The organism is Agathobaculum sp. TL06 (assembly GCF_054658635.1).
This window is the reverse complement of record NZ_BAAGGY010000007.1, coordinates 1-57671: the sequence shown is the minus strand read 5'-3', so window position 1 is coordinate 57671 and position 57671 is coordinate 1. Positions and strand designations below refer to the sequence as shown.

Sequence of the window (57671 nt, the reverse complement as noted above, 5' to 3'; positions counted from 1 at the left end):
GTTCATCAAGGGGCCGGACTTCCCGACCGGCGGCGTTATCATGGGTCGCAGCGGCATCCGCGCGGCGTATGCCACCGGCCGCGGCAAGATCAAGGTGCGCGCCAAGGCCGAAATCGTCGAGCTGGCGAACGGCCGCAGCCAGATCCAGATCACCGAGATCCCGTACATGGTCAACAAGGCGCGCCTGGTTGAAGCGATGGCTAACCTGGTCAAGGACAAGCGCGTGGACGGCATCACCAATATTCAGGACCATTCCTCGCGCGAGGGCATGCAGATCGTGGTGGATATCCGCCGCGACGCCAACGCGCAGGTCATTCTCAACCAGCTTTTCACCTATACCCAGCTTGAGGATACCATTTCGATGATCCATATCGCTCTTGTGCCGACCGGCGCGGCGGGCAAGCTGCAGCCGCGCGTGCTTACGCTGCGGCAGATCATCGACCAGTATGTCGCGTTCCAGAAGGACGTGGTCGAGCGCCGCACGCGCTTTGATCTCAAAAAGGCACAGGACCGCGCGCATATCCTCGAGGGCCTCAAAGTCGCGACCGATAACATCGACCGCATCATCCAGATCATCCGCGCCTCTAAAAACGAGGCCGAGGCCAAGGAAAACCTGATGGCCGAGCCGTTCTGGATCGACCAGATCGCGCTGCTCGGCATCGTGGACGGGTCGGAGCATTTCGAGTTCCATCTGGACGAGCCGCAGGCACAGGCGATCGTGGATATGCGCCTGGGCCGCCTGTCCGGCTTGGAGCAGGAAAAAATCAATGATGAATACAAGGAGCTGGAGGGCCGCATCGCCTCGTTTGAGGAGGTTCTGTCGTGCGACGCGAACATCCTCGCGGTGGTCAAGGACGAGCTGCAGGAGATCAAGCAGAAGTACGGCGACGAGCGCCATACCGAGATCGCCAACGTCGCGGACGAGATCGACATTGAGGACCTGATCGAGCAGCAGGACTGCGCGTATACGCTGACCCATTTCGGCTATATCAAGCGCCAGCCGACCTCGGTTTACCGCGCGCAGCGGCGCGGCGGGCGCGGCGTTTCCGCGATGAGCACGCGCGAGGAGGACTTTGCCAAGGATATTTTCGCCGCCTCGACGCATGACACCATCCTGTTCTTCTCCGACCGCGGCAAGGTGTACAAGCTCAAGGGCTACCAGATACCCGAGACCGGCCGCTCGGCCAAGGGCATGAATATCGTCAACCTGTTGGAACTGGAAAACGACGAAAAAATCACCGCCATGTTCCCCATCAAGGAATTTGCGGATGATAAATTCCTGTTCTTCGTCACCCGTCAGGGCGTCGCCAAGCGCGTGGTGCTGAGCGACCTGCAGAACATCCGGCGCGCCGGCCTGCGCGCCCTGAACCTGAACGAGGACGACGCGCTGGTCGATGTGCGCTTGACCGATGGGGAGCAGAATATCCTGATCGCCACGCATGAGGGCCGCGCGATCTGCTTTGACGAGACCGAGGTCCGCGCGATGGGCCGCACCGCGACCGGCGTGCGCGGCATCCGGCTGAACGAGGGCGACTATGTGGTCGGCGCGGCGCGCGCCAGAAAGGGCGCGTATGTGCTTTCCATCACGGAAAACGGCTACGGCAAGCGCACGCCGGTGGAGGACTTTACCATCCACCACCGCGGCGGCGGCGGCATGACGCTGCATAACCTGACCGCCAAAACCGGCCTTGTGGCGGGCATCGCGGTCGTGGATAATGAAAACGACGTGATGATTATAACGGACGACGGCGTAATCATCCGCACCGGCTGCGAGGAGATCCGCGAATGCGGCCGCGGCAGCCAGGGCGTTATTGTGATGCGCACGGGCGAGGACGTCAAGGTGATCTCGATTGCGCGCACGGATAAGGAGGAAGAGGAAGCTTCCGAGGAAGAAACGCAGGCGTAAGCTTTTTGCCGCCCCCAATGGGGGCGGCTTTTCCTTTGTTCCGCGCGCGGCCGCTGTGCGGAAAACGATAAAATTGTCCACAAGAATGTGGATAATTTTATGGACAGGACGGTCGGCTTCTCCTTTTTCCCAGACAATAAAAAAAGACCGTCTTTCCGAAGAAAAACGGTCTTTCTGTATCCTTTTTTTGAAAAAACGTAACGGATTACTCTGCGGTGTAGGGCAGCAGAGCAATATGACGGGCGCGCTTGATCGCCTCGGTCAGCTGGCGCTGGTGATGCGCGCAGGTGCCGGTCATACGGCGGGGCAGGATCTTGCCGCGCTCGGACATATACTTGCGCAGCTTGCCGGCATCCTTATAATCAACGTGCTCGATTTTATCAACACAGAAAGCGCAAACCTTGCGGCGGCGACGGCCGCGCTGCGGGCGCTCTGCACGCTCCGGACGGGGCGTGAATTCCTTCTTGGTTTCTTCCATTGTCGCGTAACCTCCTCTTTGTTAGAATGGGACATCGCCGTCGTCGTCGGCCAGCTCCTGAAAATCCGAATCGCCCGCGGGCAGATCGAATGCGGGAGCAACCTGGGACGCGGCAGGCTCGGGCCGCATCTGCGATCCGTTATCATAGCCGTAACCGCCGCCTGCGTAGCCGCCGTTTGCTTCACGGGACTTTTTGGTCTCGCCGAAGGAGACCTCGTCGCAGTTGACCTCAATGGCCGTGCGGTTGTTGCCGTTCTGGTCCTGCCACTGGCGGGACTGGACGCGGCCGACTACGATCGCCATGACGCCTTTCGCAAACCACTGTGCAACGAATTCCGCCTGACGGCCCCATGCGACACAGTCGATGAAGTCGGTCTGGCGTTCGCCGTTCGGACCCTTGCGGTCGCGGTCGATCGCAAGGCGGAACGAGCACACAGCCATGTTGCTCTGGGTATGGCGCAGCTCGGGATCGCGGGTCAAACGACCCATCAGAATCGCCTTGTTGAGCATTTCAGTTCACCGCCTTAGTCGTCCAGGCAGACGATGATGGAACGCATGATACCGTCCGTGATCTTGTAGATACGGTCCAGCTCAGCCGGAAAAGCGGGAGCGGACTCAAAACGGATCAGGGTGTAAACGCCCTCGGTCTGGTCCTCGATCGGGTACGCCAGACGGCGCTTGCCCCAGTCTTCCACTTCCACGTTCGTGCCGTTTGCCTCGACGAGAGACTTGAACTTGTCCGCAACAGCGGTAGCCGCTGCTTCTTCCAGCGTGGGGTTGACAATGAAGATCGTCTCGTACTTGCCAGAAATCTTTGCCATTTTCTTAGCACCTCCTTTTGGACTTTTGGCCCACATCCAATAATGTGAGCAAGGATACCTTACTATTATATCGAACAGGGAGAAAAAGTCAAGTAAAATCAAGAAAAAAACATTGACGAAACCGCAGAATCATGGTATACTAACAAGGCTGACAAGTTGAAATGCTTGCGTGGCTCAGTTGGTAGAGCAGCGCATTCGTAATGCGCAGGTCGCCGGTTCGAGTCCGGCCGCAAGCTCCAGAAAACCCCGTTATTTCTTTGGGAATAACGGGGTTTTTTTATTTTTTTCCAATAAGCCTGGCTGAATCTCTGACAGTGTTTCCTCGGGCTCTGATAATGCTTTTGCTGCTGGCAATCATGGGGATTGTATGGTAAAATTATGATGGAGCAGAAAAAGACACGGGAAATGAAGATGCTTCTGATAGGGAGGGATCATATGCAGTATATCAGTCATTACCAGTCTCCCCTGGGGGAGATTTTGCTGGCCGCGGATGAGATCGGTCTGACCGGATTATGGTTTGCGGGGCAAAAGTATTTTGCGCTTTATCTGGACAAAGAGCATGAGGAAAAGGAGATTCCGGTATTCGAACAGGCTAAAAAATGGCTTGCTGTTTATTTCTCAGGGAAAGAGCCGGATTTCAAAGTCCCGCTCCATTTTATCGGCACGGATTTTCAAAATGAGGTATGGGAGATCCTTTCCTCCATCCCTTACGGGCAGACCACGACATATGGGGAGATAGCAAAGCAGCTCGCGGCCAGGCGCGGGCTGGAACGCATGTCCGCTCAGGCGGTGGGCGGAGCCGTCGGGCGAAATGAGATATCCATTATCGTCCCCTGCCATCGCGTTGTTGGGGCAAACGGCAGCTTAACGGGATATGCCGGCGGCATTGATAAGAAAATTGCCCTTCTCCAGTTGGAGGGCGCCCTGAAGAAAGAGTATTTTGTGCCAAAACACAGTACGGCGCCTTAAAACAGAATATATAAGTGTCTTTCCGCATCGTTCCTTTTCAAAACGGAAACCGCGCCTCCCTTTTGCGGGCAGGCGCGGTTTTTTTATATCCCGAAATCTGTATGCGTGCAGCCTTGCTTTGCTGACCACCCCAACATGTCAAAAAATACAGGCGGCGGGCTTGACTACCAGAGGTCAAAAGGACAGGGATTTTAACGATATTATGACCGGACTGTGGCATAGCATGCGGCGGGGAGGGGGAGTTATCCACAGGTATGGGAAAAATTAGAAAAAGGAGAGAAAAAATGCAGGAATTTTTTGACAAGGCAAATTTGCTGTGGGGCGCGGTGATCGCAGTCCTGACGTGGATATTTGGGGAATACTGGTTCGTGTTCCTGCTGTTCCTGGCGCTCAACGTGATCGACTGCATATACGGGTATGCAAAATCAAGGGCAACCAACACATTGTCGAGCGAGAAAGGGGCGCGCGGCGTGTTGAAAAAGGTCAGCTATTGGGTGATTATCGCAATTGCGTTCGCGGTATCGGGCTTCCTGATCTCACTGGGGGCGCAGCTTGGCGTTGATTTGGGCTTTTTGCAGCTTTTAGGATGGTTCGTGCTGGCGGTGTACATCATCAATGAACTGACCTCCATTGTGGAAAATATGGTGGCGCTGGGCATCGACGTGCCGGAAATATTCGTCAAGGGGCTGAACGCAGTGCGGACGGTTGTAAACGATGCGGGCGATCGGGTGATTCCGGAGGACAGCGGCAAGGACGAAGAGAAATAAAAAAGCCGCCTGATGGCGGCAAATTAACACAGCGCAGCGCGCGATGATATAATAGGTCGGGCGCTGTCGTTCCCAGCGGCGGGCGGTTGGCCACTCCTTGAGAAAGGGGTGGTGCGTATGGACCTGAAATTCATAAGGATTTCAATATGTGCAGCAATCTTGTTACACATTTTTGTTACATATGCAAAGTAGCCGCCCCTACGACCAAATAGATGCGGCTACTTTGTAGTTAACTCTTAGGGTCAACCGCTCGTCGACAGCGCCCCTTTGTATAGATATTATACCACAAGCCTCGCCTGTGTCAAGGTGGGGCTTTTTATTATCGCAGAAAGGGAGAATATATAAACATCATTAATGCAATCTGCCGCGCAACGGAAATTTTACGCGGCGGGGTAGGACGGATGAAGTCATTCTGCACCACGCGGAGGCGCCCAGCGCGACGGTATGGAAAATCAACCAGTGGCATCTGGATAACAGCTGGGTTGGCTTGGGTATCCCTATTATATCCGCATAAATGGAAACATCTACCGAGACTGGTCGGAGTGGCTGGTAGGCGCGCTTGCGACCGCCCACAGATACAGGCTCGCAACACTGCAAAAGGGGCTGAACCGGCGGCGGTATTTTTCAAATAACCGGCGGTCGATCTTTCTGTGATGGTACACCATGCGCAGCCCACGCTGGATTGCCAAATCATCAAAACTGAATATATTCGGCCGCTCCATGCAGAACAGGAGGATCATTTCCGCGGTCCATACGCCGATCCCCCTGAGGGAGGAAAGCGCGGCGATCGCATCCGCATCCGACATATGCCGGACCTGTTCCAGATCAAACGCGCCATTTTGGACCTTGCGGGCAAAATCCAGGATATATTCCGCCTTACGGAACGAGATGCCGTACGCCTGCAGGCGTGCAGAACCGGCGGATATGACGGTTTCCGCGTCAACTGTGCCGAGCGCTTTCCGCATCCGGTTCCAGATGGTAGTCTGGGCTTTGGTGGATATCTGCTGCCCGACAATATGGTGGACGACCGCGGAAAACAGGTCGGGGTCGGTCTCACGGCGGATCGGACCGATTTGGTCGATCAGTGCGCCCAATCGGGCGTCTTTCTTTTTCAGATAATCCGTTTCCGTTTTGCCGTATTGAAAATACAAGTGGCAGACACCTCATTTGCAGCATAATCGTGCAGTTTGCATATCGATTCTATCATATTGCAGGATGGAAAACAAGGATACTGGGCGGGCGGGGATGCGTCTGCGGCAGAAGCCGCAGGCGTCTATTTTTTTATGTATCCCAACAAATATGCAATTTATCTATATTATAAATTCATTTTTAATAAAAATATAGGAATTAATGCTATTAAAACAACACAACTGAAATGTGGAATATTTCATAAATAAGTTATGAAAAATTGCAGAAAATATGAAAAATGCATTATTTTTAGCGTTAAAAAGTTTCAAATATTGTTGACATTGATTGCAAGAAGTGATAGGGTATAAGCACAGAAGCGAAAAATGGAAATGCATTATGAAAGAATGTATTTGCAAAATTCAGTATAGCTTCTGAATCCTAAACAGGACCCCCTGTGATGCACAAAAGGAGAGAGAAAAATGAAGAGAAGAGTGTTCGCATCCATCCTGGCCGCAGCGTTGGCATTGAATCTTGCAGCGTGCGGAAACAACGAGCAGGCAAGCAATGATGAACAACAAGATTCAGGGGCGGAAACCATCAAAATTGGTTGGTATGGACCGCTGTCCGGTTCGGCTGCTTCGGTAGGCACTACCGGCAATATGGCGACCAAGCTTGCGGTAAAGCAGATCAATGAAAACGGCGGTATCCTGGGGAAACAGATCGAATTGCTGGAATATGACGATCAGGGAAATACCGAAACTTCTGTAAAAAATGTAACGCGTCTGATTGAGCAAGATCAGGTTGTCGGCATCATCGGCTCGCACCTGTCCGCAGCGGTGCTCGCTACTTCGGACGTCAGCGAGGAGGCAAAGGTAGTCCAGTTCGGTACAGGCACATCGGGCATCTGGACTAACATCGGCCTTTCCTATACTTTCCGTCCGACGGTTTGCTCGGATTTCTTCAACCAGGGCTGCTATGATTCGATGGTGACGATGGGAGCGACTAAAATCGCGACACTGTCCGCCGAGACGGAATATGCGCAGCTCGCTACGGCGACGGTCGTAGACCTGATCGAGCAGGGCGGAAAAATGACGGTCGTGGATCAGGAAGGCTATACTTCCGGCGATACGGACTTTTCCGGCCAGATCACCAAAATGCTGGCGGCGGAGCCGGACGGCATCCTCCTGAACGGCGGCGGCGAGGATCTGGGCAAGATCGTCAAGCAGCTGCGCATGCAGGGCTATGAAGGCTATATTTACGGTATCGAGTCTCTGGCGGACCAGCAGACGCTGGAGCTTGCCGGTGAATATGCGGACGACGTTATCTTCTCCTGCTGCTACTTCGTTCCGCAGAATATTGACGACGCTGTAACGGATACGGAAAAGGATTTCCTTACCGCATATCAGGCGGAATACGGCGAGCTGCCGGTTTCCGAGGTTGCGTATCGTGCCTATGACGGCGCCAACATTCTGTGCCAGGCGATCGAACTGGCCGGCAGCACAGACGGAGACGCGATCCGCGAAGCGGTCATGGGCAATACGTTTACCGGCATCGCCGGCACGTTTGACTTCTCTGACGGTTCCGGAGAGGGTATCACGAGCGGCACGACTTACATTATCCAGGATGGCAAAATCATTACCCTGGATTCTTATCTGGAAAATAAATAACCGTTCGGTTTAGGAAAAGAGCGGAGGACAGTTGAGGAGACGATTTCATTGTCCTCCGCTTTACATTACATGAAAGAGTCGCAGAAAGGGGAATGCGCGACATGGTGCTTTCATTGACGATCAGCGCATTGGTCATAGGCAGCGTATATGGACTGATCGCATTGGGATACAGCCTGATATATTCGGCATCCGGCCTCATGACATTTTGCCAGGGCGAGATACTGATGTTTGGTGCGTTTGTTGGCCTGTCCTTCTACCGCTATTTGAATTGGCCGTTCGCGCTTGCGTTAGTTGCCGCAATGCTGGTGATGTTTATTATTGGCATGCTGATTGAACGGCTGTTGATCCGGCCGATTCTCAAACGGCAGGCAAAAGACATTTATATTGTATTGGCGACCATAGCGCTGGGCATTGTACTGATTAATTCCGCACAGCAGATCTGGGGAACAACAGCCGTGCAGTTCCCCTCCATCTTTGGGGTGGATGTTATTGACATCCTGGGGACAAAGGTTCAGCCGGAGGCATTTGTCTGTATTTTTATCGGCACGTTTGCAATGGTTGCCATCCATCTGTTTATGAACAAAATGAAATTCGGCACCTCAATGCGCGCCGCCGCCATGAATCCGTTGGCCTCCCGTTCGGTTGGTATTAATGTGGATATCACAACAGGTATCACCTGGGGTCTTTCCTGCGCGCTCGCAGGTGTCGCGGGCATCCTGCTCGGGCCGGTACAGGGCGTGAGCATTTCGATGGGTACGACGATCGGCACGAAAGCGTTTGCCGCAGCGGTAATCGGCGGTTACGGCAATATGTATGGTGCAATTATCGGCGGCCTGATTATCGGATTTACGGAGACCTTTTCCGCCGCTTATATTACATCCAACTATAAGGATTTTATTACTTTCGGAATCCTTGCGCTGTGCATGGTTTTCTTACCGCGCGGCATTTTGAAGGGCGACGTATATGACCGATAACCATACAAAAGGGAGGTTAACTGTGTTATGAGCTTAATCAAAAAGCTTCCGGCTGCTGTATGGGCCATCCTCATAGGGGCGCTGCTTTTTGGCGCGATCAGTCAGAATGTATATTTCATTACGATTTTTGTCTTTTGCGGTATTTATATCATCGCGGTGTCCGGCCTGGATATTTTATTCGGTTATTCCGGTCAGATCGCGTTGGGACACGCTATGTTTTATGCATCCGGTGCGTACACATCGGCGATTCTGACGGTCAATTACGGGCTGAACCCCTGGCTGGCCATCCTTGCAGGGCTGGTCATCACGGGAATCCTCGCCGCGATCGTGGCGATTCCCGCATCCAAGCTGGTCCACCAATTCCTCGCATTGCTCACGATCGCCGCCGGAAATATGACCTATGTATTCCTGTGCAAAGCAGAAATCACCAATGCGATGGCCGGTATCCGGAGCATACCGGATCTGAGCATTTTCGGATATGAGCTGCACTCCAAATTCAGCTTTGGCGTATTTACTTTTATCATGATTATCGTGTTCCTGTTTTTGAAGCAGCGGATCATAACCTCCGCCACCGGCCGCGCGTTTATGGCAATTCGTGAAAACACGGTGGCCGCCGGGGGAATGGGAATCAACGTGCGCAAATACAAGATCATGGCGTTTGTGATCAGCGCGCTTTTCACCTCGTTCGCAGGCTCGATGTACGCGCATTTTGTGCGGTTCATCAGTCCGGAAACCTTCAACAGCACGCAGTCCACCCTGCTGATGACAATGCTGCTGTTCGGCGGCATGGGCAATTCCATAGGGCCGATTCTGGGCGCGGTCGTTATTGCAATCCTGAATGAGTCGCTGCAGGGATTTAATACGTACAAGACCCTGATTTATGGAATCCTGATCCTAATCGCGGTGCTGTTTATGCCGAAGGGCTGCTATGGACTGGGCTGCGACCTGGTCGGCAAGGTGAAGGGATTCGTCGGAAAGCGGGTGAAAAAATGCTGAAAATAGAGCAGGTCACCATCAGGTTCGGCGGTCTGACCGCCGTTAACGAGGTGGACTTTGAAGTAAAGGACGGCGCGATTTTCGGCCTGATCGGTCCGAACGGCGCGGGCAAGACCACGTTGTTTAATATCATCAGCGGCGTCTATGCGCCGAACAACGGCAAAATAATGCTGGAGGGCGAGGATATCACCGGCCTGCAGCCGTATCAGATCTGCTGCAAGGGGATTGCGCGTACTTATCAGAATATCAATCTTTTCCACGATCTGACCGTGATTGAAAACGTAAAGATCGGCTGCCACAGCAAGGTCAAATCAGGCCTGCTGAGCGGCATCCTGCACACGCCAGCGCAGAAGGCAGAGGAAAAGGCTATCGAGGAAAAGTGCCTGGGCCTGTTGGACTTTGTCGGTCTGACCGGAAAAAAGGACATGCTGGCGCGGAATCTTTCCTATGGCGATCAGCGGCGTGTGGAGATCGCCCGCGCCATGGCGACCGAGCCCAAGCTGCTCCTGCTTGACGAGCCGGCGGCAGGCATGAATTCAAAGGAAAAGGTGGATTTGACCACGTTGATCAGCAAGATCAACGCAAGAGGCATGACCATACTTCTGGTTGAACACGACATGAAGCTTGTCATGAAAGTGACCGATGAGATCGCAGTTCTGAATTTCGGGAAAAAGCTTGCGCAAGGCACGCCTGAGGAAATACAGGCAAATCCGGCCGTGATCGAAGCCTATCTGGGAGGTGGCATAATTGGCGACTAAGATTCTGGAGGTCAACAATTTTTCTTATTCTTATGGGCGCATCAAGGCGGTGGATGATATCTCTTTCTATGTGGAAGAGGGGGAGATCGTAACGCTGATAGGCGGAAACGGCGCGGGAAAAACCACGACGCTGCGCGCCATCTCCGGCCTGATCCGCGGCGGGCAGAGCGGGCAGATCCTGTTCAAAGGGCAGGATATCACCCATCTGAGCGCGCATAAAATCACAGGCCTGGGGATTGCGCAATGTTTGGAGGGCAGGCAGGTGTTCTCCCACCTGACGGTCAAGGAAAACCTGCAGATGGGCGCTTTTTTGAGAAAAGACCAGAATAAGATCAAGAAAGATTATGAATATGTGTATGGCCTGTTCCCCAGGTTGAAGGAGCGCGAAAACCAGTTAGCTGGCACGTTATCGGGCGGCGAACAGCAGATGCTGGCCGTTGGCCGCGGTTTGATGATGGACCCTAAAATTTTGATGATGGATGAACCGTCTCTTGGCCTGGCGCCGATCGTTGTAAACAGCATATTTGAAATCATCCGGCAGATCAATGCGGACGGGCGGACAATCCTTTTGGTGGAACAGAATTCCAACGCCGCGTTGAGTGTGGCGCATAGAGGCTATGTGGTGGAGACCGGACATATCGTAATGTCGGATACGGCGGAAAACCTGAGAAAGAGCGAAGAGGTCAAAAAAGCGTATCTGGGATTGGAATAAGCGGCAAAGGAAGTGTTTTGTTATGGGACTTCTTAATTGCTTAAACAGCGATTTGGAAAAAGACGATCATATTTTCAAAAGCTCTTATACAAAATGGCCGAATGGCGAAATCGTTCTGGTCCAGCGCGGATTGGAGAACTGCCTCGCTGTCAGCGGCGCGCTTTGCGAATCGTTCGAAGGAGAGCAGAGGGATGGATACCTGCTTTGCCCGACCAGCCATACGAACCGTCTTGCATTGAACCGGCTGCTGCCATATACGGCTCCGACCGCGTTCGGACGCAAGGGCGCTTCCTTTGGATTTGGCGACCGTCTGGGCTTTGCGAATGCCGCACAGGTCAAAGCGGTTGCAAAAACGCCGCTGCAGCCGGTTCTGGCGCAGCAAAGCTTGAGGGAATTACAACTGACCGGACGCACCCTGTCGGACGTTATCGATTGCGCAGCCTGGGCGGTTTTTCGGGAGGGGTACCGGTCCGGCTATGCCTGCGACGGGGACCACCTGAAAACAGTGGAGGAAATCCAGGAAGCGGTTGCGCAGGGCTGCAGTATGGTCACGATCGACTGCTCGCTGGTACTCAGGCATAATGCTCAGGACGAGAATGCCCTGCAGCAGGCATTCGACCGGCTGCCGGAGGAACAAAAGCAGCGGGATCTCCGGAATTATCTGTCGGATGACAGGCTGAGCAGTATGGGGCTGCGCTTCTCCAAAGCGGAGGTTGCCCGTCTGCACGATATATATGATGATGCGCTGCAGCTCATCAGGAAAGCCTATTGGGAAGTTCTGATTCCGGCAAACCGGCCGATCGATCTGGAGGTCTCCCTGGATGAAACCGAGGAAACGACCACGCCGGAAGCGCATTATTTTGTGGCTAAAGAGTTGGAATGCGCCAAGGTCTATGTGACCAGCGTTGCGCCGAAATTCGTGGGAGAATTTCAAAAAGCGATCGATTATATCGGAGATCTGCAGGAATTAAAGGCGCAGATGGCGGTGCATGCAAAGATTTCTGACTATTTCGGATATAAGCTCAGCCTGCATTCTGCAAGCGAGAAATTTTCGGTATTAGCCATACTGTCGGAGCTGTCCGGCTGGCATTACCATATTAAGACTTCGGGAACAAGCTGGCTGGAGGTTGTGGAGACCATTTCCAAAACCGACCCCACCTTATACAGACGGATCCATCGCGCCGCGATGAAAAGTGTGGAGCAGGCAAAAAAATATTATGTGGTGCATTGTGATCTGACAAAGGTGCCGCCGTTAGATGAAATGGTAGACGAGGCGCTGCCCAGCTATCTGCTGCAGAACGATGCAAGGCAGATGCTGCATATCACATACGGATATGTGCTGTCTGATCCGGAGCTGAAGGAGGATATCCTCCTGTTTCTGAAAAAGAACCGCTCGTTATATGAACGCGAAGCGGAGGACCTGTACGACAGGCACCTGCAGCTTTGCGTGCGACCAAAATAAAAAAGGGATGAAATGCTATGCCTGATTGGAAATATGGGATATCACTTGCTGAAAAGACCCCGCTTACCGCGCCTTTGCCGTTGGAGGGCGATCTGTATGAAAATATGCGGCGGGCAAAGGCATATGGGTATGACGCGGTGGAATTCCATACGCGCGAGACCTACCAGTTTGATTTTGACCGGATCGAACGGATGCGGGAGGATGGCGCGGGGGATATCTGTGCCATTGTATCCGGCAGATTGTATACGCAGGGTGGGATGAGCCTGCTGGGCGATACACCGGAAAAGGTTCAGGGTGCGATGGATGGAATGTACCAGTATATCGACAGCGCGCACAAGCTTGGCGTTGACGTTGTGATCGGCTGGTTGAAGGGACAGGTTCCCGAAAAGGGGGACAGGGACCATTATATGTCCCTGCTGGCACAGCGCCTCAAGGTCCTGAACGAATATGCCAAAGCGCAGGAAGTGCGACTGGTGATAGAAGTTATCAACCATTATGAAACCAACATTTTCACTACGGCAAAGGAGACGGTGGATTTCCTGTGTGAGAATGCTTTGGATAATTGCTATATCCATCTGGACACCTATCATATGGGGCTTGAGGAATACGACCCCTATGAGGCAATACGCCTGTGCGGAAAACGGCTGGGATATTTCCATGTCTCGGACAATTCCAGAAGATACCCTGGAAGCGGACAGTTTGATTTTAAGCGCATCCTTGCGGTGCTCAAAGAGATTGGCTACAGCGGTTTTGTAACAGTCGAATGTCTGCCGGATCCGGATCGGGAAACCGCCGCGAAAAAGGCGATAAGCCATTTGAAAGCATGTGAACCGTAAAACGCCGTGAATCGGAAAGGGAGGGGAACCATATGGACAAGCGAAAAATGCTGTCCTTTGATGAAACGACACGGATGGTCATCGAAGCGGCCGCGAGCCTTTTCCTTTTCTTTTGCGCCTATAAGCTGCTGGGAGGAGCCGGGGAAGCCGGACAGGAACCAAAGGGAACCGGTATCATGCTGTTTTTCAGCGTGGTATTTGCGGTTGGTGGGCTTGCCGGACTGATAAAGACCTTTATAAAATACAAAAGGTATCGGAAAGATCATCCTGCCAAGCGGCAGGGATAGGAGCACACGGAACAAGCGGTACAGAAAGCTCACAGAATAGTGGGAATTTGTTTATAAGGAGCATATAAAGCAATGCCTGATGCAAAAGCAATGGAATCCCGTGCGTTTGGGAGTCCGTCCAGATATATCCAGGGACCGGATGAAATCAATAACCTGCCCGTGTTTTCCGCCAATTTTGGAAAAACAGCGCTGGCGATCATCGATCCGTTTTTTTACGACGAATATCAAAGCAAAATACAGAAAATGTTCCGCGACGCCGGCATGCAAGCGTATACCGTCTGTTTTCCCGGCGTATGCTCGGATGACAGCCTGAAGCTGCTGGTCGATTACTGCAAAGAGCTGCCGGAGATTCCGGATGTGTTTATCGGGATTGGAGGCGGCCAGACCTGTGATATGAATAAGGCGGTCGGCGCTACTTTCCGCAAGGCGTTTATCAATGTTCCCACCTCACTGGCGACGGACGCCCCGACCTCTACCCATTCGATCATGAACAATCAGGATCAGCTTCCCTATCTGATGGTGCATTACAAAAATCCGGATTATGTTGTCGTTGACACAAAAATTACAGTCCAGTCTCCGGTTGAGATGTTCATATCAGGTATTGGGGATGCGCTTGCAACCTATATAGAGGCAGAAGCCTCCTATGCCAACAATAATGTGTGCAATGCGGGCGATGGGAAATACCGCCCCACACAGCTTGGCATGGAGACGGCCAAATTGTCCTATCAGGTTCTTCTGGAAAAGGGCGAGGCGGCGGTCATGGCTGCGCGCTACCATCTGCGTACACCGGCTTATGAGGATGTGGCGGAAGCGACGGTTCTGCTTTCCGGCATCGGATTTGAATGCACGGGCGTAGCTATCGCGCATGGCCTGCAGGCCGGCTTCCATGTGCTGCCGGGGAAAGCGCTGATGCACGGGGCGGGCGTGGGTTACTGCATGCTGGTCCAGTTGATTGTGGCAAACGATATCAAACGGTTTGAACAGCTTTTCCGGTTCTGCAAAAATATCGGCCTGCCGGTATGCACGGCGGATATTGGGCTTACCGAGGAAAACCGTGATATGTATGTGGAAAAGCTGGTGGACGAGGTATATGGGAAACGCTGGAACGTCAGCAATATGCCGTTTTATGTTTCCCGGGAAATGCTGATAAATGCTATTTTTTACCTGGATAGATACGCGGCAGAACAGTTATAACTAAAGAGGTGGAACAAAAAACAGGAATATAAATTGAATAGACAACTGCGAGGTGAGCTATATGAAGGTTACGCTGAAAACGATTGCTGATCTTGCAGGGACATCTCCCGCTACAGTTTCCAGAGCGTTGACGAATCGGGGATACGTCAGTGATCGGACCCGTGTTCGCATTGAAAAAGCGGTGGAGGAAACAGGATATACCCCGAAAATGACACAGCAGATTGCGATTGGCCAGGTCAAAAAAATCGTTATGGTCATTTCGGCAAACATAACCAGCCAGGTATATATCAACTATTTCCAGGGGATAACCGATTATTTGAGCAAAAAGGGATACATTTGCCTGGAGGCTTTCAGTGATGCCAATCCGGCGAAAGAGGCGCAATATTTAAGGTTTGCGTCAAACAACCAGTTTGGCGCGGTCGTCCTGTTAAATATATCGGAGACGCCTGATTTGAGCCGGCAGCTGACGAGCGTGCGGTGTCCGGTCGTGTTTGTGAACCGTTATCTGCGCTCGGCCGATGTGGATGCAATCTGTGTGGACAACTACAGGGGCGGGTATACGGCAACAAAGTATTTGATTGATGCGGGACATAAAAATATCATCCATCTGGCAGGCCTGCCAAGCTCGGTGGTAAGCCAGGACCGTTTATTGGGCTTTCAGGATGCGCTGCTGGACGCGGGTCTGCCTTTTTCCAGCAAAAATATTTTTCAGGGAGACCTGACGAAAGAAAGCGGGGAGGAGCTGGGGCGAATTTTGTCCACGGCGGAGCATGACTTTACCGCGGTGTTTGTTTCCAATGACATGATGGCAATCGGATTGCTGAATTCCTTATTTGCGCACGGAGTGATGGTACCCGACGATATGAGCATTATCAGCTTTGATACCACCCCAATTGTAAAAAACGCGCGTGTTAAGCTGACGACGGTAGGGTTCAGCAGCTTTGAGATGGGTGTCGCGGCTGGGGAAATTGTTTACCAGCGGATGCATGCGAAAAAGGGGACACCCCGAAGAGTGATATATCCGGCGACTATTGAGGAGGGAGACAGCGTAAGGATACTCCATCAGACATAAGGTTACAACCTTCAGGGGGCGAGGATATCCGGAAAGGATATGCCGGACAGGCGGCGTGCTGACCAACAGGCGGCACGCCGTTTGTTTTATGGTTCTGCCTCTTCGCACAGGCATAAAAATACCCCCATCCGAAGCATCCGCTTCGGATGGGGGCGTCTCTTTGGCGCAGGCTCAGCCGCGCTTATTCTTTTCCGGCGTGTTATACTGACGGACCAGGTAGCGCACATAGGTATTGTTCTCGATCGAGCGCTCGCTCATGGTGCAGATCGCCTGCAAAAACTTGTTCATTGTCTGTGGCCTCCCTTTCGGTTTGATTTTTGGATGGTATCTATCATACGCGGCTTGAGCGGAGAAAACAAGGCGATATTTGAACAAATAGCACAAAAATAAATATATAAATTTGTATAATATAATGAAATATCCGCTGCAAACCCGCTTCCCCTGCCGCAGATCATATTGACTTTTGCGCCTGCATATGGTATGATAAAGCACAATAAGGGAGTAGTCGGCACGGAGCGTTCCAGCCGTGCGGCAGGGCCAACATACTGGGGAGGACGCTCCTCTGGCTTTGCATGAAATGACGAGACTTATCTGTTCGAGGAGGCAGATGGGTCTTATTTTTTATGCTTTTCTGCCGCCCGTGTACGACAAGGAGGACAAGAAATGGGTTTGTTGGAGCTGTTCATTATCGCGGTGGGTCTGTCCATGGACGCGTTCGCGGTATCCATCTGCAAGGGGTTGAGCGTGCGCACGCTCAGGCCGCGGCATGCGCTGGTCACGGGGCTGTATTTCGGCGGCTTCCAGATGCTCATGCCGCTGATCGGGTTCGCGCTCGGTGTGCGGTTCCAAACGCTGATTACCAGCGTGGACCACTGGATCGCGTTTGTGCTGCTGGCCCTGATCGGCGGCAACATGGTCCGCGAGTCGCGCGCGCAGGAGGAGGAGAGCCTTAGCGATTCCTTTTCCTTTGCCACAATGCTGCCGCTCGCGGTGGCGACCAGCATCGACGCGCTGGCCGTGGGCGTGACGTTCGCGTTCCTGCAGGTGGATATCGTGCCGGCGGTGTGCTTGATCGGGGCCACGACCTTTTGCCTGTCCTGCGCGGGCGTTAAGATCGGGCATGTATTCGGGGCAAAGTATAAAGCCCGCGCGGAGCTGTTTGGCGGCGCGGTGCTGATCCTGATGGGGCTCAAGATCCTGCTCGAGCATCTGGGCGTGCTGGGGTAACGGCCGCCGAAACAGGAAAAAAAGGACGCCGGAAGGCGTCCTTTTCTGCAAAAGCGGGTCAGCGGCGGGCTTTTGGGATGGTATACGCGGCCAGGCCGCGCGGGCAGCCGTTTTTCTCATAAAACGCCTGCGCCTCCGGCTGCGCGCCGAAGTACAGCATGGTCGGGGTATGCGCCTGGGCGAGCCGGAGCAGACGGCTGCCGATCCCCCGCCTCTGGTGCGAGGGAAGGACGAGCAGCTCAGTGATGGTGCCAAAGTAATAGCCGTCCGAAAGGATGCGCAGGCATCCCACAAGCGTCCCGCTGTCATACGCGGTGATATTGATGGTTCTGGATAACGCGGCCTGCGTCCGCTCCCGATCATATTCCCCCGGCCATACCGCATTGACAAAAGGGAGAAACACATCCGCGTCCAGCGTGCGGTCGTCCACCTTGTATTCCATGTTCATCCTCCTGTTACCATATGGAAAAAGGGCGCTTTGAACGCCCTTTTCCCTGAAACCGGCTGCCGCCGTTATTCGCTGAGCAGCATGCGGTCGTTTTCGATATTGAACTTTTCCAGCAGGTCGCGCACGGTGAGGTTTTTCTTCTCCTCCCCGCGGATATCGACGATCACCTTGCCCGCGTCCATCATAATCAGGCGGTTGCCGTACTGGATCGCGTTTTTCATGTTGTGCGTGACCATCAGCGTGGTCAGGTTGTCGCGCGCGACGATCTCCTCGGTGAGCTGCAGCACCTTGTCCGCGGTCTTGGGGTCGAGCGCGGCGGTATGCTCGTCGAGCAGCAGCAGGTCGGGCTTTTGCAGCGTCGCCATCAGCAGCGTCAGCGCCTGGCGCTGCCCGCCGGACAGCAGGCCGACCTTGCTGGTCATGCGGTCCTCCAGCCCGAGGCCGAGCGTGGCGAGCTTTTCGCGGTAGAGGGCGCGTTCCTCATTGGTGATGCCGTGGCCCAGGCCGCGCGACTTGCCGCGCCGGTAGGCCAGGGCGAGATTTTCTTCAATGCCCATGGTGGCGGCCGTACCCATCATGGGGTCCTGGAACACGCGGCCGAGGAAGCGCGCGCGCTTATGCTCGGGCAGGTTCGTGAGGTTGAAGCCGTTTAAGCGGATCAGGCCCGCGTCTACCGGATACACGCCTGCGATCAGGTTGAGCGTGGTGGACTTGCCCGCGCCGTTGCCGCCGATAACCGTGACGAAATCGCCGTTTTCCAGCGTCAAGTCCAGGCCGTCGATGGCGCGCTTTTCGTTGACCGTACCCGCGTTGAACGTTTTATAGATGCCCTTCAGCTCAAGCATTGCCATCCTCCTCCTTTTCCGTGCCGCCGGACTTGGCGACCGCCTTGGCCGCGCCCTTGAAGTATTTGTTCTTCCAGTAGGGGATGGCGAGGAAGACCGCCACGACCGCCGCGGTGATGAGCTTGAGGTCGTTGGTGTCCAGGCCGGCGGTCAGCACCACCTGGATGACCACATAGTAGATCACCGCGCCGAACGCCACGCCCAGCAGGCGCAGCGCGAAGTTGCGGAAAATGCGGCTGAACACGACCTCGCCGATGATGACCGCCGCCAGGCCGATGACGATTGCGCCGCGGCCGGCGTTGACATCCGCGAAGCCCTGGTACTGGCAGTACAGCGCGCTGGCCAGCGCGACCAGGCCGTTGGACAGCATCAGGCCGAGCACCTTGTTGAAATTGACGTTGATGCCCTGCGCGCGGCTCATGTTCGGGTTGGCGCCGGTGGCGCGGATGGCGCAGCCGAGCGCGGTGCCGAAGAACCAGTACAGCGCCGCAATCACGATCACGGTGAACACCCCCGCGACAAAGATCGGGTTTTCGAGGGTGAGCTGCTTGACGTTGCGCAGCGATACCAGCAGGTCGTAATTGTTCGGGTTGATCGCCATGTTGGCCTTTTTATCCATGATGCGCAGGTTGATGGAGAACAGCGCAAGCTGCGTCAGGATACCGGCGAGGATCGCGGGTATGCCCATAAAGGTGTGCAGGATGCCGGTAATCAGGCCGGCCAGCATGCCCGCGATGAACGCGCACAGCAGCGCCACCCAGACGTTGACGCCGCTCGTCATCAGCACGATGCACACCGCGCCGCCTGTGGCCATGGTGCCGTCCACCGTCAGGTCGGCCAGGTCGAGCACGCGGAACGTGATGAACACGCCGATTGCCATCAGGCCCCAGATCAAACCCTGTGCCGCCGCGCCGGGCAGCGCGGACAGCAGGTTGGAGAAGAATTCCACTTTGATTCCCCCAATAAGTAATCATCTGATAAAGTGCGAAAGCACATTACATATAGTATAACAAAAAAAAGCGGAAAAGCAAAGCCTTTTCCGCTTTTTTCGTCCGGTGGGTCGGGTTATTCGCCGATTGCCTCGTAGCCGTCCGGAATGGTGATGCCGAGCGTCTCGCAGTTGGCGGCGTTGTACATCTTGGTGAAGTTGGGCGCGGGCTCGATGGTCATTTCGCCCGGGTTCGCGCCGTTGACAAGGACTTCGAACGCCATCTCACCGGTGACCTCGCCCAGCTCGTAATAGTCGATGGACAGGGTGGCCACGCCGCAGCCCTCGCAGATGCCCTGCTCGCCCGCGATAACCGGCACACCCGCCGGCAGGACCACGTTGGCGATCGCTTCCGTGCAGGAGGCAGCGGTGTTATCCGTGGGGATATAGATGACGTCGCAGGCGGAAGCCGCGTTCTGGGTGACGGAGGCTACGTCATTCGAGTCCGTGAAAGCGTACTCGGTGCAGGTGTAGCCCATCTCCTCCAGGAAGGGCCTGATGGTGTCCACCTGGTAGCGGGAGTTCGGCTCGGCCGAGCAGAACAGCAGGCCCACGTTCTTTGCATCTGGAAACAGCTCCTGCAACATTTCGGCCTGCCCATCAAGCGGGGCGAGGTCGGTCGTGCCGGAGATATTCGCGCCGCTGGTCGAGGTGCTGGTCCAGCCCTCCACGCCGAGCGCGGTGCCGTAGTCCGAAATCGAGGTGCCGAGGATCGGGATATCCGCGGTTGCGGCCTGCGCGGCCTGCAGCGCCGCCGTGGCGTTGGCCATGATCAGGTCCACATTCGAGGAAACAAAGCCGTTGACGATGGTGGTGCAGTTGGCGGATTCGCCCGAAGCGTTCTGGGGATCAAATTTTACCGAGCCGCCGGCCGCGGTGACCAGCTCCTCGAGCTTATCCTGGAAGCCCTGCGTGGCCAGGTCGAGCGCCGGATGCTGTACAAGCTGTACGATGCCGACGTTGTATTCGCCGGCCTGGGCGGCGGTATCGTCGCCGCTGGCGTCGTTGTCCTGGGTCGTGGAATCGGTGTTGGAATTGCCGCAGGCAGCCATGGAAAGCGCCATCGCGCCGGCCATCAGTGCGGCGAGCAATCTCTTTTTCATGAGTAAACCCCTTTTCTGCATAAAATGCGTGTCAAAAACCGGTAAAGCCTGTTGACTTTTACAGTTTAGCAGTTAAAAGAGCATAAGTCAAGGCTGCAGGGCATATTTTTTTGCTGCGGCCGCGGCCGGCTGTCAACTTTTACAAGAATACCCTGTCAAATTGTAAATAAACTGTAAGTATTGACCGATAACGGTTGACCGGCAGGCCGCGGCATTATACAATAACAGAGGAATCAAACGGAGGAAAACCACATGAACATATCTTTTTTTCTCAAACCGAAAATAGAGGTTTCGTACCTGTTCGACGACTGTCCGGTGCGGCAGGCGCTTGACGATATGATGAAAAGCGGGTTTACCGCGATTCCGGTGATCGACCATAAGGGGCGTTACATCGGCACGATCGGGGAGGGGGACTTCCTGCGCCTTCTGCTGCGCAAAACGCCGGAGCAGCTCGAAAAAATGACCGTGGGCGAGGTCGAGCGCCGCGTGCGGCACCGGTCGGTGAGCATCGACGCCAAAATGGAGGATATGGTGGAGCTCGTAACCGCACAGAACTTTGTGCCGGTCGCGGATGGACGCGGCATGTTTATCGGCATCGTCACGCGGCATGACGTAATCAAGCACCTGCGCGATACCTGCAGGGCGGAAAAAAACTGACGGAGGGGGAACAGAATGGGAAGATCAGGAGGCGGCGGGTTCCGCGGCGGGGGTGGCTTCCGCGGCGGCGGACGGTCCTCCGGCGGTTTTTCCGGCGGCGGAGGACGCAGCGGCGGCAGCTTTGGCGGCGGCGGGTTCCGCGGCGGCTTCGGCGGGTTCCGCACGGGACCGGTTATTATTCACAATTCGCGCCGTTACTACGGCGGCGGAGGCGGCGGCGGGCCGAGCGGTGGAAACGGCGGCGGACGCGGCATGACGGTGCTGGTTGCCGTGATCGCCGTGCTGCTGTTTATCGGCGTTCTGCTGGCTTCGGGCGGTCTCTCCTCGGGCGGCGGGGTGGCCAGGTCCACGGTGGAGCGGGAAAAGCTGCCCGCCTCGGCCGTGCAGGAGACCGGCTATTATACGGACGAGGGCGGCTGGTTTGGCAACGCCAACCGTCTGGAGGCCGGCATGAAGCAGTTTTATCGGGAAACGGGTGTGCAGCCCTACCTGTACCTGCTGCCAAACGGCGCGGTTACCTCGGTCAGCGAGCTGACCGAAAAAGCGGAGGAGCTGTATCCGCAGCTGTTTCAGGATGAGGGGCATTTCCTGCTGGTGTTCTGCGACGACGGGCATGGCTCCTACAACTGCGGCTATACGGCCGGCAGCATGGCCAAGTCCGTGATGGACGACGAGGCGGTCGGCATCCTCGCCGACTATCTGGACCGGTATTACAGCGACTATTCGATCAGCGAGGAGGAGATTTTCTCCAACGCCTTTGCCAAAACCGGCGAGCGGATCATGACCGTGACCCGATCGCCCGTGGTACCGGTGGCGGTCTGCGCCGCCGTGGTGGTCGTGGCGGTTCTGGTGTTCCTGACGCTCAAAAAGCGCCGCGAGCAGCGGGAGCGGGAGCAGAAGCGCGCCGAGGAGATCCTGAAAACGCCGCTGGAAAAGTTCGGAGACCAGGAAGTTGAGGATCTGGCAAAGAAATATGAGGATAAACCATAAGCAAAAAAGAAACCGTGTGGAAAAGGAGTAAAAAATCATGGGCATTCTGGAACGCTTCACCGACATTATCAAGGCAAACATCAACGACCTGCTCGATCGGGCGGAGGATCCGGCGAAAATGATCGACCAATACCTGCGCGACCTGACCGAGAACCTGGCCGAGGTGAAAAAGGAGACCGCGGGCGTGATGGCGCAGGAATCGCGCGCGAAGCGCATGGTGGAGGATAATCGGGTCGAGACCGAGAAATACGACGGCTTGGCGCGTAAGGCGCTGCAGGCCGGAAATGAGGGCGACGCGCGCGTGTTCCTCGCCAAAAAGCAGCAGCTTGCCGAAAAGGCGGCCTCGCTGCAGGCGACCTATGACGCCGCGCACGAAAACGCACAGAAGATGCGCCAGATGCACGATAAGCTGGTTGAGGACATTGGCACGCTGAACGCCCGCCGCGAAATGATTAAGGCAAAGGTCGCGGTCGCCAAGACCCAGCAGAAGGTCAACGAGTTTTCCTCGTCCGCGGACAAGGCCGCGGGCGCGATGAGCGCGTTCGAGCGCATGGAGGCCAAGGCCGATGAGATGCTCGACCGTTCGAGCGCGATGGCCGAGCTGAACGGGCAGCCGAAGGACGAGGCCGCGGAGCTGGAAAAGAAATACGCCCAGGCGGGCGCTTCCTCCGCGGTAGACGAAGAGCTTGCCAGACTGAAAGCAGAGATGGGCCTGTAACCGGTCAGCCAGAGCAAAGGGGAGAGCGAAGCCGCTCTCCCCTTTTTATTGCGCCTGTTTCCGGTAGACACTGGGCGATATGCCGGTGTATTTCTTGAAAATATAGCTGAAATAGTGCGGCTCATTGTAGCCGATGGCGTAGGCGATATCGGCGAGCCGTAGGTCGGTCTCGCGCAGCAGGCGTTTGCTCTGCTCGACGCGGAACCGCGTCAGGTATTCCACAAAGGTCTGCCCCATCTGCTGGGAAAATACCGTGCTGAAATGGTTGGGGCTGAAGCCCACCTCGGCCGCCACCGTGTTGAGCGAAAGGTCGTTGTCCGCAAAATGCCGGCGGATATAGTCCTTGGCGCGCTGCAGCTCCTCCCCGTACCGCACGCCTTGCTTGCGGTCGCGCTGCAGGATGACGGCCTCCACCAGCGAGCGGGCAAAGGCAAGCGTGTCCGGATAGGTCACAACGGCTTTCATCAGGGTATCGCTGTTTCCCGCGTCCCGCAGGATGGCAGGCTGCTCCGCGTCGATGCTCTGCAGCAGGCGCATGGAGGAAACGACCAGATCGGCCAGCAGGTAATACCGGTACAATAGGCTGGAGCCGTTTTCCTCGCGCGCGGAGCCGAAGTGGTGCTCGAGCAGGAAATCGATATCCTCCTGCGACACATGGCGCAGCCGTTCCGCAAGCGGGACCGCTTCGGTGAAATCGAACTGGGGGAACAGGCCGTGCTCCAGATCAAGCGCGCTGAGGATCGAGCCGTGCGGCTGGCCGACCAGCCCGCCGAGCGAGCGCCTGGCATCCTGATAGGAGCGCGGCAGCTCGCTCAACCGCGGCACAATCGAGCCGATGCCGGCGGAAAGGCTGGCGTTCATCATGCGCTCGGCCTCGTGTTTGAGCGCCTGCGCGGTTTCATAGGCGGTTTCGAGGAGCGCGTCATTTTCCCCGGCCTTGAGCAGCAGGAGGAAGCCGTCCCCGCGGCCGCACCACAGGATATCCTCCCGTTCGTCGAGCATGCGGCCGAGCAGCAGGCAGAACTGGCGGCGCAGCAGACTTTCCGAAACATCCCCTGTATCCGAGCGGATGTCCAGGCAGCAGATCAGATATTGCCGCGCGGCGAGCGAAAGGCCAAGCTTTTCCGCCCGCGCCAGCGCGTCCGAAGCGGAAAAGACCTCGTCCAGCAGCTCGTTGAGGAAATGGCTGACCATTACCCCGCGTTTGTGTGCGGAGGCGTTTTCCGTATCCAGGCCGGTGAAATAAGAGGCGCGCTCCTCCTCGATTTTGCGCGCGGTCTTTTCCAGGCTGCCCAGAAGCTGCGGCATGGTGACCGGCTTGAGGATGTATTCATCCACGCCGAGCGAGACCGCCTTGCGCGCGTATTCAAATTCGTCGTGGCCGCTCAGGATGAGGATATGCACCCAGGGCATTTTCGCGCGGATCATTTCGCACAGCTCCAGGCCGTCCAGAAAGGGCATGCGGATATCGGTCAGCAGGATATCCGGTTTAAGCTCCTGGATCATGGGCAGGGCCAGCTCGCCATCCGAGGCTTCCCCGCAGATGGCGTATTGGTTTTCCGCGCTCTGCAGAAGCTCGCGGATGCCTTTGCGCACGACCTCCTCGTCGTCCACAATAAATAATTGATACATGGCGTTTCCTCCGTCAGTCCATACGGCAGGGGATGGTGAATGATATGGTCGTGCCGGACCGGTAGGCGCTTTGGATATCCAGGCCGGAGTTGTTGTAATAAAGGCGGATGCGCTGGTTGACGTTGTACAGGCCGAAGCCGGCCTGCGGGCCGGCGTCCGAGGTCAGCGCCGCGCGCACCTCGGCCAGCCGCTCCGCGGACATGCCGATGCCGGTATCCGACACTGAGAACGTCATGGTCTGGTCGGGATTGCGCCGGCCGGTGACGGTAATCAGGCCACGCCCCCGCTTTTTCTTGATGCCGTGATAGATCGCGTTCTCCACAAGGGGCTGAAGCAGCAACTTGAGGATGGGACAGGGGGCGAGCGACTCCTCCACATCGATGCGGTACTGCATGATGCTTTCATAGCGCACGGCCTGTATTTTCAGATAGCTTTCCACATGGGACAGCTCCTGGCCGACGGTGATATAGTCGCTGCCGCCGCTCAGCGAGATACGGAAAAACTGGGTCAGCGCCATTGTGATATCCACGACCGCCTGATTTTCCTTCTGCTGTGCCAGCCAGACGATCGTATCCAGCGTGTTATAAATAAAATGCGGGGTGATCTGCGCCTGCAGGGTGCGCATTTCCGCTTTGCGCAGACTGCGCTGGTCCGCAATGCGGTTCTCGATCAGCTCGTCAAGCTGGTCGGCCATGGTGTTGAGGCTGCGGGTCAGGGTGTCCAGCTCGGATACGGAGGGCGGCGCGGCGCGCGCCTCCAAGTTGCCCGCCGCGAGCTGGACCGACATGGCCTCCAGCCTGCCGATCGGCTCGCGGATGTCCCGCTGCACCGACCGGCAGGAATCCACCGCCGCCATGATGATGACCAGCAGCAGCAGCGCGGCGAGAAAGGTGATCGCGACCGAGCAGGTGCGGAGCTGGCCGTTAATATCCGAAATCACGCCGATCTCAATGAAAATATACTCCTGCAGGACGGTGTGGAGCAGGTCGGACACGCTTCGGATCTCGCGCAGGATCTGCTCGTTGGAATACATGACCGAATGGCGGTAGGAGGGCGCGCCCAGCTCCTCCATATAGGAGGACATCGTATCCACAAGCCGCACAGCAGCCTCTACCTGCTGGCGGCTTTCATAGATTTCGGTTTCGTAAAGCAGGCGGTCCAGGCGGGTGGAGATCTCGTCCATGATATGCTCCTGCGCCCCTGCCTGGTAAGCCTGGTTGCCGGCAACGATATCCCAAAGCTCGCTTTCCAGACGGGCGCCGGACAGATCGACGATAGCGCGCGCATCCGAAATATAGTTGATATGCTGGTGGTAACGCGCGGTTGTGGGAAGCAGGAACAGGAGCAGGAGTACGGTCGGCACGGACAGCAGGCCAACGATGAACAGATAGGAGGAATGCAGGCGGCGCTGGATGCTCTGCTGTTTTTTCATGGCCCGATCCCCCCGTTGACCAGCAGGGTCCCGGGGAGAAGCGTGCTCTCCGCGGGCGACCCGCCCTGTTCCAGCATCCAGACCAGATCGATGACCGTTGTGCCGAAATCGGTGAGGTCGCACTGGCCGAGCGCGTTGATTTTGCCATCGGAAAAGGCCTGCATCACGCTTTCCCCGCCGCCGAGGGAAAATATACGCACGTCGCTGCCCGGCCGCAGGCCGTTTTCCTCGAGCGCGTCGATCACGCCGAGCGTCATTCCATCGTTATAGGACAGCACGGTGTCGAATTCATATTCGTTGCGCAGCAGGGAGCGGATCAGCTCATAGGCGCGCGAGCGCATATAATCCCCGCCCACGCTGAAGCAGAGCCGGTATTGGCTGCTTTGGGAAAGCGAATCCTGAAAGCCATCCGAGATATCGTGCGCCGCCGAGGAGGCTACTGTGCCGCCGAGCTGGACGAGCTGGAACCCGTCGCTGCCGCTCTGGCACAGCGTTGCCGCAAGCTGGCCGGACAGGGCGTAATAGTCGAAGCCGACGTGGTAGACCTGACAGGCGCTATCCTGCGGGCCGCCCGCGGCGGATTGGGACAGACGCTCGTTAATCGTAATCAGCGGGATTTCGGCCTCCGCGGCTTCGGACAGGATGTATTCCCAGCCGTTTTCCATTACCGGGGAAAAGATGATGGCATTCGTCCGGTAAACCAGGAGCGTGCGGATCGCGTCGATCTGGTCGGCCTGCGTGCGCGCGGTCTGGATGGTGGTCACCTGGATATGGCTGCGGCGCGCGGCCTGCTGGATGCTGTCGTACATCTGCTGCTTCCAGTCGTCCTCGCAGTCGGTCAGCACAAGGCCGATCACAACGTCAGGCGTGGCTGTGCCGCGGCCGGAGGGCTGGAACAGGATCACGCTTTCCACCAGCAGCATGCCGGCGACAATCGCGGCGATCGCGAGCAGGAGCGGTTTTCTGACCGGCATGAACATTCCTCCATTTCCGTCCGGCGCAGCGGATAAAACGCGCGGCCGCAGCAGCATACCATAATAAAAAATCATATCGGAAACCGGAGGCCGTTGCAACTGGAAACAAATTCCGCATGGGTGTATTGTGCAGGAAAATGTTGTATATTTGCAAAAAATACGCAATATAAATAGGGAATATCGAAAAAATAATGCGGAAAATGAAAGAGGTACGAATTTTTCTGATATTTTTTTGTTAGTGGGGCGGGCTGCGAAAATTTCTCGTAAGTTTGTGCATTTCCATGCGGGGAGCGGACCTTTATACTAAAGCTACGATCCGACAGGAGACGGAGAAGAAAGAGACAAGAGATAAGGAGGCAATATTATGAAAAAGAGAATGCTGTCATTACTGAGCCTGCTGCTGGCGGGCATGCTGACCCTGACCGCCTGCGGAAGCGGCGGCCAGACAACGGGCGGTCAGACCGATGAGGATACGGGTGACGCCCAGGCCGAAACCACGGATGTGGGCGAGGGCATGGTGGATACCTCGCAGTTCAAGAAGGACGGGCCGTACACCATCGGCTTTTCCAACATCTCGGTGGTCAACACGTTCCGCGTGCAGATGGTGCGCGAGCTGGAATACGCGGCCGAGCAGGCGGGCGTGACCCTGTATACGACGGACGCGGGCGGCGATACCTCCAAGCAGGTATCCGATATTCAGGACCTGATGGCGCGCGGCATCGATGCGCTGCTGGTCGCGCCGGGCTCCACGACCGCCACCAACGCGGTGACCAGAAAAGCGATCGACCAGGGTATACCGGTCATTGTCTTTAACTCCGAGGTAGAGGATGAGAGCGCGTTTACCGGCTATGTGGGTACGGACGCGATCGAGTTCGGCTATGTTATGGGTAAATGGCTGCTCAACGAGCTGGATGGCAAGGGCAACATCATCGTTCTGGACGGCACGGCCGGTGCGGGTGTCGGCGAGATGCGCCACCAGGGGCTGCAAAAAGCGCTGGACGAGCTGCCGGACGGCGGCAAGAACATCAATATCCTCGCCACCTATTATGCCGACTGGGCCTATGACAAGGGCAAGCAGGCGACCGAGCAGGCGCTCGCGGCTTATCCGGATATTGACGGCGTATGGTCGCAGGGCGGCGCCATGACGCAGGGCGCAATCGAAGCGTTCCAGGCGGCGGGACGCCCGCTGGTACCGATGACCGGCGAGGACAGCAACGGCTTCCTCAAGCTGTGGAAGGAAGCGCAGTCCGAAGGCTTCAAGTCCATCGCGGCGAGCGACGCCGCCTGGCAGGGCGAGGTTGCGCTTGAGGCCGCGCTCAAGGCGCTGGCCGGCGAGCCAATCGAAAAGTACAACTATATTCCGGTGCCGACGATTACCGACGCCGATATTGACCAGTATGTCCGGCCGGAATACTCGGATGCCTATTGGTGCAACACCAAGATGCCCAAGGAGGTAGCGGACCAGTACTATCTTGAGTGATTGACAGGAAGAGAGGGAATGGATTTGCGACAGACGGTTCTCGAAGCTAAGGACATCTGCAAATCGTTTTACGATAACCTGGTGCTTGATCATGTAAACTTTAGCTGTACGTCCGGCGAGATCCATACCCTCGTTGGGGAAAACGGCGCCGGAAAATCCACGCTGATGCGTATTTTTTCCGGCGTCTACCAGCCGACGTCGGGCGAGCTGTACCTGAACGGCAAGCCGGTCAAATTCACCGGCACGCTGCAGGCGCAGCAGGCGGGCGTCAGCATCATCCATCAGGAATTCAATCTGGTGCCGCACATGAGCATCGCGGAAAATATCTTTTTAGGGCGCCAACTGCGGAAAAAGGGTGGGAACCTTGATTTTCCGGCCATGCGGCGGCGTACAGAGGAGCTGTCCCGCATGATGCGCATGGAGCTGGAACCGGATGCGCCGGTGTGCAGCCTGACGGTGGCGCAGCAGCAGATGGTCGAGATCATGAAAGCGATCGAGCTGGATACCCAGATCATCATTATGGACGAGCCGACCGCGGCGCTCACGCCGGTGGAGGTAAGCTCGCTGTTCGCGGCCATGCGCCGGCTGCGGGACGAAGGGCGGACGATCATTTACATATCCCACCGCTTAAACGAGGTGTTTGATATCTCGGACCGTATTACCGTGCTCAAGGACGGCGTTATGGCCGCGACCCTGCGCACGGAGGAGACGACAAAGGACGAGGTGGTCAGCCTGATGGTCGGCCGCAAGCTGGATAATATTTTCCCGCCGCGCGACGAGGCGGCGGCGGGAGAGGTGCGGCTGCAGGCCGAAGGCCTGGTGATCGCGCCGGGCAAGGGACCGGCGAGCTTTTCCGTTCGCGCGGGAGAGATACTCGGCGTGACCGGACTGGAGGGACAGGGACAGCGGGAGCTGCTGCGCGCGCTGTTTGGGCTGCACCGGCTGGCCGCGGGGAAAATCTTCATTGACGGGCAGGAGGTCCGCATCCGCAGCACCAGGGAGGCGATGGCGCACGGCATCACCTTCCTGACCGACGACCGGAAAAACGAGGGCCTGTGCCTGGACCTGCCAATCTACCGCAACATCAGCCTGCCGGTATTCCGCAGGCTGAAGACCGGACCGTTCCTCACCGTGCAGGCGGAACGGCAGGAAACGCAGCGCTACATGGAGCTGATGAACATCAAGGCGGAAAGCTCGGCCAAGCTGGTGCGCAAGCTGTCCGGCGGCAACCAGCAGAAGGTATTGCTCGGGAAATGCCTGTCGCCCGCACCCAAGGTCCTTTTGGTGCATGAGCCCACGCGCGGCATCGACGTGGCGGCAAAAATCGAGATTTATACGCTGCTTAAAAAGCTGGCGCGCGAGGAACAGGTCGCGGTCGTGATGGTATCAAGCGACCTGATGGAGGTGCTCAACGTCAGCGACCGCATCCTGGTCGTTTACGGCGGCGGCGTCAGCGGCGAGCTTGCAGCGGCGGACGCGACCGAGGAAAGCGTGATGCGCCTTGCGACGGGCGTGGCGAAGGAGGCGGCGGTATGAATCTGCGTGCGTTTATCAAAAGGCATGACAATCTGTTTATCGTTTACGCGATCCTGCTGGCCGTTGCGGTGGTGGGCGCGGTATCCTCTCCGCGCTTCCTGACCGGAATCAACCTCGGCAACATCATGGAGCAGGCGGTGGGGCTTGGCATCGTGGCGCTCGGCCAGGTGCTGACCATACTGCTGGCGGGCATTGACCTGTCGGTCGGCGCGGTGGTCAGCATGTCTACCGCGATCATGTCGCTGGAGCTGTCCGGCGGCGCGGCGGGTATCCTGCTCAATATCCTTCTTACGCTGGCCGCGGGCGCGCTGGTCGGCGTGTTCAACGGCTTCGGCATCGTGCGCCTGCGCATCCCGCCGTTTATCATGACGCTGTCCACCATGTGTATCGTCAACGGCGTCGCGCTCAAAATCCGGCCCGTGCCGGGCGGGTCGATCCCCTACGAATTCATGGACCTGCTGTTCGGGCGGATCGGCATTTTCCCGCACGCGGTGCTGCTGTGGGCGGTGGCCGGCGCGCTGCTGGTCTGGCTGCTGGGCAGCCGCCGTCTGGGACGGAACCTGTACGCGGTCGGCGGCAACCCGACGACCGCCGCGCTTTCCGGCATACCGGTCGGGCGGGTGCGCATGCAGGCGCATATCCTGTGCTCGGTCCTGGCGGCGGTGGGCGGCATTTGCGTCGCCGCGCGCATGGGCTCGGGCGACGCCACGTTGGGCGAGACCTACAGCATGGATTCCGTGACCGTTTGCGTACTGGGCGGCGTGAGCCTGTTCGGGGGCCAGGGCAATATCGTGGGCCTGCTGGCCTCGACCTTTATCCTGACCGGAATCAGCAATATCCTGAACATGGTCGGCGTCAGCTCGTATTATCAGTATGTTTTCAAGGGCTTAATCCTGCTGGTCACGGTGCTGGTGTTCTCGATCAAGGATAAGCAGAAAGGGTGAGGGCGGTGCAAATGGAAAAAAGCATAAAATGGAAAGACCGCTTTGCCAGGCTGAACGTCCCCATCATTTTCTGGGGCCTGCTTCTGCTGGTGGTGATACTGGGCTTTGTGTCCCCGAACTCGGTCAAGCCGGCGCACCTGCTTGACTTTACCCGCCAGGCAGCGCCGATGATCCTGGTCGCGATCGGCCAGACCATCGTTATGATGATCGGCGGGCTGGACCTGTCGGTCGCGTCAGTCATGGTGCTGATCGATGTAGTCGCCGCGCAGATGATGATGAACGACCCGTCCCGCGCCGTGCCGGTCGCGCTGTTATGCCTGTGCATCGGCATGGTGGTGGGGCTGGTCAACGGCTTCCTGTGCGCGGTCATGCATATGCCGAGCTTTGTGGTTACATTGGGCATGAGCACACTGCTGCTGGGCGTGACGCTGCTGTACAGCGGCGGCTCGCCGAAAGGCTCGATTCCGGATAACTTCCGTTTTCTGGGTACCGGCTTTGCCGGAAAGATACCGATGGCCGCAATCGTCTGGCTGGTGATCGCGGCGGTGGTGATACTGGTCATGCGTTTCCTGCCAATCGGGCGGTATATCATGGCGACCGGCGTCAATCCAATGGCAGTGTACCAGTCGGGCGTTGATCCAGTGCGGATACAATTGACCTGTTATGTGCTCTGCGGCCTGTTTGCCGCGCTCGCGGGGCTGCAGATATCCGCCTATATCGGCACCGCCAGCCTGCAGCTCGGCGAGGACTACCAGACGCGCTCGATCGCGGTCGCGCTGCTCGGCGGCGCGGCGTTCACCGGCGGCAAGGGCAGCATTTTCGGCACCATACTCGCCAGCCTGTTCATGGTGGTCATGTCCAGCCTGATCGCGGTACTCAACATGGACGCAGGGGACCAGAATATCATCCAGGGTGTGATCATCCTGGTGGGCCTGCTGCTCAGCGGAATGAAGAAAGACGACTAACCCCCTGCATAAAGGAGCAGAACAAATGAAAGGACTTGAATTTGCCATCATCCGGTATGGGTCGATCTGGAACGATCCGGCCTTTAATGTGGCGGTACCCAATCCGGCGACCGCGCATCATCCGCGGACGGAGAGCGTGTTCTCCGAGTTCCCCGCGTCGTTTATCCTGATCCGCCATCCGGAGGTCGGCTACATCCTGTATGATGTCGGCGATTTCCCAGACGGGGAGGACGGCATCCCCCGTCCGGATTACTGGAAGGAATATTTCCAGCCCCGCATGGAACGGGAGGATTATGTCGATCGGATATTACCCAGGCACGGCATCCAGCTTTCGGATATTTCCTGTATCATTTTGTCCCATATGCATTATGACCACGCAGGCGGCATCAAGTTTTTCAAGGGTACCAAAGCGGCGCAGAACGTGTATGTACCCCGAGAGGATTTTGCGTATGCCTGCCTCTCCACACTGACCAATGACGAGGAGCGGAAAACCACCTCCCCCTATTGGCGCAGCGTCGTCACCGCGGGCGGGATCACCTATCACCTGCTTGAGGAGGACGTTGAGCTGTTCCCGGGCGTCCGGCTGTTCCTGATGTCCGGCCACACGCCGGCGGTCGCGGTGCTGCTGCTGGAGGCGGAAAACGGGAACTACCTGTTCCCGAACGATGCCTGCTCCTGCCGCCTCAATTACGGTCCGCCCACCAGGCCGACCACCATTCTGTACGACAGCCTGGGCTATGAAAAAAGCGTCAAGCGCCTGCGCAGGCTCGAGCGGGAATACCAGGCCAAGCTGATTTTTTCGCATGATCTGGAGGAGGACCGCAGCTACCGCCATTTCCCATCATTTTACCGGTAAACGAACTTCTTTTCTTCTCTTTATACCAGTCCCTTGTCAGGACAAACGAAAGGCCGGATAAACCGGCCTTTCGTTTTGGGAAATAACAAACGCCGCCCGACCTGCGCCGGGCGGCGTTGTTATTCGGGCATGGCCGTCACTCAAGCTGCACCTGTGTGCGGATGCTGCCGGTGACAGTGATGGGCTTGGTCGTCGAGGTATAGCCGCTGCAGGAGACCTGGATGACATAATTGTCGCGGCGGAGGCTGAACGAGGCAACGCCGTCCGCGCCGGTGGTGGCCGCCTTGCCGCCGATCGAAACGACCGCGCCCGACAGCATGGCGCCGTATTTGTTGGTGACGACAACCTGCACGGTTTCCAGTATCTCGCCGGTCATCTTGACCGTGCGGGAGGAGGATACGCTGGTCGTCTGCGAAACCGATTCGGTGAAGCGCTCATGCGCAGCGGTCAACGTATAGGAGCCGCGCTTGACGTATACGGTGGCCTTTCCGTCCTCGTCCGTGGTGGCGGTCTGGGTGGCCGTGCCGGTGGCGGAGTCCGCAGGCGTAAAGGTGACGGACGCGCCCTCGATCGGCAGGCCGAGGTCGTCCACGACGCTCGCGGTCAGCGCATAGGTGGTGACATAGTTGACGCGGAGCGTGGGGTTCTGGCCGTTCGACATGACGAAGGTGAAATCCGCATAGGACGCGCCCTTTTCCGCAAATTCGGAAATCGCGGATTTGTTCAGCGTGACCTGGTTGCCGCTGACCTTATACTGCCAGTCCTCCTCCAGCTCCTTGTTATTGCAGCGGATCCTGCGCAGCTCCGCATCGTTGGCGGGCGTCAGGGTGACAGTGATATCGCGGTAGCCGCCGGAGCTGGTGTTCGCGTCAAAATCGACCTCCTCCGGCGCGATCTTGTTGACCGGCTTGGAGTCCGTGATGGTCAGCGAGCAGGTGGTGGACGAACCCTTGCTGGGTACGAAGCTGATGGTGTACGAGCCCTTGCTCTTTTTGGCGAGCGTTTCGGCCATCAGCACCACCTGGCCGGTGGAGGTGTTGTAGGTGTAGTCCGTGCCGCGTTCGAGCACCGTGCTGCCGAGCTTGATGCTGCTGAGCGTCACGCCGGCCGGTGTGGAGATCGTGAGCGGCACATTGGCGTAGCCCGCGGATTCCTCGTATTTGTCAAACGTGATCTGCGAGGGGCTGACCGCCATCTGGCCGGAATTGCTCGTGATGATGGTGAGCGCGGCGGTCGAGCGGTCCGAGAACGTGAGCTTGGCCGTATAGGTGCCGGCCTCGAGCGTGGTGAGATAGGTCTTGTAAATGCGGATGCCGTTTTTATCGGTCAGCAGGTTGTAATCCTCGCCGAGCGTGAGCGTGTCGCCATCCACGGTGATGCGGACCAGGTCGTCCTTATCCGCGTTGAAGGTAAAGTCATAGGAATGGGCGATGGAATCCGCGTTGCCGGCGTCGAACGTCAGCGCGGCGGGGGAGATGGAAATGCTGTTGGAGGACTGCACGCTCTCTCCGGCGATGGTCGCGGTCACGCCGCTGGCCAGCTCGACGGTGGAGGGCTCCATCACCAGGTCGCATCCGCTGACGTTGAGCGCGGCCTTCTGCACCGAGCCGCCGCCGGTGATCGTGACCTTGCCGTCCGCGGTCAGGCTGTCGATCGTGGTGCTGCCGGTCGTGAGGATGGTGCAGGCCTGCTTGACGTTAACGTCCCAGAGCGCGGCGTCCAGCGTCAGCGAAAGGTTTTCGCCGTTGACGTCCAGATCGGAGAAGCCGCCCGCGCTGATGCCCAGGCCGCTTTCATACAGCATGGCGTCCGACTGCACCTCGGTATGCGCGATGCTGGTGTTGCCCGAGCAGGTGACGGAGAGCGTCTGGCCGCAGGGGTTGGAAACGGTCAGGTCGAGCGCGGACACGCCGTTCAGCACGACCGAGCCGCCGGAGACGATGATCCTGCCCTCCACCGTGACGTTCTGCAGGGTGACGCTTCCGGCGCCGACGCCCTCGGTGATATAGAGGTTGCCGTCGATGGTTGCGCCCGACAGGGTGCAGGGCTGGGTGATGGAGACGTTGTCGGTAACGCTGTTCAGGTCCGCGCCGGTGTAGCTGCCGCCCTCTTTATGCAGGGAGGTGCCGAGGAAATAATACAGGATCTTGGCGATTTCGCCGCGGGTGATGGTACCCTGCGGCTTAAAGGTGCCGTTGGGATAGCCGTTGATGTACTTGAGCGCGACCGCCTCGGCGACGTATGCGCGGGCGTAACTGCTCACCGCGGATTTGTCCGAAAACGTCATGTCGTCCGGATCGGCGTCCGGCGTATACTTGTGCAGGCGGCCCAGGATGGTTGCGGCCTGCTCGCGCGTGAGCGTACCCTGCGGGTCCATTTTGTTGTTGCCCACGCCGTTGATATAGCCGTAATAGACAGCGGTGGCGACGATGTCGTAATAAGCGGAGCCGGAGGGTACGTCGGTAAAGCTGATGGACGCTTTTTCGGTGAAGTCAAACGCGCGGTTGATATAGCGCATGAATTCCCAGCGGGCGATCGGCTGGTCCGGCGTGTACTGGCCGGACGAGGACGGGTTGATGATCTCCAGCTCGTGCAGCTCGGTCAGATAGGTTTTTGCCCAGTGGTTTTCGATATCGGACGCGGCAAGCGCGGCCGGCAGCATGCACAGCAGCATGGCGGCCGTCAGCACTGCGGATATCAGTCTTTTCACAGCGATCACCTCTTCGGTATTGTTATTCCTATTTTACCATTAAAAGAAATGTTTGTGTACTGTTATTTTTTGAAAACGCGGCCGAACCCTGAATAATGTAAAAATCATACATAACTGGAAGCATCTGCCCCTTAATCCATAATAAACCGACAAAATTCGACGAAATACGAATTTTTGTGATAAAATAAAATCCAATCAAAAAAGCGGAAAGGGGATTTATCAAGATGGACATGTCACCTGTTATGGGTACGCCGCACATTTATGAGGAGGACGGTTACATCCACTTCATGCTGCGTCCCGAGGACCTGATGCGGCTGCGCTATTCGGAGGAGGCCAAAACCTCTTTCGTGGATTTTATGGACCAGTGGCTCGACCAGATGAAAACACAGGTTCGCGAAAACACGATGGACGGCTACCGCTACGCGTTTGAAAAGCACATCCGGCCGTTCTTCACCGCGCGCGGCACCACGCTCGCCACCGCGCGGCCGATGGATTTCCAGGACTTTGTCAACCTGAAGTTTTCGCAGGGCCTGTCGCCGACCTCGATCGTCAAATTCCACTCCATCATGCACAAGTGCCTGAAATACGCGGTCGCGCTGCAGATCATCCCGCTCAACCCGTCGGACAACGTGATGCTGCCCAAGCGCTACAAATACCGCGGGCAGGTGTACGACCGTACGCAGATCAACGTGTTCCTGGCCGCGGCGCTGCACTCGCCGGCTGAGGCGGCGTTCGTGCTGGCGGCCACCTACGGCCTGCGCCGCAGCGAGTGCGCGGGCCTGCGCTGGAGCGCAATCGATCTGCGCGCCCGCACCATGGTCATCAACCATACGGCGGTGCAGTCGGGCGGGCGGGTCATTTATGCGGACAGCGTCAAGACCAAGTCCAGCTACCGCACCCTGCCGCTTTCCGACTCGCTCAAGCGCTATCTGAGCGACCTGCGCCGCCGCCAGAACGAAAACCGCAAGCGGTACGGCAAAAAATACTGCAAGACCGACTATGTCTGCTGCCATGAGGACGGTTCGCCCCTCCGGCCGGACTATATTTCGCGTGAATTCGAGCGGGTGTGCCGCAAGGCGGCGCTGCCGCGCATCCGCTTCCACGACCTGCGCCATTCGGTCGCGACCATCCTGCTGCAGCAGGGCTTTTCGCTCAAGCAGATCCAGGAATGGCTGGGCCACGCGGATATCGCGACCACGGCGAACGTTTACGCTCATGTTCCCTATGTGGAGAAAATCTCGATCGCCAAGGGCGCGACGCCCGCGATCGTGCTGCAGTAAAACGCAAAAAGCGGCCGTAAGGCCGCTTTTTACGTTTGCTTTATGCGAATGCGCGGTACAGGAAGGTGACGATCTGGCCGCGGGTGCAGGTATCGGACGGGGAGAAGGTGGTATCGCTGGTGCCGGTGGTGACGCCCTGCTCAACCGCCCAGGCCACCGCGTCCGCATAGTAGTCCGGAACGTCGGTGAAAGCGGCGGGCGCGGCCGCTTCCGGCTTGCCGTCCATTTTCCACATGAAGTCCACCGCATCCGCGCGGGTGCAGGAATAGTCCGGATCAAAGCCGATTCCGGTGGTCATACCCTGCTCATTTGCCCACTGCGTAGCCTTGAAATAATAGCTGTCCCTCGAAACGTCGGCAAAATATCCCGCCATGCTTTGCGGTTCGGGCGAACCCGCCGCGCGCCACAGGAAAGTGATGATCTGGCCGCGGGTGCAAAGCTCCTCGGGCGAGAAGGTGGTGTCGCTGGTGCCGGTGGTGATGCCCTGCTCAACCGCCCAGGCAACGGCGTCTGCGTAGTAGGCGCCGCTCTTTACGTCGGAAAAGCCGGTCTCGGTTTCCGTGTCCTGTGCGGGCTGGGTCGTGGAGCCGCCCTGCTCCACGGCGCGGAAAGCGGTCCGCTGCTCGCCGGTATACACACTGCCGTCGCTCTGGACGCACATTACTGTCTTGCCGGTTTCCAGCGCAAGCGTATCGGCGTAGAGCTCGTATGTGGTGCGCCAGCCCTTTGTTTCATCATAGGTGCTGACACAGAAGCCGCGCGGCGTGTCCACCGTCAGCACTGTGCCGGCAGGAACGAGAAACACGGTAAATTCGTCTCCCATGATAACATCCTGCACGGTTTCCGTACCGATGATCGGCTGGGACAGCGTGTACTGCCAGCCGTGAATATCGGTCAGCGTGGTGTCCCCCGCCTGTGCGGCAAACGCCGGAACGGTTAACCCCATGCACAGAGCCACGGCTAAAATCAGGGAAAGCAAACGTTTTTTCACAAAGAACCCTCCTCTTTTTCTCAGAGAAGGGCCTTTCCGGCTCCCCCTCTGGATGAAACCGGTATGCCCGCCGCGGCGGACATCCTTTGTAAAAAAGGTAGCACAATACCGGCCGTATTGCAAGCCTATTTCCCGCGGAACGCGAAAAACCGCTGCCCCAGGTAGTTGAAGCCGGTGAACAGGCACATGCCCACGAACATGGAGACGTTGTCCCGCACGCCCGCGGCCGCGCCGGACAGGAGCGCGCGGCACAGCGGCTTGGCGATGCCGTAGGCCAAAAGATAGCATGCCGCGATGTTGAGCGCGAAGCGGACGGCCTCCCCCGCGCTCCTTTCGCTGCTCTGGAAGGTAAAGTATTTATTGAGGAAAAAGCTCAGGATGCTGGTCAGCAGGTAATTGGCTGCGCTTGACACCCAGTAGGAGCAGTGGGCAAGGTTGTACAGCCCGAACATGATCGCCGTGCCGACCAGCGTGTTGATCACGCCCACAATCAGGAATCGGGCGAGCTTTTGGTCAATGATGCCGGACAGCCTGCTCATTTGACGCCTTCCTCCGTTTCACGCACCAGATAGACCGGCCGGCGCTTGGTTTCCAGATAGGTTTTGGAGAGGTACTGGCCGAGGATGCCGATGCACAGAAGCTGTACGCCGCCGAGGAACAGAATGACGCACATCATGCTCGGCCAGCCGCCGACCGGATCGCCGAACGCCAGCGTCTTGACCAGCACCACCAGGATGAACACGAACGCGGTCAGGCACAGCAGCACGCCCAGCACGGACGCGAGCGCGAGCGGCACGGTCGAGAAGGCGACGATCCCCTCCAGCGAATAGCGGAACAGCTTCCAGAACGACCACTTGGTTTCGCCCGCCACACGCTCGACATTGACGAACGGAATCCATTTGGTGCGAAAGCCCACCCAGCCGAATATTCCCTTGGAAAAGCGGTTGTACTCGCGCATGGACAGGATCGCATCCACCACGGCGCGCCGCATCAGGCGGTAATCGCACGCGCCGTCCACGATGTCCGCGTCGGATACTTTCCGGATCAGCCGGTAAAACAGGCGCGCGAAAAACGACCGGATGGGAGGCTCGCCCGCGCGGGTGGTGCGGCGGGTGGCGGCGCAGTCGTAGCCCTCCTCGGTGACCGCGCGGTACAGCTCGGGCAGCAGGGCGGGCGGGTGCTGCAGGTCCGCGTCCATCAGGGCGACGTAATCGCCCGTCGCGGCCTCCAGACCGGCGAGCATGCCGGCCTCCTTGCCGAAATTGCGTGAAAACGATACGAACCGCACGCGCCTGTCCGCCGCGGCAAGGCGGCGCAGCACGGGCAGGGTGTTATCGCGCGAACCGTCGTCGATGAATACGAATTCAAAATCGATCCCTGTCATTTCCCCGGCAACACGGGTTGCCTCCTGATAGAACAGGGGCAGCGCCTCCTCCTCGTTATAGCAGGGGACCACGATCGAGATTACAGGCATGGGCTTTCTCCTCTCTGAAGCGGTCAAAGGCAGGCGGCCGCGCCGGCGGCGTGCCTTTTATTCTGGAATTATTGTAATCCCTTGCCAGATTGATGTAAAGAAAAAGCGGCGGTATTGCAACAAACCTGTAACATTATGCCCGCTTATGTCACGATTGTTACACTTTTCCGCCTGCTATTGTGAGAAATGGGAGGAAACGCTATAATTTAATTACGATAATATCCAAGGATGGAAATGACTATGCTCAAAAAAACAATTTCCGCCCTGTTTGTGGCGTGTATCATGGTGATAGGAGCCGCGGCGGCGGGCGCGATTTTCCCCGTGACCCGCACGGATATCGACGGCGTGAGCCGCTCCGGCTATCTGGACGAAGAGGGCAGGACCATACTCTCGTTCGCCTATGCGCAGGCGGGCGAGTTCGCGGACTGCGGCCTGGCCGCGGTCGAGGACGAAAAGTGGCAGACTGCGGTGATCGATCGGGAGGGGAGCCTGGTCATCCCTTATACCGCGTCGCCGGTGTCGGTCGATTTTTCCGACGATATGGTGGCGTACCGCTACGCCGACCACAGCGTTTACTACACCCTGCAGGGGGAGCTGGTCGGCTCCTACGCGGGCGCGCTGGATTTCTTTTCGGATGGCCTGCTGCTCTGCAAAAGCCCGGCCTCCGGCCTGTATTCCTACGTCAGGCAGGATGGCACGGCGGCCTTTGAAGGGGAATACAGCGACGCGGGCGTTTTCCTGAACGGCCGCGCGCTGGTGCGCACGACCGATGGCGCCTATCTTGCCATTGATACGCAGGGGCAGATCCTTTACACGCTGGAACATCATATCACCCCGTCCTATATGACCATTTTCGGCACGGATACGGTTGTGCTTTCCGACGGGACCAACCAGGCGCTGTATTCGCTGGAAAACGGCAGCTATATCACGGATTTCCTGTATAACACGATCTCGGAATTCCACGGCGGCGTCGCCATGGTCCGTCAGGCCAACCGCTGGGGGCTGATGGACACCACGGGCAAGCTGCTCACCCAGCCGACCTACTATTACCTGTCCTATATGGGGGACGGGCTGTACGCGGCGCGCAGCGAGGACGGGTCGGCCGCGGCGGTGGACGCCAACGGCAACATCGCCTACCGCACGCTCAGCTATGTCGGCGGCTTTGACGAGCTGCGCTACGGCCTGGCGTGGCACGGAACCTCGGACGGGAGCCTGATCTTTTTCAAAAAGAACGGCGGCTATTTCGCCAGCCTGAAGAATGCAGAAAACCCGACGCTGCTCAGCGAGAACGTGGTGCGCGTCACACAGGACGGCAAGCAGAAGTACGTCAACCTTTCCGACGGGCGGACGCTGTTCGAGCAGCCGACCTCGTTCGATCTCGGCAAGGGCGTCACGGCGACCACCGTGCATTACGAGCGCTTTTTCGGCTATCAGGCGGATGGGAGCGAATATGGCTGGAACGTGGATTTTCCGGAGATCTCCGGCCTGCCGGATGCCGATGTGCAGAAGAAGATCAATGCGGCCATCCGCAAATTTTTCCTGGAAGGCCCCTCGGTGTCGGCGGAGTATGAGGCGCTCGAAGGCGGCTACGGCGCGTCGCTGGAGGGTTCCGTGCTGGTGGTTTGGGCGAACTGCGTCAGCGGAAAGGGCGCGGGCTCGTCGGTCTGGAACAATAACCTGGCGTTTGATATCCGCACGGGCGAGCAGTATGGGCTGAACGATCTCCTTTCGAGCGGCTATGTGGAAACGGTCAAGGCGCTCCTGCCGGATACGCACGCGTTTTACCTGTACAGCTTCCCGCGCATGAGCACAAAGGGCGTGACCTATTATTATAATGAATATGAGAGCGAAACGCGCCGCGCCTATACCGAGAGCTACCTGCTCACATTCGAGCAGCTGCAGGAGGCGGTCGACCAGTCGGGCGAATGCTATCAGGCGCTGAAAACGCCGTTTGTCCGCGAGACCAGCCTGACCGGCTTCCGCGACGTTCCCAACAGCCATTGGGCCGCGGAGTATATTCAGCAGGTCAAGCAGGACGGCGTTATGCAGGGCGACGCGGACGGTCTGTTCCGGCCGGATGACCTGCTCACGGGCGCGGAGCTGTGCGCGACCATCGCGCGGAGCGCGGCGCTCGAGACGCCGGATACGGTGATGGAGGGCGTCAGCGCGGACGCCTGGTACGCAAAGGATGTCAGCGCAATGCAGGCTGCGGGCCTGCTGGATGGCCTGGAGCTTGACTTTACCGCCCTGGTCAGCCGAGAGGAGGCCATGCAGGTGTTCGCGAATCTGCTTGTCGGAAAAGGCAGCGCGCTGCCGGACGAGACGGAAACGGACGAGCTCCTGTCGGCTATTTCCGACCAGGAGACGATCACACCGGAGTACCGTGCCGCTGTGGCATTGTGCATGCAAAAGGGACTGGTCAAGGGTTATGCGGACGGCACGCTGCAGCCGGCGGGTAATTTTACCCGCGCGGAATTCGCCAAGCTGCTGACGATGCTCTGAATAAAAGGTGAATAAAGCAGCCTTTCTGCCGTGGCTACTGACGCGGCAGGAGGGCTGTTTTTTTGTGAAAAAAGCGGCCGGAAACAGCGGGAGGAGGAGAAAAAACGCTTCCTGTTTTCAGGAGGAACAGAGGGAACGGCGAAAAAGCGTTTTTTTCGATTTGTTGCAAAATAGAGAATATTTGACTGAAAACAGGGTGGTTACGGGGGGGAATCGGGAACAAACCCGCCATCAGAAAAAGGTTCTCGCACTGGTGCTGGCGTTCGCATGCGCGTTCACCATGTTTGCCGGTGCGGCGTTCACGGACGAGGCGGACATTGTCAACGCGGAAGCCGTGGACCTGCTGACGGAGCTGAACATTATCAATGGCTACAGCGACGGCAGCTTCAAGCCTGAGGGAGACGTCACCCGCGCTGAGTTTGCCAAGATGATTTATGTCATCCGCAACGGCGGCAACGACGACGCTTCCGCTCATGCGAACAACCCGACTTCGTTCACCGACCTGACCGACAGCTGGTATCAGGGCTACATCAAGTACCTGCAGAACACCGGCATCGTTGCGGGCAAGACCGCGACCCAGTTCGATCCGGACGGCAACGTAACCACCGGCGAAGCGCTCAAGATGGCGCTCGTTCTGGGCGGCTACCGCGCGGACAAGGCTGGTCTGACCGGCACCAAGTGGCTGACCAACACCGTCACCCTGGCGACCACCAACCGCCTGCTGAACGACGTTAACTCTTCCATCACCGGCGCCTGCACCCGTCAGGACGCGGCACAGATCCTCGCCAACGTGCTGGATATGACCGCTGTCCGCTACTCCGAAATCGTTGAGGATTTCGTTAACGATTCCGAGGACGGCCTTGCGCTGGGCGGCGAGTCGATCTCCGTCGGCCGCAAGTGGATGGACCTGTGGACCAACGTTGGCACGCTGATCAGCATTGACGGCTCCGACCTGGATATCCATATGTCCTCTTCTGACCGCACCGACAGCGACAGCGACGACAAGAATTTTGTCAAGGTTGGCACCGACTACTCGAGCCTGCTCGGCCAGAAGGTCAAGGTTCTGTTCAAGGACGGCAAGAACAACTCTGTTCTCGGCGTTTACCCGATCGACGACAACAACGTTGTTACGGTTTACCAGAACGAGATCAGCGTTGACGCCGGCAAGATCGTCATTGACGACGAGAGCTACTCGGTTGAGACCGACGGCGTAACCGTAATCAAGGACGGCGAAGAGCTGGAGGAAAACTGGAAGGCCGGCGCGTTCAAGGATCAGCAGTCCGCGGACGTAATCACCCTGATCGACACCGACGACAACAACAAGATCGATACCGCTTACATCAAGACGGTAGACGTTGCCAAGGTTACCTATGTTGCTTCCTCGCAGATCATCGCGGGCAGCAAGACCTACAAGTTCTCTGAAGACACGATCGACGCGGACGTTGAAAAGGACGACTGGGTCATCATCACCAAGAACCTGTACAACGACAACAACGACATCGTTGTAGCCGCCAAGGCGACCGGCACTGTTGAGGCCACCAAGGCCAAGACCGGCTGGAAGCAGTACCAGATCGGCGACGAGTGGTTCAACGAAGCCGGCAACAATACCGGCAAGGATATCAACACCAACGTAAAGCCGGGTGTTGAGGCGGAATATGTTGCCGTAAACGGCATCCTGTTCTACGCCGCAAAGACCTCCTCCGGCTCTGACAAGCTGACCGACGTACTGTTCGTTGCTTACCACGGCAAGGATGGCCTGTCCAACGACCAGGCGCGCGTCATGTTCCCGAACGGCGACAAGGCGACCATCAACCTGAAGAACAACTATGTTGTGGATCAGGATGGCGATAAGTCCACCGTAAACGGCGGTTCTATTCAGGACGGCGCGTTCTACGAATACAACAAGTCCGGCAACACCTATGAGCTGATCGACCTGTCTACTGACACCGATTTCTATGGCGATTTCACCTATGAGGGCAAGGGCGACTTGGCATCTGATTCGACTAAGGTGGAGAATGACCGCATCGCTGACAGCGCGGACGTTATCGTATGGACTTCCGATGGTAACAACGCTGTTGACTTCAAGCACATCACCGGCAAGCAGCTCAAGGCACTGGCGCTTACTGTAAAGACTACTCCGACTGCTGCTAACGAGCTGTTTGAGGAGACTCTGGGCTACTTCACCTCTGATGTGGACGGCCTGAACCGCGCTTCCGTTCTGGGCGTTAAGGTCAATAATAATGGTGTGCTGGGTACTGCGTTCGAGAACATTTCCTCCAACGCGAACTACGGCTTCATCACCAAGGACGCTGTCAAGCTCTCCAACGGTATGATCAAGTTCACCGTCTGGACCGGCTCGGAAAATGTTGAGGTCGAGGCTGAGAAGTCCCGCGAGAACGACTTCACCAAGGGTACCATCGTTGGCTACACCGCGATCAACGACGAGGACGGCACCAACGTCATGACCGACGCTGTTGCGATCACCTCTGGTGTAACGGCTGGCTCCATCACCTCCGTCAACTCCAAGGGTACCACGATTGAATCCAGCACGATCACCCTCCCGTATGAGGACCTGGATGATTACAGCACGGTACTCTATGTTGACTCCAAGGCCGGCACCGGCATGGAAGATGGCAAGGCAACCAAGGCGAACAGCCAGAAGGTTGGCACCGACACCTACTACGCGACCAACCTGCTGGTATACGGCACCGAAGTCATTGTAATTGATGTTAACGAAATCGCCGGCAAGCGCTATGGCGCTTACACGCTGCCCTCTATCTCTGGCCTGTCTGACGTACAGTGGCTGAACACCCGCACGAACGACACCGATGAGGGCGCGGCTTACGAGGGTGCGATCATGCAGCTTTCGTTCTACGCTGACAAGGCTGGCACGCTGACGCTGACCAACGTTGCCGATATCGAGACTGGCGACAACGACGGCACGGTTAAACTGTCTGTCACGGCCAAGCAGTACAACAAGTTTGATTCGCTGATCGTGACCGGCAATGGCAACGTTACGGCTACGTTCACCGCTGATGGCGGCACGGTTGTCAACCCGTCCAATACGACCGTTGAAATCAAGTCTGCGGCTCCCGCACCGGAGTATAATTCCGGCGATGACTTTAACGTAAATATCATTTACGAAAATGCAATGGGCGAGACGCCGTCCATGGCGATTTACGCCAAGGCTGATGCTACCGCTCGTGCAACCAACCTGCTCGATGGCACTGTGTTTACGGAAAAGACTCCGTTTGGCTTTATCACCACGGATAACAAGACTGCGGCGCAGGCTGAGATCACCCTCGGCAATGCAGGCAGCGGCGATTATGTGCTGGTAGTAACGGTTGGCACGGTTGAAGATACCCAGGCGTTCTCGGTTGAGGAAGCGACGATTTCTGTAACTCCAACGATTTCTTCGCTTGGCATGTCGCAGAGTTTTGCAGCTACACAGGCGGTTACTACAGCTACTGGTAACACCACTCTGACTTCTTCTGAAACTGGTGTCAATACAACTGCTGATTTTGCGATTACACAAGTAACCGGTAATGATGATACTACTCTGGACGCTGGTGAATCGTGGAAGCTGGTAGTAACTATTAAGCCTACGGCTAACTATGCGTTCGCTGCAAATACTGCAAGCACGAACATTACCCATGGCTTGACACTGGGGAACTCTACCGTAGGTGGTAGCGATCCGGTAGTGGCAATTGTAGACGGAAACCTTGTTTTGACCTATACACTGACCATTACTGCGTAATTAACATTACAAAACCCCCGAGGATATCCTCGGGGGTTTTCCCTTTGTCCAATTTATTTGACAGCCCAATAATAATAGGTCCCGTTTTGTATGTTGCTCCGTACATAGTTTGCGAATTGCTGCTCTTCCTCTATGTAAACGCGGAAACCGCCCGTTTCAATGGTCAGCACCGACCGGCCATCCGATGCTTTAACCGGCTTTCCCGTCAGCGCCAGCCCGCCGTACCAGTGTGTCTGACTGCCGTTCCAATGCGAGGAATACCCGCCATACATCACCATTACGGCCTTTGGCGTAAATCCAATGTTTATCAAACGGCTGGCGGTGCCATCACCGGTGTAGGTACCGAAATAAAGCTCCGCTTTTTGGGTAAGCTGCGTGGTGTGCGTCTGCAGGGTGCTTTCCGCGGTCTGCAGGCGGCTGTCAACGCCGGTCAGCGCGGTTTGGGTCGCTTTCGCGTCCAGCTCGGCGGCAAGCTCGTCTGAGAGCATCTCGCGGTCGATCGTGTCCCCGAACGTATCCACCACGATGCCCTCCACCCGTGCTTCCAGCCGTGAGGCGTCGTCGCAGATTCCGTTCACCGCCTGCCGCAGCTCCTCCGGACTGCTGTCGAAGCGCGCTTTTAACTCGTTCGGCGCGAGTGTAGGCTGGTCGGGCAGGTCTGTGATTTTGTGCTGAAACGCTGTGATTTTATGATCGCTGAATGACATGAAAAACCTCCTTCTGTTTGGGGCGGCCGGAAATACCCTCGCGCGCGTTCCTCTGACCACGCGGGCGCGCGCGTGAGGGGTTCCCTGCCCGCCGTTTGCACCGACACGGGAAAGTAAGCGTCTATCAGAATAGCAGAAACGGGAAAAAGCGCAAGGGCAAGTATTTGCCCTTGCGCTTTCCGTTTTTTCGGCTATTATAACGGTTGCTTACTTTCCCCGCACATGAAAAACCAGACGGGGCGGCTCCGCCCCACGCGCGCCCGTGCGCGCTGTCCAAGGAACGCGCGCGGACGGCACCGACAAAAAGGAGGAAACCATGTCTTTTTCTGACCACAAAATCACGCAATTCACACACAAAATCACAGACCTGCCCGACCAGCCCACGCTCGCGCCGAACGAGCTGAAAGCACGGTTCGACAGCAGTCCAGAGGAACTGCGGCAGGCAGTCAACGGAATCTGCGACGACGCTTCGCGGCTGGAGGCGCGTGTAGAGGGCATCGTGGTGGACACGTTCGGGGACACGATCGACCGAGAGATGCTCTCGGACGAGCTTGCCGCCGAGCTGGACGCGAAAGCGACCCAGGCCGCGCTCTCTGATGAAGCGGGAGCGCGTACCCAATCGGATAATGTCCTTGCCGACCGTTTAACGGCTAACGAAACGCTGACCGCACAGAAATGTGAAATTTACTGCGGCAGTTATGCCGGCAATTGGTCGGGCAACAGTAATGACCCGAGTACGCAGACCATCACACTGGGATTTCAGGCGAAAGCGGTCGTGATTTCCTCAAGCAACGCAAACAGTGTTTCCGGTTACGGCGCAACACTGGCACATATCGCGCTGGAGGATGCGGCCTCGCCATATGTTTCGATCACAAGTACCGGTTTTCAGGTAAGCAGCTACATGAATTTTTCGGCCAATGGTCCATTCCGGTATGTTGCGTTAAAATAAGGGAAAACCCCCTCTTTCGAGGGGGTTTTCTTTTATATTCTCTTACGGTGCCGCTTTCACCAATTCAACCTTAGTTACGGTAACTTTTACCGCACCCTTCAGGTTTGCCGTGATATTGCCGAGAGAGATGCTCTGTTCCGCATCGGAAGAGAGCGCCGTGGACTCTACAACACCAGTAGTCTGCGAAGAAGTGCCGTTTTCAACAGCAAATGTTACCTTAATCTTGCCGTTCTCATACTCCTTGCCGCTACCAAAAAGATCGGTGGTGGTAACCTTAAAGGTCGCCTCCTTAGCAGTCGAAGTCAGAGAAGTTGCACTGCTATCGAAATCTACAGAAGCATTCGACAGGCCTTCCGCCAGAGTTGCGGTAACTGCGCCAGTTGCCTTGACCTCAGTAACATCAACCGTATCGATCTCCACAGTCACACGGTCGGATTTGTCGTTCAGCTTTACGCCAGTGTTGACGATGTCGACAGAGCCGTCAAGACCATCAGCCTCATTCTTCGTCCCAAGGATCGTGCCATTCGAGGACTTGATTGTCCAAGTGTAAGAACCCTTGACAACAAAGTCGGAACGGGTCACATTCAGCATGATCTCGTTGTCCGCAATAACAGAAGCCTTGACTTCTTTGATTGCGTCGCTGCCATCCGGATTGGTCACCTTGTAGGTAAAGTTGCCCTCTGTAGAGGTGCTGCTACCGCCACCCTGCGTGTTGTCGGTGTCGGTCGTCGTATGCTTCTTGCCGTCGAACGCGCCGACGGTATCAACAACCAGAACCTTCAGGTCAACATCGTCAGTGCCGTCTTCATCAACCTGGAACATCACGTTGGAGGAGTAAGCGGTCTGATTGTTGCTGTCAATGTACTTTTCAGCCTTGGCCATCGAAGACGTGCCGTAGACGAAGTCCACGCCGATCTGGTCATCCTCGTCCGCAGCGGAGTCAACGAACAGGACAGCGGTGTCCGCGGTTACGTTGAACTTCTTGTTGTCCACGCTGATATACTTCTTGTCGTCGCTCTCGTTGCCGCCGTAGTAAACGGTGCCATCATTATCGAAAGATGCCGCATCCTTAACCGCAGTCTGATTGGAGGTATCAACATCCGCAATCTTGGCAACCTCGCTTACGTCGCTGATAACGTTGTCGGAGTTGATCGCAGAGTAGCCGATCAGCGTACCCTTGGCGCGGGCAGTCGCGTTCTCTTCGATAACGTCAACATACTCGTTGTCAGTCGTCCAGATCGTGTAGGAAGCATTGCCGTCCTTGTTCTGGCCGTTGTTGGTGACAATGTAAGCGTAGTTGTCGAAAGACTCGCCGCTGATGGTCATGTCATTAGTTGCTACAGACAGCATCATAACACGATCCAGGCCATTCTTATCCTTGGTGAAGAACGCGCCAACAGTGGTAAGATCACCTGCGTTCGACTTAATGGCGTTATACTGCTTGCCGGTCAGCATCTTGGAGCGACCCTTGCTGTCATACAGGATAACCGCCGCGGAATCATCTACCTTGATAGTCTTTTCGGGAGAACCGTACTTAACCTGACCATTTGCAGAATCCGGTGTGCCGGTACCCATATAAGCATAGCCGTTGAATTTGGTCTTGTTGGTAGTGCCGTCATACGGCGTAAGTTCTTCGAACTTCATCGAAGTATCAGCGCCGGAAACCTTGTAAGCCGTGCCAACAGTCAAATTTGCTTTGGTGTTGTCAGAGATAGTAACCAGCTTGGAGGTACCATCGAAGTAACGGATGCGGACCTGATCGCCGTTGATCGTGCCGTTGCTGACTACGACCGCAACGTTAGTCGGGTAGCCGCCCTTGCCGTCGTCGGACTTGATCTTAACGATTACGCCGTTGACAACATAAGCCTTGACGGAGTCGCCGTTGGAAACATCCGAAGCGTTGTCGTCGGAAATGTTGTACCAGGTGCCGTCCAGCTTATACTGCTTGTAGTCGCCGCTGATCTTGTCATTCTTGTCGCGGGAGCCGTCCAGCGTGGTGCTGATGATATCAGCCTTGACAACATCCTTGCAGTCCTCGTACAGGTTCGCGGAAACAACCGCCCAGTCGTCCTGCTCGATGTCCTCGTCGATGTTTTCGTCCTCGAACTTGTAGGTCTTGGAACCAGCGGTGATCTTATCGGAAGAAACGTAAGTCACTTCGCCGACCAGCTTCTCGAATACGATAGCGGTATCGATCTTGCCGTTGCCGTTGGCATCGACGAACGTTACTTCGTCGGTGGACAGGTTGCCGTTGGACTCATCTTCGTTAAGCGCAGCGCCCTTGTCGAAATAGTCAAGGGACTGAGCCTTTTCCGCCTGTGCGCCGTCTACGCTGATAAAGGTCGTGGCGATCTTGGTGCCGTCGATCGAGTAGGACTTGCCGCCGAACTTGATCTTAGCGCCATCCTTTTCAACGCCGTTCATCAGGGTGGTGTAAACCGTGTTGTCCGAGATGGGATAAACGCCCAGAACGTCGTTGGTCTTTTCGTCCTTGAACATGACCTTGACCTTCTGGCCCAGCAGGGAGGTGTAGTCCTCGGAAACCTTGGTAAAGGTCACATCGTCATAGCGGGCGATCTTGTGATAGTTGTCGGAATCGTAGCTTTCGTCCAGCTTGATGATCAGAGAGTCACGATCGATGGAGGTCAGGGTACCGACGTCCGAAGACAGGCCCATGTAAGCCTTACCAACGGTTTCCTTGGCGCCGCCGTTGAGGATGTCGTCAAAGGACTCGGAATCGTTGGACCACTTCACGCGGTTGGTGTCCAGCGTGTTGTAGATCATCTGCGCGGCGTACTGACGCGGCAGGCCGGACTCCAGACCGGAGTTGACATCGTCCAGGATGCCGGCGGAGCCAGCGTAACGCAGGGTGTTGGTCGCCCAGTTGGAGCCGGTCAGACCAGCCTTGTCAGCGTCGTAGCCAGCCAGAACAAGCAGCATCTTGGCCGCTTCTACGCCGGTAACGGTCGCGTCCGGACGGAAGGTGTTGTCGCCGTAGCCGGCGATGATGCCCTGAGACTCGCAGAACTTGATGTAGCCCTTGGCCCAGTGAGTGCTGATGTCGGTCATCTTCGAGGAGTTGTTCTCGTAAGCCGAATCATCAATGGTGTTGTTGCGGACAACGAAGATCATCTTCGCCATTTCCGCACGGGTAACGGTTGCGTCCGGCTTGAAAGAGCCATCGGGGTTGCCCTCGATAACGCCCAGCGCCGTCAGCATGTTCACGGCGTCGGTGGCCTGGATGTCGGCCTCATCCGTGAACGCCGCACCGGCAAACATGGTGAACGCGCATGCGAACGCCAGCACCAGTGCGAGAACCTTTTTGAGATTCTTCATGGGGTTTTTTCCTCCTTTAAAATTTTCAGGCGATTGCTCGCCCTTATTACGTTGACAATCATACCATGCAAGAACAAACGCGTCAAGAAGATTGCGTGAAGTGTAACAAACGGGTAATATTACGCGTCCGTGACTGTCACAAAATACGAAAATTACGGGATTATATATAATAAGGTAAGCGCGCTGCATGGATATGCGCGTTTCGCGCGCTGTGTTGCGCCGCCCGCGCGAACATCTGTACCGGGGGGTGTGGCGTCTTTTTCCATAAAAATCATACAGAGGATAGAATAACCAGAAATTCCGGTTTGTCAAGGGAAAGTGTTCCCCCTCTCCCCGCCGCGCGCGTACCATTTGGCGGGCGCGGAAAAAGGCGGGTTTTGTCGTCCGGCGGCAGCAGGAAGCCCCCAAACCGGCTGGTTTGGGGGCTGATTTCCGCTGTTTTGACCGGAATAACGGCTTTAGAGCCGGTGAACGTGCGGTCATTTTTGATTTTTCGTTCAGATGGTGCGCACCGAGATCATCCCGTCGATCGCGCGGAGGGCTTCAAGGTTGGCCTCGGTGGGCTGCTCGGCCGCGTCCACAATGGTGTAGGCGAAGTCGCCTCTGGAGCGGTTGCCCATGTTCTCAATGTTGCACTTGACTGCCGCGGTGATCGATGCGATCATGTTGGGGATGTTGCGGTGGATCATGCAGATGCGGTAGCCGCCCTCATACGGCACCTTGAGGTTGGGGAAGTTGACCGAATTGCGGATGGTGCCGGTTTCGAGGTAGTCGCGGATTTCCTTGACCGCCATTTTCGCGCAGTTGTCCTCGCTCTCCGGCGTGGAAGCGCCGAGGTGGGGCAGCGTGACCGCGTTTTCCTGCGCGAGAATCGCGTCCGAGGCGAAGTCGGACACATACGCCGCGACCTTGCCGCTTTCGAGCGCGGCGGCCATGGCCTGTTCGTCCACCAGCTCGCCGCGGGCGAGGTTGACCACGCGCACGCCGTCCTTCATCTTGGCGATCGCCTCCGCGCCGATGATGCCGCGGGTGTCCGCGAGCAGCGGGACGTGTACGGTGATATAATCGCAGTTGGCGAGGATCTGGTCCAGCTCGGTCACATGCTTGACCGAACGGGACAGCGCGAGCGCGCCGTCAACCGAGAGGAACGGGTCGTAGCCCCAGACCTCCATATCCAGGCCGACCGCGGCGTTGGCCACCTTGACGCCGATCGCGCCCAGGCCGATCACGCCGAGGCGCTTGCCCGCGATTTCGGGGCCGGCATAGGTCGCCTTGCCCTTTTCCGCGGCGGGGCCGATGTCCGGCGTGCCGGCAAGGCCCTTGACCCAGTTCGCGCCCTGCACCACCTTGCGGGAGGCCAGCAGCAGCGCGCAGATGACCAGCTCCTTGACCGCGTTGGCGTTCGCGCCCGGGGTGTTGAACACCACGATGCCCTCTTCGGCGCAGCGGTCGAGGGGGATGTTGTTCACGCCCGCGCCCGCGCGCGCGATGCACTTGAGGCTTTTGGGGAACTGCACGTCGTGCAGCTTGGCCGAGCGGACGAGGACCGCGTCGTAGTCCTCGAAATCCTCCGAGCAGGCATAGCCCGCCGGATCGAGCTGATCGAGGCCGATTTTGGAAATTTTATTATACAGCTTTACGTTGAACACAGGAATCAATCCCCTTTACTCTTTGGAATGGACGGGCGCGGCGGGCGCGCCCGCAGATCAGGCGTTTTCCGCCGCGAATTTCTTCATAAAGTCGATCAGGTACTCCACGCCCTCGACCGGCATCGCGTTGTAGATGGAGGCGCGCATGCCGCCGACCGAGCGGTGGCCCTTGAGGTTGCTCATGCCCGCCGCCGCGGACTCCTTGGCGAATTTCGCGTCCAGCTCGTCGTTTCCGGTGCGGAAGGTGACGTTCATGTGGCTGCGGGACGCCTTTTCCGCGACCGCCTTGTAGAAGTCCTGGCCGTCGAGGTAGTCGTACAGCATGCCGCTGCGCTTGGCCGCCAGCTCCTGCATCGCCTTGACGCCGCCCATCTGCTCGACCCACTCGAGCACCAGGCCCAGCACATAGATGCCGTATGTGGGGGGCGTGTTGTACATGGATTCCTTATCCGCCATGGTCTTCCAGTCCAGCATGACCGGATACTTCTCCAGCGGGTAATGGCCCAGCAGGTCCTCGCGCACGATGACCACGGTCACGCCCGCGGGACCCATGTTCTTCTGCGCGCCCGCGTAGATCACGCCGTATTTGGAAACGTCCACCGGCTTGGAAAGGATGTTGGACGACATATCGGCCACGAGCGGCACGCCCGCCGGGGTTTCGGGGTCGTACTGGTACTCGGTGCCGTAAATGGTGTTGTTGGCGCAGATGTAGAAGTAATCCGCGTCCGGACGGATGTCCAGCTCGCCCTGCGCCGGCACGCGGTCGAAGTTGCCCCCCTTGGAGGAGAATGCGACATGGATGTCACCGAATTTGACCGCTTCCTTATAAGCGTTATTGGCGAAGTTGCCCGTGACGGCGTAATCCGCCTTGCCGGTGCGCATCAGGTTCATCGGGATGGCCGCGAACTGGGTCGTCGCGCCGCCCTGCAGGAACAGCACCCGATAGTTCTGCGGGATGGAGAGCACGCGGCGCAGCGCGGCCTCGGTTTCCTTGATGATCGCGTCATATACTTTAGAGCGGTGACTCATCTCCATGACGGACATGCCGGAACCCTTGTAGTTCAGCATTTCGGAGGCACAGCGCTCAAGCACGGGTACCGGAAGCATGGACGGGCCTGCGGAGAAATTGTAGATACGATTGTCAGCCATAGTGAATAGTTACCTGCCTTTCAAATTTCAACATGCTGTTCCAAAAAAGAACGCAGTATTCATTATAATATAAGGGAAAGATATTTACTACGGGAATATAGCCCAAAAATCCATCTGAAAAAGACGAATGTCTGCACATTATGGACAGAGCGCGGACGGAAGGATTTGCCAAGCGCCCCGCGCGCATGCTATAATAACAAAATACCAGAAATGCAGGCATGCCGGAGAAAGGGGGCCGCGGCCCATGTTCCATCACAAAAAAACAGCCCGGGCGCCGCAGCTCACCCACCGCCAGATCAACCGGCTGATGCCGTTCACGGGCGCGCCGCTGTTCCACGCGCTCCAGCTGCTTGCGACCGGCGATTCCGCGCGCTTCCATATGCCGGGGCATAAGGGCGAGCCGCTGTTCAACAGCTATGCGGAGATATTCGCCATCGATTTCACCGAAACCTACGGCACGGGCAACCTGTACCTGGGCGACGGGCCGATCCGCGACGCCGAGGTCGCCGCGGCGCGCTATTTCGGCGCGGACGACTGCTTTTTCCTGACCGGCGGCTCGACCCAGGGCATTCTCGCCATGCTCGCGGCCGCCGTAGGGGCGGGCGGCAGCGTGCTGCTGGACCGCGAATGCCACAAGTCGGTCTGCCACGCCTGCGCGCTGCTGGATATCACGCCGCATTTTATCTCCGCGCCGCTCATCGAGCCGTTCGCGGTGTCGGGCGCGCTGCCCGTGGACGCGGCCGAGCGGGCGCTGCTCGACCATCCGGAGATCCGCGCCGTGCTGCTCACCTCGCCCACCTATTACGGCGTGTGCCGCGCGATACCGGCGTTCGCGGACCTGTGCCGCGCATACGGCAGGCTTCTGCTGGTCGACGGGGCGCACGGCGCGCATTTTCCGGCGCTCGGCCTGCCCGCGCCGGTCGCGGAGGGCGCGGACATGGCGGTGCTCTCCATGCACAAAACGCTGCCCTGTCTGGGGCAGGGGGCGGTCCTTTTAGCCGGCGCGGGCGCGGATAAGCGCGCGCTGCGCGAAAATACCGCGCTGTTCGGCACCTCCAGCCCGTCCTACCCGATCATGGCGTCCATCGACTTGGCGCGCGCCTACACCGAAGGCCCGGGCCGCGCCGCCTACCGCCGCGCGGCGGAAACCTGCGGCGACCTGCGGGATTATATCGCGCGCCGCACCCGCTTCACCCCGCTGGCCGAGAGCGACTTCCCCGCGCTCGACCCCTGCCGCCTGACGGTCTGCACCGCGGGTACGGATATCACCGGCCGCCGTCTGGCCGACATGCTTTGGAGCGAATACGGCGTGGCCTGCGAGATGGCGGACGACCGCAACGCCGTGTTCATCCTGACCGGCGCGGATACCGGCGCCTCGGTTTACCGCCTGCGCCGCGGCCTGCGCCGCCTGTCCGGCCGGCGGCGGGAGGAGCCGCTTCCCGCGGCGGCCGCGCCCTTCCCGCCCGCCGCGCGCGTCATGCCGGTGCGGCAGGCGTGGTTCTCGCACACCGGCCGCGTCGCGCCCGCCGCAGCCGAGGGGCTGGTCTGCGCGCGGCCGGTCACGCCCTATCCGCCCGGCGTGCCGCTGCTGTGGCCGGGGGAGAAAATTACACGGGCGCACATTGAACTTATTCGGGAAAGATGGTACAATGAAATAGAAGAAATCACCGTGGTTATCTCGCAGCAGAGCGGAAAAGGGGGACACCTTTTATGAAAATGGTACTTGCGATCATCAATTACGATGATGCACAGGACGTAATCAACAGCCTGATGAAAGCGGGCTTTTCCATCACCAAGCTGGCGACGACCGGCGGCTTCCTCAAGGCCGGCAACGTCACCATCCTGATCGGACTGGAGGAATCCAGGCTGGACGCCTGCTTCGACATCATCCGCGAGCATTCCTCCTCGCGCAAGCAGATCATCCCGACCACCGCCGAGCTGGGCATGGGCTTTTTCCCGTCCACGCCCGTACAGGTCGAGGTCGGCGGCGCGACCGTGTTCGTGCTGCATGTCGAGCGGTTTGAAAAGCTTTGATCTCGTTTGACAGCCTGCCGGGCAACGCGGCGCTCAAAAGCAGCCTGCAGAACGCGCTGTCCGGCCGCTTCCCGCAGACCGTCCTGCTTTCCGGCGACGATCCCGACGGGCTGAAGACGCTTTCCGGCGTCCTGGCCGCCGCGATCCTGTGCGAGAGCGGCGGGCCGCGGCCCTGCGGGACCTGCCTGTCCTGCCGCAAGGCGGAGCAGGGCGTGCATCCCGACCTGACGATGATCGACGCGGGCGACGAGGAGCTGAAGGTCGATCTCGCGCGCCGCATCAAGGCGGAAAACGCGATCGTCCCCAATGACGGGGCGCGGCGCGTGACCGTGATCTGCCACGCGCAGAACCTCAACCCCATGGCGCAGAACGCGCTGCTCAAGGAGCTGGAGGAGCCGCCGGGCTATGCGTTTTTCATCCTGGCCGCCGAACAGCCGGACGCTCTGCTGCAGACCGTGCGCTCCCGCTGCACGAAATTCGCGCTCGCGCCGGCCGGCGCCGCGGTCTCGGATGAGGAGGCGGCCGCGCTGCTCGCGCCGTACCTGGCCGCTGTGGCCGCGCAGCGCGAGGAGCGGATGATGCTGGCCGCGCTGGCGCTCGAAAAAACGCCGCGCCGGACGCTGATGGGCGTGCTGGGCATTCTGCAGACCGCGCTGCGCGATGCTGTGTTTTTCGCCAAAGCCCTGCCGCAGCCGCCGCTGCAGCCCGCGCTGGAAACCGAAGCGCGCGCCCTGGCGCGGACGGTACCCGCCGGCCGTCTGCTGGCGGTCTATGACTGGATCGGGGAGCTGATCGGTCGGGTCGGCCGCAACGCCGCGGCGGCGGCAGTGACCTGTGCGCTGACAAGCGATGTATACCGCATCTGCTTTCTATAATATAGGAGGATATCAGCTTTTGACTACAATTATCGGAGTCCGTTTCAAGCCGAACGGAAAGATGTATTATTTTGACCCGCAGGACATCCCTGTGGAGACAGGGACGGGCGTGATCGTGGAGACTGCGCGCGGCCTGGAGTACGGCGAGTGCGTGCAGGCGAACACCGACGTGCCTGACCAGACGGTTGTGCAGCCGCTCAAGCGCATGCTGCGCGTGGCGACCGACGCGGACCGCAAAACGCTCGAGCGGAACAAAAAGCGCGCGGACGAGGCGTTTATCATCTGCAAGCGCAAAATCGAGGAACGCGGGCTGGACATGAACCTGGTCACGGTCGAGTGTACCTTTGATATGAACAAGATGCTGTTTTATTTTACGGCGGATGGCCGCGTGGACTTCCGCGAGCTGGTCAAGGATCTGGCCAGCGTATTCCGCACCCGCATCGAGCTGCGGCAGATCGGCGTGCGCGATGAGGCGAAGATGATCGGCGGCCTGGGTACCTGCGGCCGCGAGCTGTGCTGCTCCTCTTATTTGGAGGACTTCCATCCGGTTTCGATCAATATGGCCAAGGATCAAAACCTGTCGCTCAACCCTGCCAAAATATCCGGCACCTGCGGGCGGCTGATGTGCTGTCTCAAATATGAGCACGAGGCCTATGCCGAGCTGCAAAAGGTCACGCCCAAGCAGGGCAGCGTGGTGGATACGCCGGAAGGGCGGGGAAAGGTCATTTCCACGCAAATGCTGCGCGGCACCTGCAAGGTGCAGCTGGACGACAGTCCGGAGCATTCCCTGACCGAGTTCCAGTGCGCGGATTGCTGCGTGGTCAAGGGCGCCTGCCGCAACCGGCAGAACGCCGCCGCGCTGGCCGAGGAGCGCCGCAGGCGGGAGGAAGCCGAATCCGCCCGTCCGCCGCGCGCAGAGCGGCCCGCGCAGCCGGACAAGTCCGAACGCGCCCCCTCAGCGGCAGAGCCTGCCGCGCCGGAAAGCGCTCCGGCTGCCGAAGGCGCAGCCGGCGACGCCCCCAAGCGCCGCCGCAGACGCGGCGGACGCCGCCGCAGAAAATCCTCCGGCGGGGAAGCGCAGGCGCGCCACGAAGAGAAGCCTGCAGAAGAATAAAATACGCCCCTCTTATGAAAGAGGGGCGTATTTTTATAATTATTCTTTTATATGAATAAATACTCAAATTTGAACTGTTAAGACATGGAAAAATAATCCAGAAATTTCAAAATCAGAAATAAAAATAATTGTTGCAATTATGGCCGATTCGTGCTATAATGCGGCATCAAAAAACAGCAAAAAATTATTTTTGATGCCATCAGAAAAAGGTTCTCGCACTGGTGCTGGCGTTCGCATGCGCGTTCACCATGTTTGCCGGTGCGGCGTTCACGGACGAGGCGGACATTAAGGCCACCGACGCTGTGAACATGCTGACGGCGCT

General features: G+C 57.6%; 49 protein-coding genes, 1 tRNA gene and 1 pseudogene (1 of these 51 running past the window's edge). 32 read left to right on the top strand and 19 right to left on the bottom strand.

All coding sequences use genetic code 11. The annotated features are described in order from the left end of the window. A protein-coding gene (gene gyrA, locus ACYQ3S_RS05585) for a DNA gyrase subunit A (RefSeq protein WP_459687709.1) crosses the window boundary here: on the top strand, nucleotides 1-1906 show its 3' portion. Its footprint begins 635 nt before the window's first position; the window shows 1906 of its 2541 coding nt (coding positions 636-2541); its start codon lies off the left edge, out of view; the stop codon is at nucleotides 1904-1906. 205 nt (nucleotides 1907-2111) lie between these two features. On the opposite strand, the gene rpsR is transcribed toward gyrA, so the two are convergent. Genes rpsR through rpsF form a run of 3 tightly spaced genes read right to left on the bottom strand, consistent with a single transcriptional unit; the run spans nucleotide 2112 to nucleotide 3205 of the window. Beyond that, entirely contained in the window at nucleotides 2112-2384 is a 273-nt protein-coding gene (gene rpsR / locus ACYQ3S_RS05580; RefSeq protein ID WP_054326601.1) for a 30S ribosomal protein S18, read from the bottom strand. A gap of 21 nt (nucleotides 2385-2405) precedes the next feature. Then, nucleotides 2406-2894: a single-stranded DNA-binding protein gene (locus ACYQ3S_RS05575; RefSeq protein ID WP_459687708.1), complete on the bottom strand. Its 489-nt coding sequence runs from the start codon at nucleotides 2892-2894 to the stop codon at nucleotides 2406-2408. Nucleotides 2895-2908: 14 nt separating this feature from the next. Then, a complete protein-coding gene (rpsF, locus tag ACYQ3S_RS05570; protein ID WP_054326603.1) occupies nucleotides 2909-3205 on the bottom strand; it encodes a 30S ribosomal protein S6 in 297 nt (98 codons plus the stop codon). Between the two features lie 163 nt (nucleotides 3206-3368). Here rpsF and ACYQ3S_RS05565 point away from each other — a divergent pair. From ACYQ3S_RS05565 to ACYQ3S_RS05555, 3 genes are all read left to right on the top strand, one after another. Then, nucleotides 3369-3444, top strand: a tRNA-Thr gene (locus ACYQ3S_RS05565). Between the two features lie 196 nt (nucleotides 3445-3640). Then, nucleotides 3641-4174 (top strand): methylated-DNA--[protein]-cysteine S-methyltransferase, encoded by a 534-nt coding sequence (locus tag ACYQ3S_RS05560; RefSeq protein WP_459687707.1) that lies wholly within the window; start codon nucleotides 3641-3643, stop codon nucleotides 4172-4174. A 284-nt stretch (nucleotides 4175-4458) separates the two neighbouring features. Beyond that, the gene (locus ACYQ3S_RS05555) at nucleotides 4459-4941 is read left to right on the top strand and encodes a phage holin family protein (RefSeq protein WP_459687706.1); all 483 of its coding nucleotides are present in this window, start codon (nucleotides 4459-4461) and stop codon (nucleotides 4939-4941) included. A gap of 524 nt (nucleotides 4942-5465) precedes the next feature. On the opposite strand, the gene ACYQ3S_RS05550 is transcribed toward ACYQ3S_RS05555, so the two are convergent. After that, on the bottom strand, nucleotides 5466-6092 hold the full coding sequence (locus ACYQ3S_RS05550; protein WP_459687705.1) for a DNA-3-methyladenine glycosylase family protein: 627 nt from the start codon (nucleotides 6090-6092) through the stop codon (nucleotides 5466-5468). A 456-nt stretch (nucleotides 6093-6548) separates the two neighbouring features. On the opposite strand from ACYQ3S_RS05550, the gene ACYQ3S_RS05545 reads away from it, so the two are divergent. The 12 genes and pseudogenes from ACYQ3S_RS05545 (at nucleotide 6549) to ACYQ3S_RS05490 (ending at nucleotide 17254) form a co-directional block, all read left to right on the top strand. Continuing rightward, a complete protein-coding gene (locus ACYQ3S_RS05545) occupies nucleotides 6549-7736 on the top strand; it encodes an ABC transporter substrate-binding protein (protein ID WP_459687704.1) in 1188 nt (395 codons plus the stop codon). A 101-nt stretch (nucleotides 7737-7837) separates the two neighbouring features. After that, nucleotides 7838-8710 (top strand): branched-chain amino acid ABC transporter permease, encoded by an 873-nt coding sequence (locus ACYQ3S_RS05540; protein ID WP_459687703.1) that lies wholly within the window; start codon nucleotides 7838-7840, stop codon nucleotides 8708-8710. 27 nt (nucleotides 8711-8737) lie between these two features. Beyond that, entirely contained in the window at nucleotides 8738-9706 is a 969-nt protein-coding gene (locus tag ACYQ3S_RS05535; protein WP_107631343.1) for a branched-chain amino acid ABC transporter permease, read from the top strand. After that, on the top strand, nucleotides 9700-10464 hold the full coding sequence (locus tag ACYQ3S_RS05530; protein WP_459687702.1) for an ABC transporter ATP-binding protein: 765 nt from the start codon (nucleotides 9700-9702) through the stop codon (nucleotides 10462-10464). Before ACYQ3S_RS05535 ends, ACYQ3S_RS05530 begins: the two co-directional genes overlap by 7 nt. A gap of 1 nt (nucleotide 10465) precedes the next feature. After that, nucleotides 10466-11176: an ABC transporter ATP-binding protein gene (locus tag ACYQ3S_RS05525; protein WP_459687768.1), complete on the top strand. Its 711-nt coding sequence runs from the start codon at nucleotides 10466-10468 to the stop codon at nucleotides 11174-11176. A 22-nt stretch (nucleotides 11177-11198) separates the two neighbouring features. Then, on the top strand, nucleotides 11199-12638 hold the full coding sequence (locus ACYQ3S_RS05520; protein WP_459687701.1) for a tagaturonate epimerase family protein: 1440 nt from the start codon (nucleotides 11199-11201) through the stop codon (nucleotides 12636-12638). Nucleotides 12639-12655: 17 nt separating this feature from the next. Beyond that, on the top strand, nucleotides 12656-13474 hold the full coding sequence (locus tag ACYQ3S_RS05515) for a sugar phosphate isomerase/epimerase family protein (RefSeq protein ID WP_459687700.1): 819 nt from the start codon (nucleotides 12656-12658) through the stop codon (nucleotides 13472-13474). Nucleotides 13475-13506: 32 nt separating this feature from the next. Continuing rightward, nucleotides 13507-13761: a hypothetical protein gene (locus ACYQ3S_RS05510; protein WP_459687699.1), complete on the top strand. Its 255-nt coding sequence runs from the start codon at nucleotides 13507-13509 to the stop codon at nucleotides 13759-13761. Between the two features lie 72 nt (nucleotides 13762-13833). Further along, nucleotides 13834-14955 carry an iron-containing alcohol dehydrogenase gene (locus ACYQ3S_RS05505; protein WP_459687698.1) on the top strand — a complete coding sequence of 374 codons (1122 nt, stop codon included), beginning with the start codon at nucleotides 13834-13836 and terminating at the stop codon, nucleotides 14953-14955. Nucleotides 14956-15016: 61 nt separating this feature from the next. After that, nucleotides 15017-15148, top strand: a pseudogene (locus tag ACYQ3S_RS05500) (LacI family DNA-binding transcriptional regulator); the annotation flags it as partial. Between the two features lie 15 nt (nucleotides 15149-15163). Beyond that, nucleotides 15164-16027, top strand: a complete 864-nt coding sequence (locus ACYQ3S_RS05495) for a substrate-binding domain-containing protein (protein ID WP_459687767.1) — start codon at nucleotides 15164-15166, stop codon at nucleotides 16025-16027. A 663-nt stretch (nucleotides 16028-16690) separates the two neighbouring features. After that, the gene (locus tag ACYQ3S_RS05490) at nucleotides 16691-17254 is read left to right on the top strand and encodes a manganese efflux pump MntP (RefSeq protein ID WP_459687697.1); all 564 of its coding nucleotides are present in this window, start codon (nucleotides 16691-16693) and stop codon (nucleotides 17252-17254) included. A gap of 58 nt (nucleotides 17255-17312) precedes the next feature. On the opposite strand, the gene ACYQ3S_RS05485 is transcribed toward ACYQ3S_RS05490, so the two are convergent. The 4 genes from ACYQ3S_RS05485 to ACYQ3S_RS05470 all read right to left on the bottom strand — a co-directional run bounded on the left by ACYQ3S_RS05485 (nucleotide 17313) and on the right by ACYQ3S_RS05470 (nucleotide 20638). Continuing rightward, a complete protein-coding gene (locus ACYQ3S_RS05485; RefSeq protein ID WP_459687696.1) occupies nucleotides 17313-17696 on the bottom strand; it encodes a GNAT family N-acetyltransferase in 384 nt (127 codons plus the stop codon). Nucleotides 17697-17767: 71 nt separating this feature from the next. After that, nucleotides 17768-18547, bottom strand: coding sequence for an ABC transporter ATP-binding protein (locus tag ACYQ3S_RS05480; protein ID WP_459687695.1), 780 nt, complete (start codon nucleotides 18545-18547; stop codon nucleotides 17768-17770). Then, nucleotides 18540-19496, bottom strand: a complete 957-nt coding sequence (locus tag ACYQ3S_RS05475; RefSeq protein ID WP_459687694.1) for an ABC transporter permease — start codon at nucleotides 19494-19496, stop codon at nucleotides 18540-18542. Before ACYQ3S_RS05475 ends, ACYQ3S_RS05480 begins: the two co-directional genes overlap by 8 nt. Before the next feature lie 116 nt (nucleotides 19497-19612). Then, complete coding sequence (locus tag ACYQ3S_RS05470) at nucleotides 19613-20638, bottom strand: ABC transporter substrate-binding protein (protein ID WP_459687693.1); 1026 nt, start codon at nucleotides 20636-20638, stop codon at nucleotides 19613-19615. Between the two features lie 252 nt (nucleotides 20639-20890). Here ACYQ3S_RS05470 and ACYQ3S_RS05465 point away from each other — a divergent pair, with 252 nt between their 5' ends. From ACYQ3S_RS05465 to ACYQ3S_RS05455, 3 genes are read left to right on the top strand one after another with little or no spacing between them, the layout of a single operon-like run. Then, on the top strand, nucleotides 20891-21295 hold the full coding sequence (locus tag ACYQ3S_RS05465; RefSeq protein WP_459687692.1) for a CBS domain-containing protein: 405 nt from the start codon (nucleotides 20891-20893) through the stop codon (nucleotides 21293-21295). Nucleotides 21296-21310: 15 nt separating this feature from the next. Further along, nucleotides 21311-22285 (top strand): hypothetical protein, encoded by a 975-nt coding sequence (locus ACYQ3S_RS05460; protein ID WP_459687691.1) that lies wholly within the window; start codon nucleotides 21311-21313, stop codon nucleotides 22283-22285. A gap of 37 nt (nucleotides 22286-22322) precedes the next feature. Beyond that, entirely contained in the window at nucleotides 22323-23003 is a 681-nt protein-coding gene (locus ACYQ3S_RS05455) for a PspA/IM30 family protein (protein ID WP_459687690.1), read from the top strand. A gap of 45 nt (nucleotides 23004-23048) precedes the next feature. Here the strand turns inward: ACYQ3S_RS05455 and ACYQ3S_RS05450 are convergent, their stop codons facing one another. Genes ACYQ3S_RS05450 through ACYQ3S_RS05440 form a run of 3 tightly spaced genes read right to left on the bottom strand, consistent with a single transcriptional unit; the run spans nucleotide 23049 to nucleotide 27041 of the window. Next, a complete protein-coding gene (locus ACYQ3S_RS05450; RefSeq protein WP_459687689.1) occupies nucleotides 23049-24635 on the bottom strand; it encodes a response regulator in 1587 nt (528 codons plus the stop codon). A gap of 13 nt (nucleotides 24636-24648) precedes the next feature. Continuing rightward, nucleotides 24649-26067: a sensor histidine kinase gene (locus ACYQ3S_RS05445; protein WP_459687688.1), complete on the bottom strand. Its 1419-nt coding sequence runs from the start codon at nucleotides 26065-26067 to the stop codon at nucleotides 24649-24651. Beyond that, nucleotides 26064-27041 carry a substrate-binding domain-containing protein gene (locus ACYQ3S_RS05440; RefSeq protein WP_459687687.1) on the bottom strand — a complete coding sequence of 326 codons (978 nt, stop codon included), beginning with the start codon at nucleotides 27039-27041 and terminating at the stop codon, nucleotides 26064-26066. The genes ACYQ3S_RS05445 and ACYQ3S_RS05440 overlap by 4 nt, the downstream gene beginning before the upstream one ends. Nucleotides 27042-27405: 364 nt before the next feature. Here ACYQ3S_RS05440 and ACYQ3S_RS05435 point away from each other — a divergent pair, with 364 nt between their 5' ends. Genes ACYQ3S_RS05435 through ACYQ3S_RS05415 form a run of 5 tightly spaced genes read left to right on the top strand, consistent with a single transcriptional unit; the run spans nucleotide 27406 to nucleotide 32822 of the window. Beyond that, on the top strand, nucleotides 27406-28521 hold the full coding sequence (locus tag ACYQ3S_RS05435; protein ID WP_459687686.1) for a substrate-binding domain-containing protein: 1116 nt from the start codon (nucleotides 27406-27408) through the stop codon (nucleotides 28519-28521). A gap of 18 nt (nucleotides 28522-28539) precedes the next feature. After that, complete coding sequence (locus tag ACYQ3S_RS05430) at nucleotides 28540-30057, top strand: sugar ABC transporter ATP-binding protein (protein WP_459687685.1); 1518 nt, start codon at nucleotides 28540-28542, stop codon at nucleotides 30055-30057. Then, nucleotides 30054-31001, top strand: a complete 948-nt coding sequence (locus tag ACYQ3S_RS05425) for an ABC transporter permease (protein ID WP_054326634.1) — start codon at nucleotides 30054-30056, stop codon at nucleotides 30999-31001. The genes ACYQ3S_RS05430 and ACYQ3S_RS05425 overlap by 4 nt, the downstream gene beginning before the upstream one ends. An 11-nt stretch (nucleotides 31002-31012) precedes the next feature. After that, nucleotides 31013-31966: an ABC transporter permease gene (locus tag ACYQ3S_RS05420; RefSeq protein ID WP_459687684.1), complete on the top strand. Its 954-nt coding sequence runs from the start codon at nucleotides 31013-31015 to the stop codon at nucleotides 31964-31966. Between the two features lie 25 nt (nucleotides 31967-31991). After that, on the top strand, nucleotides 31992-32822 hold the full coding sequence (locus tag ACYQ3S_RS05415) for an N-acyl homoserine lactonase family protein (RefSeq protein ID WP_459687683.1): 831 nt from the start codon (nucleotides 31992-31994) through the stop codon (nucleotides 32820-32822). Between the two features lie 136 nt (nucleotides 32823-32958). Here ACYQ3S_RS05415 and ACYQ3S_RS05410 read toward each other — a convergent pair whose 3' ends face one another. Further along, nucleotides 32959-35532: a X2-like carbohydrate binding domain-containing protein gene (locus ACYQ3S_RS05410; protein ID WP_459687682.1), complete on the bottom strand. Its 2574-nt coding sequence runs from the start codon at nucleotides 35530-35532 to the stop codon at nucleotides 32959-32961. Between the two features lie 224 nt (nucleotides 35533-35756). Here ACYQ3S_RS05410 and ACYQ3S_RS05405 point away from each other — a divergent pair, with 224 nt between their 5' ends. Next, nucleotides 35757-36812 carry a tyrosine-type recombinase/integrase gene (locus ACYQ3S_RS05405; protein WP_459687681.1) on the top strand — a complete coding sequence of 352 codons (1056 nt, stop codon included), beginning with the start codon at nucleotides 35757-35759 and terminating at the stop codon, nucleotides 36810-36812. A 40-nt stretch (nucleotides 36813-36852) separates the two neighbouring features. On the opposite strand, the gene ACYQ3S_RS05400 is transcribed toward ACYQ3S_RS05405, so the two are convergent. From ACYQ3S_RS05400 to ACYQ3S_RS05390, 3 genes are all read right to left on the bottom strand, one after another. Continuing rightward, entirely contained in the window at nucleotides 36853-37803 is a 951-nt protein-coding gene (locus ACYQ3S_RS05400) for an S-layer homology domain-containing protein (RefSeq protein ID WP_459687680.1), read from the bottom strand. 125 nt (nucleotides 37804-37928) lie between these two features. Beyond that, nucleotides 37929-38342, bottom strand: a complete 414-nt coding sequence (locus tag ACYQ3S_RS05395; RefSeq protein ID WP_459687679.1) for a GtrA family protein — start codon at nucleotides 38340-38342, stop codon at nucleotides 37929-37931. Beyond that, nucleotides 38339-39277, bottom strand: coding sequence for a glycosyltransferase family 2 protein (locus ACYQ3S_RS05390; RefSeq protein ID WP_459687678.1), 939 nt, complete (start codon nucleotides 39275-39277; stop codon nucleotides 38339-38341). Before ACYQ3S_RS05390 ends, ACYQ3S_RS05395 begins: the two co-directional genes overlap by 4 nt. 240 nt (nucleotides 39278-39517) lie before the next feature. Between ACYQ3S_RS05390 and ACYQ3S_RS05385 the strand changes: the two genes are divergently transcribed. Together ACYQ3S_RS05385 and ACYQ3S_RS05380 are read left to right on the top strand one after the other, a co-directional pair. After that, on the top strand, nucleotides 39518-41779 hold the full coding sequence (locus tag ACYQ3S_RS05385; protein ID WP_459687677.1) for an S-layer homology domain-containing protein: 2262 nt from the start codon (nucleotides 39518-39520) through the stop codon (nucleotides 41777-41779). Nucleotides 41780-41960: 181 nt separating this feature from the next. Next, a complete protein-coding gene (locus ACYQ3S_RS05380; protein ID WP_459687676.1) occupies nucleotides 41961-45536 on the top strand; it encodes an S-layer homology domain-containing protein in 3576 nt (1191 codons plus the stop codon). A gap of 53 nt (nucleotides 45537-45589) precedes the next feature. Here the strand turns inward: ACYQ3S_RS05380 and ACYQ3S_RS05375 are convergent, their stop codons facing one another. Then, nucleotides 45590-46243 carry a hypothetical protein gene (locus ACYQ3S_RS05375; RefSeq protein WP_459687675.1) on the bottom strand — a complete coding sequence of 218 codons (654 nt, stop codon included), beginning with the start codon at nucleotides 46241-46243 and terminating at the stop codon, nucleotides 45590-45592. A gap of 316 nt (nucleotides 46244-46559) precedes the next feature. Between ACYQ3S_RS05375 and ACYQ3S_RS05370 the strand changes: the two genes are divergently transcribed. Further along, nucleotides 46560-47192, top strand: coding sequence for a hypothetical protein (locus tag ACYQ3S_RS05370; RefSeq protein WP_459687674.1), 633 nt, complete (start codon nucleotides 46560-46562; stop codon nucleotides 47190-47192). Nucleotides 47193-47234: 42 nt separating this feature from the next. Here ACYQ3S_RS05370 and ACYQ3S_RS05365 read toward each other — a convergent pair whose 3' ends face one another. The 3 genes from ACYQ3S_RS05365 to serC all read right to left on the bottom strand — a co-directional run bounded on the left by ACYQ3S_RS05365 (nucleotide 47235) and on the right by serC (nucleotide 53326). After that, the gene (locus ACYQ3S_RS05365) at nucleotides 47235-50528 is read right to left on the bottom strand and encodes an S-layer homology domain-containing protein (protein WP_459687673.1); all 3294 of its coding nucleotides are present in this window, start codon (nucleotides 50526-50528) and stop codon (nucleotides 47235-47237) included. Nucleotides 50529-51025: 497 nt separating this feature from the next. Continuing rightward, nucleotides 51026-52177: a 3-phosphoglycerate dehydrogenase family protein gene (locus ACYQ3S_RS05360; protein ID WP_459687672.1), complete on the bottom strand. Its 1152-nt coding sequence runs from the start codon at nucleotides 52175-52177 to the stop codon at nucleotides 51026-51028. A gap of 57 nt (nucleotides 52178-52234) precedes the next feature. Continuing rightward, entirely contained in the window at nucleotides 52235-53326 is a 1092-nt protein-coding gene (serC, locus tag ACYQ3S_RS05355; protein ID WP_459687671.1) for a 3-phosphoserine/phosphohydroxythreonine transaminase, read from the bottom strand. Nucleotides 53327-53570: 244 nt separating this feature from the next. On the opposite strand from serC, the gene ACYQ3S_RS05350 reads away from it, so the two are divergent. From ACYQ3S_RS05350 to ACYQ3S_RS05335, 4 genes are read left to right on the top strand one after another with little or no spacing between them, the layout of a single operon-like run. Then, a complete protein-coding gene (locus ACYQ3S_RS05350) occupies nucleotides 53571-55040 on the top strand; it encodes an aminotransferase class I/II-fold pyridoxal phosphate-dependent enzyme (protein ID WP_459687670.1) in 1470 nt (489 codons plus the stop codon). Then, a complete protein-coding gene (locus ACYQ3S_RS05345) occupies nucleotides 55037-55360 on the top strand; it encodes a cyclic-di-AMP receptor (RefSeq protein ID WP_107631313.1) in 324 nt (107 codons plus the stop codon). Before ACYQ3S_RS05350 ends, ACYQ3S_RS05345 begins: the two co-directional genes overlap by 4 nt. Continuing rightward, nucleotides 55357-56235: a hypothetical protein gene (locus ACYQ3S_RS05340; RefSeq protein WP_459687669.1), complete on the top strand. Its 879-nt coding sequence runs from the start codon at nucleotides 55357-55359 to the stop codon at nucleotides 56233-56235. Before ACYQ3S_RS05345 ends, ACYQ3S_RS05340 begins: the two co-directional genes overlap by 4 nt. 19 nt (nucleotides 56236-56254) lie before the next feature. Further along, nucleotides 56255-57349, top strand: a complete 1095-nt coding sequence (locus tag ACYQ3S_RS05335; protein ID WP_459687668.1) for a PSP1 domain-containing protein — start codon at nucleotides 56255-56257, stop codon at nucleotides 57347-57349. Nucleotides 57350-57671: the final 322 nt, after the last annotated feature.

Coding starts and splice junctions, on each gene's coding strand:
- rpsR (WP_054326601.1), bottom strand. CDS start 2,384: ATGGAAGAAACCAAGAAGGAATTCACGCCCCGTCCGGAGCGTGCAGAG.
- ACYQ3S_RS05575 (WP_459687708.1), bottom strand. CDS start 2,894: ATGCTCAACAAGGCGATTCTGATGGGTCGTTTGACCCGCGATCCCGAG.
- rpsF (WP_054326603.1), bottom strand. CDS start 3,205: ATGGCAAAGATTTCTGGCAAGTACGAGACGATCTTCATTGTCAACCCC.
- ACYQ3S_RS05560 (WP_459687707.1), top strand. CDS start 3,641: ATGCAGTATATCAGTCATTACCAGTCTCCCCTGGGGGAGATTTTGCTG.
- ACYQ3S_RS05555 (WP_459687706.1), top strand. CDS start 4,459: ATGCAGGAATTTTTTGACAAGGCAAATTTGCTGTGGGGCGCGGTGATC.
- ACYQ3S_RS05545 (WP_459687704.1), top strand. CDS start 6,549: ATGAAGAGAAGAGTGTTCGCATCCATCCTGGCCGCAGCGTTGGCATTG.
- ACYQ3S_RS05540 (WP_459687703.1), top strand. CDS start 7,838: ATGGTGCTTTCATTGACGATCAGCGCATTGGTCATAGGCAGCGTATAT.
- ACYQ3S_RS05535 (WP_107631343.1), top strand. CDS start 8,738: ATGAGCTTAATCAAAAAGCTTCCGGCTGCTGTATGGGCCATCCTCATA.
- ACYQ3S_RS05530 (WP_459687702.1), top strand. CDS start 9,700: ATGCTGAAAATAGAGCAGGTCACCATCAGGTTCGGCGGTCTGACCGCC.
- ACYQ3S_RS05520 (WP_459687701.1), top strand. CDS start 11,199: ATGGGACTTCTTAATTGCTTAAACAGCGATTTGGAAAAAGACGATCAT.
- ACYQ3S_RS05515 (WP_459687700.1), top strand. CDS start 12,656: ATGCCTGATTGGAAATATGGGATATCACTTGCTGAAAAGACCCCGCTT.
- ACYQ3S_RS05510 (WP_459687699.1), top strand. CDS start 13,507: ATGGACAAGCGAAAAATGCTGTCCTTTGATGAAACGACACGGATGGTC.
- ACYQ3S_RS05505 (WP_459687698.1), top strand. CDS start 13,834: ATGCCTGATGCAAAAGCAATGGAATCCCGTGCGTTTGGGAGTCCGTCC.
- ACYQ3S_RS05495 (WP_459687767.1), top strand. CDS start 15,164: ATGACACAGCAGATTGCGATTGGCCAGGTCAAAAAAATCGTTATGGTC.
- ACYQ3S_RS05490 (WP_459687697.1), top strand. CDS start 16,691: ATGGGTTTGTTGGAGCTGTTCATTATCGCGGTGGGTCTGTCCATGGAC.
- ACYQ3S_RS05485 (WP_459687696.1), bottom strand. CDS start 17,696: ATGGAATACAAGGTGGACGACCGCACGCTGGACGCGGATGTGTTTCTC.
- ACYQ3S_RS05480 (WP_459687695.1), bottom strand. CDS start 18,547: ATGCTTGAGCTGAAGGGCATCTATAAAACGTTCAACGCGGGTACGGTC.
- ACYQ3S_RS05470 (WP_459687693.1), bottom strand. CDS start 20,638: ATGAAAAAGAGATTGCTCGCCGCACTGATGGCCGGCGCGATGGCGCTT.
- ACYQ3S_RS05465 (WP_459687692.1), top strand. CDS start 20,891: ATGAACATATCTTTTTTTCTCAAACCGAAAATAGAGGTTTCGTACCTG.
- ACYQ3S_RS05460 (WP_459687691.1), top strand. CDS start 21,311: ATGGGAAGATCAGGAGGCGGCGGGTTCCGCGGCGGGGGTGGCTTCCGC.
- ACYQ3S_RS05455 (WP_459687690.1), top strand. CDS start 22,323: ATGGGCATTCTGGAACGCTTCACCGACATTATCAAGGCAAACATCAAC.
- ACYQ3S_RS05450 (WP_459687689.1), bottom strand. CDS start 24,635: ATGTATCAATTATTTATTGTGGACGACGAGGAGGTCGTGCGCAAAGGC.
- ACYQ3S_RS05445 (WP_459687688.1), bottom strand. CDS start 26,067: ATGAAAAAACAGCAGAGCATCCAGCGCCGCCTGCATTCCTCCTATCTG.
- ACYQ3S_RS05440 (WP_459687687.1), bottom strand. CDS start 27,041: ATGCCGGTCAGAAAACCGCTCCTGCTCGCGATCGCCGCGATTGTCGCC.
- ACYQ3S_RS05435 (WP_459687686.1), top strand. CDS start 27,406: ATGAAAAAGAGAATGCTGTCATTACTGAGCCTGCTGCTGGCGGGCATG.
- ACYQ3S_RS05430 (WP_459687685.1), top strand. CDS start 28,540: ATGGATTTGCGACAGACGGTTCTCGAAGCTAAGGACATCTGCAAATCG.
- ACYQ3S_RS05425 (WP_054326634.1), top strand. CDS start 30,054: ATGAATCTGCGTGCGTTTATCAAAAGGCATGACAATCTGTTTATCGTT.
- ACYQ3S_RS05420 (WP_459687684.1), top strand. CDS start 31,013: ATGGAAAAAAGCATAAAATGGAAAGACCGCTTTGCCAGGCTGAACGTC.
- ACYQ3S_RS05415 (WP_459687683.1), top strand. CDS start 31,992: ATGAAAGGACTTGAATTTGCCATCATCCGGTATGGGTCGATCTGGAAC.
- ACYQ3S_RS05405 (WP_459687681.1), top strand. CDS start 35,757: ATGGACATGTCACCTGTTATGGGTACGCCGCACATTTATGAGGAGGAC.
- ACYQ3S_RS05395 (WP_459687679.1), bottom strand. CDS start 38,342: ATGAGCAGGCTGTCCGGCATCATTGACCAAAAGCTCGCCCGATTCCTG.
- ACYQ3S_RS05390 (WP_459687678.1), bottom strand. CDS start 39,277: ATGCCTGTAATCTCGATCGTGGTCCCCTGCTATAACGAGGAGGAGGCG.
- ACYQ3S_RS05385 (WP_459687677.1), top strand. CDS start 39,518: ATGCTCAAAAAAACAATTTCCGCCCTGTTTGTGGCGTGTATCATGGTG.
- ACYQ3S_RS05375 (WP_459687675.1), bottom strand. CDS start 46,243: ATGTCATTCAGCGATCATAAAATCACAGCGTTTCAGCACAAAATCACA.
- ACYQ3S_RS05370 (WP_459687674.1), top strand. CDS start 46,560: ATGTCTTTTTCTGACCACAAAATCACGCAATTCACACACAAAATCACA.
- ACYQ3S_RS05365 (WP_459687673.1), bottom strand. CDS start 50,528: ATGAAGAATCTCAAAAAGGTTCTCGCACTGGTGCTGGCGTTCGCATGC.
- serC (WP_459687671.1), bottom strand. CDS start 53,326: ATGGCTGACAATCGTATCTACAATTTCTCCGCAGGCCCGTCCATGCTT.
- ACYQ3S_RS05350 (WP_459687670.1), top strand. CDS start 53,571: ATGTTCCATCACAAAAAAACAGCCCGGGCGCCGCAGCTCACCCACCGC.
- ACYQ3S_RS05345 (WP_107631313.1), top strand. CDS start 55,037: ATGAAAATGGTACTTGCGATCATCAATTACGATGATGCACAGGACGTA.